Source organism: Streptomyces roseochromogenus subsp. oscitans DS 12.976 (genome assembly GCF_000497445.1).
In the GTDB taxonomy this organism is placed as follows: Bacteria; Actinomycetota; Actinomycetes; order Streptomycetales; family Streptomycetaceae; genus Streptomyces; species Streptomyces oscitans.
This window is the reverse complement of sequence record NZ_CM002285.1, coordinates 7,460,394-7,503,789: the sequence shown is the minus strand read 5'-3', so window position 1 is coordinate 7,503,789 and position 43,396 is coordinate 7,460,394. Positions and strand designations below refer to the sequence as shown.

Below are 43,396 nucleotides of genomic sequence, written 5' to 3'. Positions count from 1 at the left end.
CTGCAGTCGTCGCGGCTGGCGCCGCTGCCGGGGGATGTGACCCGGCTGGCGGCGACCAATCCTGTGTTTCTGCTCTGGGGTGTGCGAACCCCGGGACTCAGTAAGGGAGTTGACGAGTGATCGGCCTCATTTCCGCCACCGCGGCGGGGGCGGTGGCGCGGGACCGGCTGGCCGCGGCCTGGCCGGACCGGACACGGGTGTACGAGGGTCCCGTCGGGGAGGCGGTGCGGGCCGCGTTCGCCGAGTGCGCGCAGCTGGTGTGCTTCCTGGCGACGGGCGCGACGGTACGGCTGCTCGCGCCGCTGCTCGGCGACAAGACGGCCGACCCGGGTGTGGTGTGCGTGGACGAGGGCGGCCGGTTCGCCGTGTCGCTGGTCGGCGGGCATGGCGGCGGCGCCAATGAACTCGCCGAGGCGGTGGGCGAGTTGCTGGGCGCCGAGCCGGTGGTGACGACCGCCACGGACTCCGTCGGGCTGGCCGGCCTGGACACGCTCGGGCTGCCCTGCGAGGGCTCGGTCGCCCTGGTCTCGCGGGCTCTGCTGGACGGCGAACCGGTCGCCTTGGAGACGGAGTTGCCGTGGCCGCTGCCGCCACTGCCGAACTCGCCGCAGGGGACGTACACCGTCCGGCTGACCGACCGGGACGTCGTACCCGGCGAGCGCGAGGTGCTGCTCCGGCCGCCGTCGCTGGTGGTCGGGGTCGGCGCGTCCAAGGGCGCGCCGGAGGCGGAGATCCTCGGGCTGATCGAGGAGACGCTGCGGGAGGCGGGGCTCTCGGTGCGGTCGGTGACCGAACTCGCCACCGTGGACGCGAAGTCCGAGGAGCCCGGCATCGTGGCGGCCGCCGGGCGGCTGGGGGTGCCGCTGGTGACGTACTCCGCCGGGGAGCTGGCGGCGGTCGAGGTCCCGAACCCGTCCGAGGCACCCCTCGCGGCCGTCGGCACGCCGTCCGTGGCGGAGGCCGCCGCCCTGGTGCGCGGGGGCGAACTGCTCGTACCCAAGCGGAAGTCCACGGCACAGCCCGCCATGGCGACCTGTGCCGTCGTACGACGCCCGGGGCGCGGGCGGCTCGCGGTGGTGGGGCTCGGACCCGGCGCCCGTGACCTGCTCACCCCGCGCGCGGCGGCCGAGCTGCGCCGGGCCTCCGTGCTGGTCGGGCTCGACCAGTACGTCGACCAGATCCGCGACCTGCTCAGGCCCGGCACCCGGGTGCTGGAGTCGGGGCTCGGCGCCGAGGAGGAGCGGGCCCGTACGGCGGTCGCGGAGGCCCGCAAGGGGCAGGCGGTGGCGCTGATCGGCAGCGGGGACGCGGGCGTGTACGCCATGGCCTCCCCGGCGCTCGCCGAGGCCTCGGACGACATCGACGTGGTCGGGGTGCCCGGGGTGACGGCCGCGCTGGCCGCCGGGGCGATCCTGGGCGCGCCGCTGGGCCACGACCATGTCTCCATCAGCCTGTCCGACCTGCACACGCCCTGGGAGGTCATCGAGCGGCGGGTGCGGGCGGCGGCCGAGGCGGACCTCGTGGTCACCTTCTACAACCCGCGCTCCCGGGGCCGCGACTGGCAGCTGCCCAAGGCGCTCGCGATCCTCGCCGGGTACCGGGAGACGACGACGCCGGTGGGTGTCGTACGCAACGCGTCCCGGCCCGACGAGTCGAGCCGGGTGACGACCCTGGCCGCGCTCGACCCGGCGGCGGTCGACATGATGACGGTCGTGACCGTGGGCAACACGGCGACCCGTATCATCGCGGGCCGCATGGTGACCCCGCGCGGCTACCGCTGGCAGGCATCGCAGGAGGAGGCGAAGTGAACCGTGTCGTCCACCCGATCGAGCAGGAGTCCTTCCGGCGGCTGCGCGCCCGCCTGGACACCTCGTCCTTCCCGCCGCTGACCCGGGCGGTGGTGGAGCGGGTCATCCACTCCGCCGCCGACCTGGAGTACGCGACCGACCTCGTGACCGACGAGGGCGACCTGGTGACGGCGCATGCCGCGTTGCACGCCGGCGCGCCGGTCGTCGTGGACGTGGAGATGGTCGCCGCCGGGATCACCCGGCGGGAGACCGTGTGCCGGCTGAAGGACGCCGGGTCCGGTCCCGGGCTGACCCGTTCGGCGCATGCCGTCCGCCTCGCGTACGAGCAGGTGGGGCCCGGTGCCCTCTGGGTGATCGGCTGTGCGCCGACCGCACTGGAGGAGCTGCTCACTCTGGACGCCTCCCCCGCGCTCGTCATCGGCCTGCCCGTCGGCTTCGTCGGCGCGGCCGAGTCCAAGGCCGCGTTGCGCGAGAGCGGGCTGCCCGCCGTGAGCAACGTGTCCGAGAAGGGCGGCTCGGCGGTCGCCGCCGCCGCGCTCAACGCCCTCCTGTACCACCCCGTTTCGTCTGAGGAGACCTCGTGACCACCCCGCCCGCCCTGCTCATCGCCGGACACGGCACCCGTGACGACGCCGGAGCCGAGGCGTTCCGCGACTTTGTGCGGGAGCTCGGGCGCCGCCACCCCGAGCTGCCCGTCGCGGGCGGCTTCATCGAACTGTCCCCGCCGCCGCTGGGCGACGCCGTCACCGAGCTGGTCGAGCAGGGTGTGCGCCGGTTCGCGGCGGTACCGCTGATGCTGGTGTCCGCCGGGCACGCCAAGGGCGACATCCCGGCCGCGCTGGCCCGCGAGAAGGAACGGCACCCGGGCATCTCGTACACGTACGGCCGCCCGCTGGGCCCGCACCCGGCGCTGCTGCGCGTGCTGGAGCGGCGGCTGGACGACGCGCTCGGCGGTACGGCCCGCACGCCCGAGGACCGGGCCGATGTGACCGTGCTGCTGGTGGGACGCGGTTCGACGGACCCCGATGCCAACGCCGAGGTGTACAAGGCGGCGCGGCTGCTGTGGGAGGGCCGTGGGTACGCCGGGGTGGAGACGGCGTTCGTGTCGCTGGCGGCACCGGACGTGCCGAGCGGGCTGGACAGGTGCGTGGCGCTGGGGGCGCGCAGGATCGTCGTCCTCCCGTACTTCCTGTTCACCGGGATCCTGCCGGATCGGGTGCGGCAGCAGACCGAGGGCTGGGCGGCCGCGCATCCGGAGACCGAGGTGCGGTCGGCCGACGTCATCGGGCCCGAACCGGAGCTGCTCGACCTGGTGATGGAGCGGTACGAGGAGGCGGTGAAGGGCGATCTGCGGATGAACTGTGACTCGTGCGTGTACCGGATCGCGCTGCCGGGCTTCGAGGACAAGGTGGGGCTGCCGCAGCAACCGCACTTCCACCCGGACGACGACGGCCACCACGACCATGGGCACGGCCACGGGCACCACCATCACGGGGGGCACTCGCACAGCCATGCGCACTGACGACACCGGCGGGTCCGGGCTCGATCTGCGGCATCACGGGGATGCCGAAGTGCGGGACGACGGGGCCGCGTTGACCGACCTCGCCGTCAACGTGCGCGCGGACACCCCTCCCGTGTGGCTCCGGGAGGAGATCGCCGGCTCGCTGTCGTCGCTCGCGGCCTACCCGGACGGGCGGGCCGCGCGGGCGGCGGTGGCGGCGCGGCACGGGCTGCCGGTGGAGCGGGTGCTGCTGACGGCGGGCGCGGCGGAGGCGTTCGTGCTGCTGGCCCGCGCGCTGAAGGTACGGCGACCGGTCGTCGTACATCCGCAGTTCACCGAGCCCGAGGCGGCGCTCAGGGACGCGGGGCACAGCGTGGACCGGGTGCTGCTGCGGGAGGAGGACGGGTTCCGGCTGGATCCGGCGGCGGTGCCAAAGGACGCCGATCTGGTGGTGATCGGGAATCCGACGAACCCCACGTCCGTGCTGCACCCGGCGGGAGTGGTCGCGCAACTCGCCCGTCCTGGACGGGTGTTGGTGGTCGACGAGGCGTTCATGGACGCGGTGCCGGGTGAGCGGGAGGCGCTGGCCGGGCGGACGGATGTGCCGGGGCTGGTCGTGCTGCGCAGTCTGACCAAGACCTGGGGGCTGGCCGGGCTGCGGATCGGGTACGTGCTGGCTCCTTCGGAGATCATCGCCGAGCTGGAGCGGGCGCAGCCTCTGTGGCCGGTGTCGACACCCGCGCTGGCCGCGGCCGAGGCATGCGTGACGCCGCGGGCGCTGGCGGAGGCGGGGCACGCGGCGCATCGCATCACGGCGGACCGGGCCCATCTGGTGGCGGGGCTGGCGGAGTTCGCCTCACGCGGAGTACGGGTGGTGCAGCCCGCGGAGGGGCCGTTCGTACTGGTCGGGATGGCGGGGGCGGCCGCTGTACGGCGACGGTTGCGTGACCTTGGCTATGCGGTGCGGCGTGGGGACACGTTTCCGGGGCTCGGGGAGGAGTGGGTGCGGGTCGCTGTGCGGGACCGGGGGACAGCGAACGGCTTCCTGAAGGCACTGTCGGCCGCGCTGCCGTAACCGGGGCTCCTCCCCAGACCCCGCCTCGCCCACCCTCCCCACGCTCGGCTGCGCTCGCGCCGGGGACCCCCGTCCCGACTCGGTCGCCTGAAAGGCTCCGTCACGAAGTCGCCCCCTGCCCGCCGGAAAGCGCACGACGCGTTGTCGGCGTCCACGCTCCGGTCCGCCCGGGAAGCCGCTCCCGCCCGGTGGGACGGCCGGGCGGGAGCGGCTTGGGGGCGCGGCGTCAGTGCTTGCGGCGGCGGGCCACCGTCACCGCTCCCCCGCCGGCCAGCACCAGCGCCAGCGCGCCGCCCGCGATGTACGGGGTCGCGGAGCTGCTGCCCGTTTCCGCGAGGTCGGACTTCGAGGCGCCTCCCTGGGGCTTCGGGTCGGCGGGCGGGGCCATCGGGGACTCGCAGGTCGCCTTGGCCAGAGTGACCGTTCCTTCGACGTCGGCCACATTGAGCTTCAACGGGTTGACGGAGACCTTGAGTTCGAGGGCCGTGGCGGCCGCCGTGCGGGTCGTGGTGTCGTGCTGGGCGAGGTCGAGGCGGACCTCGCCGACGCCGGGCACCTTCACCTCGGTCGGGCCGCCCGCGGTGAGCGTGACGCGCTTGCCGAGGACCGTGACCGCGCCGAGGACGTCCGCCGAGGCGGCCGGTGCCTTGCCGGCCTCGCAGGTCGCCTTGGCGGTGACCGTGCCGACCTCGATCAGGGACAGCAGGGGCAGGCCGGGGACATGCAGCCGGGCGTGGACGAGCCGGACCGAGCCCTCGGCGCGCTGCGAGGTCACCGTGGCCTTCGCGGCGGCGACGTCCGCGCCGAGGACGCTGAACGGCTTGCCGCCGGCCACGCCGTCGAGCCGGGCGGACAGCGCGGTCCTGTCGGCGCTGCGCGGTGCCTGGACCTCGTTGAGGGAGACCGCGAGCGGGACGTCGACGGTCTTGTTGAGCAGGGACACGTCGAGCCCGGTGCGCAGGACGACGGCGGAGGCGCGACCGTGGTCGGCGGTCGCGTGCGCGGCGCCCGCGCCCAGGACCGCGGGACCGGCGGCCAGGGCGGTGACCGTCAGGGCGGTGGCGAGACGGCGTGCGGGCATGCGGGAGTTGTTGCTGTTCAAGGTGGTGGGACCCCCAGAGGAAACTTGCTTGGGACCCGTCAACCTTGTACGCACTACGGGTGAACGGTCAGCAATCCACGGTTACTTCACTCATTCGAGGAGGATAGGCACACCTCTTCGAATCGTGAAGCACACGCGTTCCCTTACGCCTCGGCTACTCCACGACTCGCCCGTCGAGCACCACCCGGCGCGGCGCGGCCAGCACGCGCACATCGGCCCGCGGGTCGCCCTCGTACACCACCAGGTCGGCCGGCGCGCCCTCCTCCAGGCCCGGGCGGCCGAGCCAGGCGCGGGCGCCCCAGGCCGTCGCGGACAGGGCGGCCACGGGCGGTATACCGGCGGTGACCAGCTCCGCCACCTCGCCCGCGACCAGGCCGTGGGCCAGTGAGCCGCCGGCATCCGTGCCGACGTACACCGGGATCCCGGCGTCGTAGGCGGCGCGCACGGTGTCGTAGCGGCGTTCGTGCAGCAGGCGCATATGCGCGGACCAGCGCGGGAACTTGGTCTCGCCGCCGGCCGCGAGCTGCGGGAAGGTGGCGATGTTGACGAGGGTGGGGACGATCGCCACGCCCCGCTCGGCGAAGAGCGGGATCAGCTCGTCGGTCAGGCCCGTGGCGTGCTCGACGCAGTCGATCCCGGCTTCGACCAGGTCGCGCAGGGAGTCGGTGGCGAAACAGTGGGCCGTGACCCGGGCGCCGAGCCGGTGCGCCTCCGCGATGCCCGCCTCGACCGCCTCGCGCGGCCAGCAGGCGGACAGATCGCCGAGGTCGCGGTCGATCCAGTCGCCGACCAGCTTGACCCAGCCGTCGCCGCGCCGGGCCTCCTGGGCGACGTAGGCGACCAGGTCGTCCGGTTCGATCTCCCAGGCGTAGTTGCGGATGTAGCGGCGGGTGCGGGCGATGTGCCGGCCGGCCCGGATGATCTTCGGGAGGTCGGGGCGGTCGTCGATCCAGCGGGTGTCGGAGGGCGAGCCCGCGTCCCGGAGCAGCAGGGCGCCCGCCTCCCGGTCGGTGAGCGCCTGCTTCTCGGCGGTGTCGGCGTCGACCGGGCCGTGCGCGTCGAGGCCCACATGGCAGTGGGCGTCGACCAGGCCGGGGAGCACCCAGCCCTCGACGGTACGGATGTCCCGGGCTCCGGCGGGGCGGTCGTAGGACACCCGGCCCCCGATCACCCACAGCTCGTCGCGGACGTCCTCGGGCCCGACGAGGACCCGCCCCTTCACGTGCAGCACGGCACCATCGCTCATGCAACGCACCTTAACGACCTGGGCTAGTCCTTCCCCACCCGGTCGGAGGTCCCCTTCTCCGTCTCCTCCACCTCCTCCTCCACCTCGGCCATCGCCGGGTCGAGGAGACGGGAGAGGAAGTGGCGGGTGCGCTCGTGCTGGGGGTTGCCGATGACCTGCTCGGGGGTGCCGTCCTCGACGATCACGCCGCCGTCCATGAAGACGACCCGGTCGGCGACCTCGCGGGCGAAGCTCATCTCGTGGGTGACGACCATCATGGTCATGCCCTCCCGGGCGAGCCTGCGCATGACCGCGAGGACGTCCCCGACCAGCTCGGGGTCGAGGGCGGAGGTCGGCTCGTCGAAGAGCATGACCTGGGGGCCCATGGCGAGGGCGCGGGCGATGGCCACGCGCTGCTGCTGGCCGCCGGAGAGGGAGGAGGGGTAGGCCTGCGCCTTCTCGGAGAGGCCGACACGGGCCAGGTTCTCGGCGGCGGTCCTCGCGGCCTCGGCCTTGTCCCGCCTGAGGACCCGGCGCTGCGGGAGCGTGAGGTTCTCGGTGACGTTCAGGTGCGGGAAGAGGTTGAACTGCTGGAAGACCATGCCGATCCGGCGGCGTACGGCGTCGATGTCGACGTCGGGGTCCGTCACCTCGGTGCCGCCGACGAAGACCTGGCCCTTGGTCGGCTCCTCCAGCAGGTTGACGCAGCGCAGCAGTGTCGACTTGCCGGAGCCGGAGGGACCGATGACGCAGACGACCTCGCCCTGGCCGATCTCCAGGTCGATGCCGCGCAGGACGTGGTTGTCGCCGAAGGACTTGTGCAGGTCCTGGACGCGGATCTCGGGGTGGTTCACCGGATCTCCCTCTGGGCCTTGGATTCCATACGGCGCACGACGAGGCTGAGCGGGATCGTGATCAGCAGATAGCACAGGCCCGCGACCAGGATCGGCGTGGAGTTCGCGGTCGAGCTGGCCAGGTCGTTGCCGAACTTGGACAGTTCGCGCTCCTCCAGGGTGACGCCGAGGAACAGCACCAGCGAGGAGTCCTTGAAGAGCAGGACGAGTTCGTTGGTCAGCGGCGGCAGGATGATACGGAAGGCCTGCGGCAGGATGATGGAGATCATGGCCCGGGCCGGCGAGAACCCGAGCGAACGGGCCGCCTCCATCTGCCCCTTGGGCACGGCCTGGATGCCCGCGCGGATCGTCTCGGCCATGTAGGCGGCGGAGACCAGTCCGAGGGCGACGGCGACCTTGCCGTAGGTGCCGCCCGGGTACTGGATGCTCGGGAAGGCCAGCGGCACGCCGACGCCGACGAAGATGAAGATCAGCAGCGCGGGCAGGCCGCGGAAGATCTCGATGTAGACGCCGGAGAGCCAGCGGTACGGCCCCACGGACGACAGGCGCATCAGGGCGATGACCATGCCGAGGGCCAGGCCGACGACAAAGCCGGACAGCGTGTACAGCACGGTGTTCTTGAGGGCCACCGTGATGAGGTCCGGGAACAGCTGCCTCGCGATGTGGGCCTGCGCGAACTGGTTCTGCAGCCGGCCCCAGTCCGCGGTGACCGCGAAGGCGATCACCGCGGCGACGAAGACGGCGTACTGCGCCGCACGCGAGAGCCGGCGCTTCTGCCGACGGGTCAGCCCGGTCTTCTTCGGCTGGATATGTGTGTCCGTGTCGGTCATGGGGTCAGGAGGCGGCCGGGGCGGCGACGGAGGCGTTGTAGGGGCCGATCCACTGCTCGTAGATCTTCTTGTACGTGCCGTCGGCCTTGGCGCCCTTGAGGGCCTTGTTGACGGCGTCGAGCAGGGCCTTGTTGCCCTTCTTGACCGTGAAGCCGTACTGCTCGCCGGTCTTGAGGTTGTCGACGACCTTGAACTTGTCGGCGTTGGCCTTGTCCTTCAGCCAGCCCTGGACGACCGGGTAGTCGATGATGACGGCCTGGACCTGTCCGGTGCGCAGGCCGTTGAGGACCGCGTCGGAGGAGGCGAAGGAGACCGGGTCGAAGCCCTTGCTCCTGGCGTAGTCCTCGCCGGTGGTCTGCGCCTGGGCGCCGAGCTTCTTGCCCTTGGCCTTGACGTCCGCGAGCGAGTTGACGCCGCTGCTCCTGTCGACCAGGACGGCCTGGGTGGCCTCGAAGTACGGGTCGGAGAAGTCGACGTTCTTCTTGCGCTCGGCGGTGATCGTCATGCCGGCGGCGGCCAGGTCGCACTGGCCGGAGTTCAGGAAGGCACCGGTCTTGAAGTTCTCGAACGGCGTGTCGAGGATCTGCTGCTTGACGCCGAGGTCCTTGGCGACGAGGTCGATGAGGGAAACGTCGAAGCCCTGCACCTTGCCGTTGATCTCCGACTGGAACGGCGGGTACGGCAGGTGGGTGCAGGTGGTCAGCTGACCGGCCTTGGCGAGGTGGACCCCCTTGACGGTCGTCGGGCCGCTCCCCGAGCCGCTGGAGGAGCAACCGGCCACGAGCACGAGCCCGGCCGTCGCGGTGGTGGCTGCCAGAAGGCGGGTCCGGCGTCCGAGCGTTTTCATGGGGGATCTCCGTCTGGGGGACCTTGTGCGGGAACTATGGGTTCCGATTATAAGGAAGAGTTTGAGTCTCTCAAACCAAACCGATGGTTTCGGGGCCATTGGACCTAAGATCAAGGGAGTCCCGACCGCCGTGAACGAAGAGAGAGCACCGCCGTGAGCCACCCGTTCCTCGATCTGCCCCCGCTGAGTGCCGAGCGCTTCGCCGCCATCGAGGACGGGATCGCCCGACTGCTGGACACCCGCCAGGACGTGCTGATCACCCAGGGTGAGGCGCTGCTGCCGCTGGAGGGCGCAATCCGCGCGGCGGCCGGCCCGGGCACGGTGGCCCTGAACGTGATCACGGGACCGTACGGCCAGACCTTCGGCAACTGGCTGCGCGATTCCGGTGCGACCGTGTACGACATCTCCGTCCCCTTCCATACGGCGGTGACCGCCGCGCAGGTCCGGGAGGCCTTCGCCGAGCACCCGGAGATCGACTTCGTGTCGCTGGTGCACGCGGAGGCGGCGACCGGCAACACCAACCCGGTCGCGGAGATCGGCGAGGCGGTACGGGAGCACGGTGCGCTCTTCTACCTGGACGCGGTCGCCTCGGTGGGCGCGGAGCCGGTACTGCCGGACGCGTGGGGCGTGGACCTGTGCGTGATCGGGGCGCAGAAGGCGATGGGCGGACCGGCGGGTGTGTCGGCGATCTCGGTGAGCGAGCGGGCCTGGACCCGGATGGCGGCGAACCCGCACGCGCCGCGCCGCTCCTATCTGTCCCTGCTGGACTGGAAGGAGCGCTGGATCGACGCCGGCCGCGTGGTGCTGCCGCACGCTCCGGCCCAGTTGGAGATGCTGGCGCTGGAGGCGTGTCTGGAGCGGATCGAGTCGGTGGGGCTGGACGCGGTGATGGACCGGCATCGGCGCGCCGCACAGGCCACGCGGGCCGGTGCGGTGTCCGTGGGCCGGGGGCTTGAGCCGTATGTGTACGAAGCTTGCGATGCCGCGCCGGTGGCTACGACACTGCGGGTGCCGTCGGGGGTGGTGGCGTCGGAGCTGGTGGCTCGGGCACTGGCGAGTGATCCCGCGCTGCCGCTGGCCGCGGGTGGGGGTGCGTTGGCCAAGGAGATGATCCGGGTCAACCACTACGGGGCGGACGCTTCGACGGAGACGGTGCGGAGGTGTCTGGCGGCGATCGGGGAGGCACTCGGCGTTTGACACCTGGTCGCGATGGTCGGCGGCGTTGTTGTCAGTGGCCCGTGCCATCCTCCCTGCATGACCGACGACACCACACCCCAGCCCCCGCGCACCCTCCCCGACGGCCGCCCCGTCCCCCCGATGACCGGGCCCGAGCGCGCCATGCTGGAAGGCTGGCTGGACTTCCACCGGGCCACCCTGGAACTGAAGTGCCGGGGACTGGACGACGCGCAGGTCCGGCTCACCTCGGCGGAGCCGTCTTCGCTGACCCTGCTGGGGCTCGTCCAGCATCTCGCCGAGGTCGAGCGGAACTGGTTCCAGCGGGTGCTCGCCGGGCTGGACGTGCCGCGGGCGTTCGAGGAGAGGACGGGGTGCGGGCTCGATCCGGAGCGTGGGCTGGAGGACGCGCTGGCCGTATGGCGGGCGGAGATCACGCGCGGCCGGGAGCTGCTGGCCGAGCGGGATCTGGCGGACACCGGACGGATCGTCGACGAGCCGATGACCGGTGTCGAGGTCAGTGTGCGCTGGGTGCTGATGCACCTCATCGAGGAGTACGCCCGGCACAACGGCCACGCCGACATTCTGCGTGAACGAATCGACGGAACCACCGGTACCTGAATTCAATTTAGCTTCACAATTCCCGCTAATTCCCTGGACGATAGCTTCCCGTTTTCTTCTGCCCGCTTTTCGCGAGGCTAAACGGGGGAGTTTTCCAGCGGGTTTCTGGCGAGGCCTTGACGATCCACTTACTGTGACGCACTCCACATCAGAGTTGATTTGTCCAGGTTTGCCATGGGGTAATTCGGACATTTCACGGTGTCCTCTGTGCGGCACAGCGAGGGCGCCCGTGCATTTCTCAATTCACCTCGCTAAATTCGTGCCGCATGACTGCCGCACCCGCAGACCTTCTGATCGACCAGCCGGCGGTGACCGACGGAGCCGCGCTCTGGCGTCTCGCCAAGGACTCGAAAACCCTCGACTTGAACTCCTCGTACAGCTATCTGCTGTGGTGCCGGGACTTCGCCGGCACCTCGGCCGTGGCGCGCGGTGCGGACGGGGAGCCGGTCGGATTCGTCACCGGCTATGTGCGGCCGGAGCGCCCCCGCACCCTGCTCGTCTGGCAGGTGGCCGTCGACTCCGGCCACCGGGGCCTCGGCATCGCCGCCGCGCTGCTGGACGCGCTGACCGCACGGCTCACCGCCGAGCGCGGCATCACCGACGTGGAGACGACCATCACCCCCGGCAACACCGCCTCCGAGCGGCTGTTCACCTCGTTCGCCGACCGGCACGGGGCACGCCTGGAGCGTGCGGTGCTGTTCGCCGCCGAGCTGTTCCCCGACGGTCCGCACGACCCCGAAGTCCTTTACCGCATCGGCCCGTTGACCCCCTTCACCTCGCATTGAGGAGCGATTCACCGTGACCATCACCCAGCCCGACCTCAGCGTCTTCGAGACCCTCGAGTCCGAGGTGCGCAGCTACTGCCGCGGCTGGCCCACGGTCTTCGACCGCGCGCAGGGCAGCCGGATGTACGACGAGGACGGTCATGTGTACCTCGACTTCTTCGCCGGTGCCGGCTCACTCAACTACGGCCACAACAACCCCGTACTCAAACGGGCGTTGATCGACTATCTGGCGCGGGACGGGGTGACCCACGGCCTGGACATGTCGACCACGGCCAAGCGGTCCTTCCTGCAGGCCTTCCAGGATCTGGTGCTGCGCCCGCGCGATCTGCCGTACAAGGTCATGTTCCCGGGGCCGACCGGCACCAACGCCGTGGAGTCGGCGCTGAAGCTGGCCCGGAAGGTGAAGGGCCGCGAGGCCATCGTGTCGTTCACCAATGCCTTCCACGGGATGTCGCTGGGCTCGCTCGCCGTGACCGGCAACGCCTTCAAGCGGGCCGGCGCCGGGATCCCGCTGGTGCACGGCACGCCGATGCCGTTCGACAACTACTTCGACGGCACGGTCCCTGACTTCCTGTGGTTCGAGCGCCTCCTGGAGGACCAGGGCTCCGGTCTGAACAAGCCCGCCGCGGTGATCGTGGAGACCGTGCAGGGCGAGGGCGGCATCAACGTCGCCCGGCCCGACTGGCTGCGCGCGCTGAAGGATCTGTGCGAGCGGCAGGACATGCTGCTGATCGTCGACGACATCCAGATGGGCTGCGGCCGTACCGGCGCCTTCTTCTCCTTCGAGGAGGCGGGGATCGCGCCGGACATCGTCACGGTGTCCAAGTCGATCAGCGGGTACGGGCTGCCGATGTCGCTGTGCCTGTTCAAGCCCGAGCTGGACGTGTGGGAGCCGGGCGAGCACAACGGCACCTTCCGGGGCAACAACCCCGCGTTCGTCACCGCCACCGCGGCGCTGGAGACGTACTGGGCCGACGGCTCGGCCATGGAGAAGCAGACCCGCGCCCGCGGTGAGCAGGTCGAGCAGGCGCTGATCTCCATCACCGAGGAGAACCTCGCCGATGTGAAGGAGTACCGCGGCCGCGGTCTGGTGTGGGGCATGGAGTTCCACGACAAGGACCGGGCCTCGCGGATCGCCCGGCGGGCCTTCGAACTCGGGCTGCTCATCGAGACGTCCGGACCGGAGGGCGAGGTCGTCAAGCTGCTGCCCGCCCTCACCATCACCCCCGACGAGCTGGACGAGGGCCTGCGCGTCCTCGCCCGTGCCGTCCGGGAAACCGCCTGAACCGTACTGACGGCACGACCGACCAGGAGGAAGAGCACCACCGTGATCGTCCGATCGTTCAAGGACATCGAAGGCACCGACCGGCACGTCAAGGCGAAGTCCGGCACCTGGGAGAGCAAGCGGATCGTCCTGGCCAAGGAGCGGGTCGGCTTCTCCCTGCACGAGACCATCCTCTATGCCGGGACCGAGACGTCGATGTGGTACGCCAATCACATCGAGGCCGTCGTCTGCACCCAGGGTGAGGCCGAACTCACCGACCGCGAGACCGGGGAGACGTACATCATCACGCCCGGCACCATGTACCTCCTCAACGGGCACGAGCGGCACACGCTGCGCGTCAAGGAGGACTTCCACTGCATCTGCGTGTTCAACCCGCCCGTGACCGGCCGGGAGGACCACGACGAGAACGGCGTCTACCCCCTGCTCACCGAGCCCGAGGAGGTGTGAGAACCCATGACCACTGCCGACGTCACCGATCTCTACCCGACCCGCGGCACCACCGAGGTGACCGTCCCGCGTCAGGACCCGGTCGTCTGGGGTTCCCCGGACACGCCGGGCCCGATCCCCACGGCCGATCTGCAGGGGTACGACCGTGACGGCTTCCTCGCCATCGAGCAGCTGATCACCCCGGACGAGGTCGAGGTCTACCGGCGCGAGCTGGAGCGGCTGGTCACCGACCCGGCGATCCGCGCCGACGAGCGCTCCATCGTCGAGCCGAAGTCGAAGGAGATCCGCTCGGTCTTCGAGGTGCACCGGATCAGCGAGGTGTTCGCGAACCTGGTGCGCGATGAGCGGGTGGTCGGCCGGGCCCGGCAGATCCTCGGCTCGGACGTGTACGTCCACCAGTCCCGGATCAACGTCAAGCCGGGCTTCGGCGCGAGCGGCTTCTACTGGCACTCCGACTTCGAGACCTGGCACGCCGAGGACGGTCTGCCGAACATGCGCACGGTGTCCGTCTCCATCGCCCTGACGGAGAACCACGACACCAACGGCGGCCTGATGATCATGCCGGGCTCGCACAAGACGTTCCTGGGCTGTGCCGGTGAGACGCCCAAGGACAACTACAAGAAGTCGCTGCAGATGCAGGACGCGGGCACGCCGTCCGACGAGGCGCTGACCTCGCTGGCGAGCGCGCACGGCATCCGGCTGTTCACCGGCAAGGCCGGCTCGGCGACCTGGTTCGACTGCAACTGCATGCACGGCTCCGGCGACAACATCACGCCGTTCCCGCGCAGCAACGTCTTCATCGTGTTCAACAGCGTGGAGAACAAGGCGGTCGATCCGTTCGCGGCGCCGGTGCGCCGGCCGGACTTCATCGGGGCGAGGGACTTCACTCCCGTCCGCTGAACCCATGGGTCACTGAACCCACACGCCAGGGGCCTCCACCACCGTGGTGGAGGCCCCTGGCGTGTGTCACACATGAGCGGGCTCAGCCGGCCAGGGCGTTCAGCAGACGGTCCACGTCCGTCTCGGTGTTGTAGAGGTGGAAGGCGGCACGGAGGTTGCCGGCGCGGTTGGAGACCTCGATGCCGGCGCGGCTCAACTCCTGCTGGCGGGCGCCGAGTCCGGGGACGGAGACGATCGCCGAGCCCGGGGCGGGCACCGGCTCATGGCCGAGGGCGGTGAGTCCGCCGCGGAAGCGGTCGGCGAGGCGCACGGCGTGCTCGTGAACCGCGGACGCCCCGATCTCCTCCAGCAGTTCGAGGGAGCCGCGCAGTCCGGCGTAGGTGAACAGGGCGTGGGTGAGGTCGAACCGCCGTGCGGAGTGGGCGAGTTCGGTCACCGGGCCGTAGCAGCTGTCCCACGGTGCCTCGGCCGCGACCCAGCCCGCGAGCAGCGGAGTGAGCCCGCCGAAGTCCTCGGGGACGGTGAGGAAGGCCGCGCCGTGCGGGCCGAGCAGCCACTTGAAGGAGACGGTGGCGGTGAAGTCGTACTGGGACGCGTCCACCGGGAGCCAGCCGACGCACTGGGAGAGGTCGACGTAGGTGCGGGCGCCGTGCGCGCGGGCGGCCTCGCGCACCGCGGGCAGGTCGGCGAGCCGCCCGTCGGCGGACTGGACGGCGCTGACCGCGACGAGCGCGGTGCCCGGGCGGACGGACTCGGCGATCCGCTCCAGCGGGACCGAGCGCACCTTGAGGTCGCCGCGGACGTGGAACGGGTTCAGTACGGAGGTGAAGTCCTCCTCCGCGGTGAGGACTTCGGCACCCGGGGGCAGCGAGAGGGCGAGCACGCCGGTGTGCGCGGCGACCGAGGCGCCCGCCGCGACCCGAGTGGCCGGGACACCGGCCAGCCGGGCGTACTGCTCCCGGCAGATCTCCACGTCCTCGTAGAGCGGGAGCAGCGGGCGGCCCTCCGCCCGCATCAGCGCCGCCTCGTGCAGGGCTGCGACGGCGCGGGCGGGCAGCAGGCCGTTGCTCGCGGTGTTCAGGTAGCTGGTCTGCGGGTGGAACTCGGCGCGGACGAGGCTGTCGAACGTCTCCGTGGTCTCCATGGGACCACTCTGCGTCCCAGGGAACTACCCGTCCATTGCTGATTTTTACGTGGTTCCCCTTAGGACCGCTTATAGGACCGCTCCGGCCTGCGGTTTCAGCCCTGCTGCGGTACCGCGCACCCGTCGGGACCGCAGGTCCCGGCGTCCTCCCCCTGCGCAACCAGTCGCAGCTGGGAATGCTCGCCCCAGGCCTGGGCCAGCGCCCGGGTGAAGACCTCGGCGGGCTGGGCGCCGGAGACGCCGTACTTCCGGTCGAGGACGAAGAACGGCACGCCGGTCGCGCCGAGCTGGGCGGCCTCGCGCTCGTCGGCGCGGACCTCGTCGGCGTAGCGGGACGGGTCGGCGAGCACCGCGCGGGCGGCCTCCGCGTCCAGTCCGGCCTCGGCGGCCAGCTCCACCAGGCGCTCGTCGCCCTCGGTGAAGACGGACCGCTCCTCGGCGAAGTTCGCCCGGTACAGGAGCTGGATCAGCTCGTCCTGCCGGCCCCGCTCCTTGGCGAAGTGCAGCAGGCGGTGCATGTCGAAGGTATTGCCGTGGTCGCGGCCCCGGGTGCGGTAGTCCAGGCCCTCGGCGGCGGCCTGGGCGCCCAGGTTGTCCTCGCCGGCCTCGGCCTGCGCCTCGCTCATGCCGTACTTCCTGGTCAGCATGGTGATCACCGGCTGGACGTCACCCTTGGCCCGGCCCGGGTCCAGCTCGAAGGAGCGGTGCACCACCTCGACGTCGTCGCGGTGCGGGAAGGCAGCCAGCGCCTTCTCGAAGCGGGCCTTGCCCACGTAGCACCACGGGCAGGCGATGTCGCTCCAGATCTCGACGCGCATGTCTTCGGCTCTCTCCAGGTCGTACGGGCGCGGAGGCTCTCTCCTGCCGGTACGTGAACGTTCAAACAGCCGCGTTCATTCCCGGGCACGGCTCACTGGCCGGGCACGGAGAAGCACAGGAAGAGGTGGTGGTCGCCCTCGGCGGGCGGGTTCTCCGGATCCGGGATCCAGCCCTGGCGGGCGTAGAAGCCCTGGGCACGCCGGTTGTCCGTATGCACGTCGAGCACGGCCGTGCGCTTGCCGTCGGCCCGCCACTCCTCCACGCAGGCCGCGTGCAGGGCCGTTCCGACACCGGCGCGCCAGTGGCCGGGGTCGACGTGGAACTGGAACAGCTTGACCGTGTCGGCGGGTGCGCCCTGCGGAGTGCGGAAGGAGGCGATGCCGGCGATCCGGCCCTGGGCGACGGCGCACAGCACATGGCCGTCCGGGCGCTCGATGGCGCCGCGCCAGGCCTCGGCCCAGTCGAAGTCGGCCTGCGGGAGCCCGTCCGGGTAGTACGTCGAGCGGGCCCGGACATGCAGATCGGCGATGGTCTCGGCTTCGGCGGGCAGGGCGGTGCGGATCACCAGGGCGCCGGTCACACGTTCACTGATCATGCAACGGAGGACGTGACGGCACCGCCTGTGGTTCCGTGTCGATCTTTACGCCTCCGGGGCGCCACAGTCGTGTCAGACAGCCACTGGCCGTCGCCGGTCTGCTCGTGCCGGCGTACGTCAGCGCCGGTACGCCCCCGGCCCTGGCGGCCGGAGTGTTCGTTCGCGCTCAGCTTCCGTCTCGGAGGTCGGCCGGCCAAGCGGTCCTGAACCGGAGGCGATCGTAGGTGACCACGCACCCCTCCCCCAGCGGCGACTGGGTCATGAAGCCGACCAGCGCGGCGCCGGTCTCCTTCTCGTCGCCGAGGGTGAACAGCCGGACGAAGGTCCACCGCTCGCCGTCCCGCGAGGCGTGGAAGGCGAAGGCCCGCCCGGTCCGGCTGATCCGCAGCCACACCGAACTCCCTTCCACCGTGAAGGAGTTGCAGTCGTCGGAGTGCCCCCGGGTGACCACCGTGCAGACGGTGGGCACGTCCGGGGAGTACTCCAGACACAACTTGGCCCAGGCCCGGTCACCGACATGGACGTACAGCACGCCCGCGTCGAAGGCGGCGCCGAACCCCACGGTGACCCGCGCGATCAGCTGGAAGTCCCCCTCCGGCGCCCCCAGCAACCGCGGCGCGTCCGAGGCGGGATCCAGGGCTTCCCCGGTAGGCGTGACGAAACGGTCCTGCCGGGGCCCGGCCCACCCGGTGAGCACACCGTCCTCGTACGACCAGTGGCCATCGGGCCCGTAGGTACGGAGAGGGAAGGGAATGTCGGGGAGTTCCACGTCCATGGTCCGATTGTCGCAAGAGAAGATGTGAGCCCGGGCTACCGCTCCAAGACCCCGTTGAACCTCCGGGGAAGCCCCAGCGGATTCTCGTCGCGAAGTTCCTTCGGCAACAGCGCGGCGGGCGCGTTCTGGTACGCCACCGGCCGCAGCCACCGCTCAATGGCCGTACCGCCCACGGAAGTCGACGTGGAGGTCGTCGCCGGGTACGGCCCCCCGTGATGCTGCGCGGGCGCCACCGCGACCCCCGTGGGCCACGCGTTCACGACCACGCGCCCCGCCAGCGGAGTCAGCTCGGCGAGAAGCCCGGGTCCCCGCCCCTCCCCGGCGGCCTCCTCGGCCGACAGCTGAACGGTTGCCGTCAGGTTGCCCGGCAGACGCGACAGCACCGCCGCCGCCTCCCCCTCGGAGGAATAGCGGGCCACTACGGTGACCGGCCCGAAGCACTCCTCCAGCAGCAGGTCGTACGCCCCCTCCTCGGCCAGTTTCTCCGCCGGCACCGAGAGGACCCCCGCACTGACCGTGTGCTCGCCGCCCGCGCCGGGTGTGACGGGCGAGTCGACCTCCTCCAGACGGGCCCGCTCCCGGACGCCGGCGACGAAGTTGTCCCGCATCCGGTGGTCGAGCAGAACACCCGCCTCGGTGTCACTGACCGCGTCGGTGAGGGACTTCACCAGCCGGTCGCCGCCCGCGCCGGACGGCACCAGCACCAGCCCGGGCTTGACGCAGAACTGTCCGACGCCGAGCGTCATGGACGCGGCGAGCCCGACACCGATCGTCTCACCGCGCTCGGCGGCGGCGGCCTCCGTCACCAGCACCGGGTTCAGCGACCCCAGCTCGCCGTGGAACGGAATCGGCACCGGACGCGCCGCCGCCGCGTCGAACAGCGCCCGCCCGCCCCGTACCGAACCGGTGAAACCCGCGGCGGCGACCAGCGGGTGCCTGATCAGCTCGATGCCCGCCTCGAAGCCGTGCACGAGGCCGACGACGCCCTCGGGGATGCCGTGCTCGGCGGCGGCCCGGCGCAGCACCTCGGCGACCAGCTCGGACAGGGCCGGGTGGTCGGGATGGGCCTTGACCACGACCGGACAGCCCGCGGCCAGCGCGCTCGCGGTGTCGCCGCCGGCGACGGAGAAGGCGAAGGGGAAGTTGGAGGCGGAGTAGACGGCGACGACGCCCAGCGGGACCTTGTAGCGGCGCAGGTCAGGGATGGGCGGGGTCGCGGTGTCGTCGGGGTGGTTGACGATGACGTCGAGGAAGGCGCCCTCGTCGACGATGTCGGCGAAGGCACGCAACTGGTATCCGGTCCGGGCCAGTTCGCCGGTCAGCCGGACCGGGCCGAGGGCCGTCTCGGCGTCGGCGGTCTCGATCAGGCCGTCCCTGGCCGCGTCCAGGCCCGCGGCGGCCGTGCGCAGGAAGGCGGAGCGCACCGCACGGTCGGCGAGGGCGCCGCGCGCGGCGTGCGCCGCCCGGACCGCGGCGTCCACCTCCTGGGCTGTGGCCTCCACCGCAACCTGCTCCCGCTGCTTCCCGGTACGCGGGTCGACACTCCAGACTGGTGCTGCTGTCACCGCGGGTCCCCTCCAGACAAGGCCGCACTACTGGGTCACCCATCAGCCGCGTTCGATATACTGAACACTGTCTCTGATGATGAATGCTGCTCGGAGACTACATATCTGGGTCCTCAAATATCCAGGGTCCTCGTCGAACGAGGCGAACGAAGGGGTCAAGGGCGATGACGGCAGCCGACGCAGGGGGCGGAGCGCAGGTCAAGTCCGCGGTGCGGACCGTTGAGCTGCTGGAGTACTTCGCCGGCCGGCCCGGTATGCACTCCCTTGCGGCCGTACAGGAGGCCGTCGGGTACCCCAAGTCCAGCCTGTACATGCTGCTGCGCACCCTCGTGGAGCTGGGCTGGGTGGAGACGGACGCGACCGGCACGCGGTACGGCATCGGGGTGCGGGCGCTGCTGGTCGGCACGTCGTACATCGACGGCGACGAGGTGGTGGCCGCCGCGCGGCCCACCCTGGACCGGCTCTCGGACGACACCACGGAGACCATCCACCTGGCCCGGCTCGACGGCACCAACGTCGTCTATCTGGCCACCCGCCAGTCCCAGCACTATCTGCGCCCCTTCACCCGGGTGGGGCGCCGGCTGCCGGCCCACTCCACCTCGCTCGGCAAGTCGATCCTCGCCACGTACAGCGACGAGCAGGTGCGCAAGCTGCTGCCGGAGACACTGCCCGCGCTGACCGAGAACACCATCACCGACCGGGAGAGGCTCATCGAGGAGCTGCACCAGGTGCGGGAGCAGGGCTTCGCCGTCGACCGTGAGGAGAACACGCTGGGGCTGCGCTGCTTCGGCGTGGCGATCCCGTACCGCACCCCGGCCCGGGACGCGATCAGCTGCTCGGTGCCGGTGGCCCGGCTGACGCCCGCCCATGAACAGACGATCAAGGACGCCCTGTTCGACGCCCGCGACCGGCTGACGCTGGCGACGCGCCGGCTGTAGGCACGGCACCACGCATCACGCCGGGTGCCGCGTCCGCCCCGGCGCCCGGCGTCTCCCCCGTCCGGCGGAGGCGGATCGTCGGTGGGCAGGAAGTGAACTCCCGGCTCCGCGCGGGAGCGTTGAGGCATGACGCACTCGACCGCTCTCGCCCCGGCCGCCGCCGGCGTCTCCGCACGGCGCCGGCTGCTGCGCCTCGTGGCCGTCGCCGCCTGCCTGCCGTATCTCTCCCTCAAGGTCGCCTGGATCGCCGGGAGTCACGCCGGGATCCCGGACGGGAGCCCGTTGCTGGCGCACCGGGTGACCATGATCGTCGCCAATGGGCTCACCGTGCTGATGGACGCGGCCGTCGTCGTGCTGGCGCTGCTGCTGACCCGTCCGTGGGGGCGGCGGGTGCCCGCCTGGCTGCTGGCCGTGCCGATGTGGATCGCCACCGGTCTGCTCGCGCCGATCATGGCCGGATTCCCGGTGCAGTTGGTGCTCCACGCCGTCCACGGGGACGGCGGGGACGGCGGCGGGGACAAGCCGTTCCTGGCCGGTTGGGTGTTCGACGTGGTGTACGGCGGGTTCATCGTGCAGGGTCTGGCCCTCGGGGCGCTGTTCGCCGCGTACGCCCGTGACCGGTGGGGGCACCTGTGGCGGGGACGGGTGCGGGAGATGGCGCGGAGCGGCACCTCGGCCGGCGGGTGGGGACCGGCGGTGACGGTGACGGCGCTCGCGCTGTTCCCGGCCGGCACCAGACTGCTGTGGGCCTGCGGCGGCACGGCGGGGCTGAGCCCGGGCCACCCCGGAGGCCGGCTGATGGACACGCTGATGGCCGTCTCCCTGGCCGCCGCCGTACTCGGCGTCTGGCAGCTCGCGCTGCCCCGCGCCGGTGCGCTGCCGGTCGCCGTGCCGCTCGCCCTGGCCTTGACCGGCTCCGGCGCGGCCGCCTGCTGGGGCGCCTGGATGGCTCTCGGCGCCCTCGTCACCGCGCCGGACGCCGCCGATCGTCCGACACCGGTGCTGACTCTCACCTACGCTGGGCAGGTGATCACCGGCTTGCTCGTGGCTGCCCTCGCCACCCGCTTCTTCGCGGACCGATCCGTCAAGGACCCACGGTGCGCGAGGCGTTGAGGCTGCTCTTCGGCGGGCGGGCGCGACGCCGGTGGGTGCATCTGATCCTCGGCGGCGCGCTCGCCATGCCGTACGTCCTGGTCGGCTCGCTGATCGTCGGGCCGCTCACCGGAGTGAACGACGTCTTCCAGTCCCTGCCCCTCCAACTCGGGTCGTTCGCCGTCGGGTTGCCGATCGCCACCGCCACCTCGCTGTTCCCGCTGACCCGGCCGCTGGAGTCCGCCGCCGTGCGCGCCCTGTGCGGGATCGACGGGGACGCCCTCGCCCACGGCCCGGCCGGCACCCGGGCCGAACGGGCCCGTACGGCCGCCTGGTTCACGCTGCATCTCGGATTCGGCGGGATCATCGCGGGGATGTCGCTGGCGGTGCCCCCGTTCGCGGTCGCCCTGATGGTGCTGCCCCTGTTCGCCGGGCTGCGCCACTCCCCGCTCGCCCTGCCCGGAGTCCTGGGCCACGGCTGGGCGTTGGCGCTCAGCCCGGTCGCGGGACTGGCCATACTGCTCGCGCTCGCCACGTGTGCCGCGGGCTGCGGAGCCCTGCTGGCCCGCTGGGCACCGGCGCTGCTCGGACCCACCCCCGAGGACCGGCTGGCCGCCGCCGAGGCCCGCGCCGCCGACCTCGCCGTACGCAACCGGCTCGCCCGCGAGCTGCACGACTCCGTCGGCCATGCCCTGAGCGCCGTCACCCTCCAGGCGAGCGCGGCCCGCCGGGTCCTCGGCAGCGACCCGGAGTTCGTCCGCGAGGCGCTCGCCGCCATCGAGGAGACCACCCGGCGCACCGTCGGCGAACTGGATGCCGTGCTGGGCGTGTTGCGCGACGGGGACGCGCCGGGCACCGCACCCGCGCCGACCCTCGCGACCGACCTGGACGGGCTGCTGCGCCGTACCCGGGCCGCCGGGCAGCCCGTGACGGCCACCGTCGCCACCGACCCCGCGGCGCTGCCCCCGCTGGTCTCCCGGGAGGCCTACCGGATCGTGCAGGAGGGCCTGAGCAACGCCCTGAAGCACGCCGGCACACCGGTCGCGGTCCGTATCGCCACCGCGGACGGGCATCTGGAGATCACCGTCGAGAACGTCCTGGGCACCGCCCGGGTGCCGCGCCCCGGCGGCGGGCACGGCCTGCGGGGCGTCGCCGACCGAGTGCGGCTGCTGGGCGGCACGGCTCAGGCGGGCCCGTCGGGGGACGCCTGGCGTCTGTCCGTACGGCTGCCCCTGACCACGCCCAGGACGACCGCCCCGCCCGCGACCGCGGCCGACGCACGTCCCCGACCGCTCCCGAAAGGCTCCGCATGACCCAGCTCGCCCTCCGGATCGTCCTCGCCGACGACGAGCGCATGGTCCGCACGGCCCTGCGCGCCATCCTCTCCGCCGAACCGGACCTGGAGGTGGCCGGCGAGGCGACGACCGGCGCCGAGGCCGTGTCGGTGGTCCGGGAGCTGCGGCCCGACGTCGTGCTCATGGACGTCCGCATGCCGGAGATCGACGGCATCCGGGCCACCGAACAGATCGTCGGCACCCTGGAGCACCCGCCGCGGATCGTGGTCGTGACCACCTTCGAGAACGACTCCTACGTGTACGACGCGCTGCGTGCCGGCGCCGCCGGCTTCCTGCTGAAGCGGGCCGACGCCGACACCCTGGTGCAGGCGGTAAGGCTGGTGGCGCGCACCGACAGCCTGCTCTTCCCGTCGGCCGTACGCGCTCTCGCGGCCGAACACGCGCGCCGGACCGCCCCGTCCGCGCCCTGGGTCAGCAAGCTCACCGGACGCGAGCGCGATGTGCTGCGGCACATGGCCGACGGACTGACCAACGCCGAGATCGCCCGCCGCCTGGACGTGGGCCCCGCGACCGTGAAGTCGCACGTGGCGGCCGTCCTCGCGAAGACCGGCGCCCGGGACCGCACCCAGGCGGTGATCGCCGCGTACGAGGCCGGTTTCCTGAACGCACGATGAGAAAACGGGGCGTACGGGAACGATCAGGCCCCTCTCGAACGTCTTTCCAGCGGGATGAACAAGACGATCAGGCGGGCGTCCGTCTTCGCGCTGCTGCTCGTGCTCGCTCTGCTGGTCAGGGCGACCTGGGTGCAGTTCTACGACGGCAAGGCCCTGGCGGACGACAACGACAACCGGCGGAACGCGATCCAGACGTACTCGCAGCCGCTCGGGAACATCATCGTGGCCGGAAACGCGGTCACCGGCTCCACGCGGACGACAGGGAGCGACCTCGCGTACAAGCGGACGTACACGGACGGCAGGCTCTACGCCGCGGTGACGGGCTACGCCTCGCAGGCCTATGCCCCCACCCAGCTGGAGGGCGTCTACAAGGAACTGCTGAACGGCACGGACAACCGGCTGAAGAACGTGATGGACACGCTCACCGGCAAGCGCTCCGGCCCGGGCAACGTCCTCACCACGATCGACCCGGACGTACAGAAGGCTGCCTATCGCGCGCTCGGCGACAAGAAGGGCGCGGCCGTCGCGATCGACCCGAAGACCGGCAAGCTCCTCGCGGTGGTGTCCACGCCGTCGTACGACCCGTCCTCGCTCACCGACGCCAACACCGCCGGGAGCGCCTGGAAGCAGCTCAACGCGGACAAGGACAAGCCGCTCACCAACCGCGCGCTGCGCCAGCCGCTGCCGCCGGGTTCGACGTTCAAGCTGGTCGTGGCGGCGGCCGCACTGGAGAACGGGCTGTACAAGAACGTGGACGACCCCACCGACAGCCCCGACCCGTACATCATGCCGGGTACGACGCGCCCGCTGGAGAACGAGAACAGGTCGGCGCCGTGCAAGAACGCCTCGATCCGCACGGCCCTGCGGTACTCCTGCAACAACGTCTTCGGCCATATGGCCGTCCAGCTCGGCCAGGACAAGGTGAAGGCCATGGCCGAGAAGTTCGGCTTCAACAACGACCAGCAGGACGTGCCGGTGCGGGCCTACGCCAGCGTGTACCCCTCCGGCATGGACAAGGCGCAGACCGCGCTGTCGGGCATCGGCCAGTTCGACGTCACGGCGACCCCGCTGCAGATGGCCATGGTGTCCGCGGCCATAGCCAACGGCGGCAAGCTGGTCTCGCCGCATATGGTGTCGCAGATCACCGACAGTGGCGGTGATGTGCTGCAGAACTACGACGACAGCACGGACAGCAAGGAGATCGTCAGCTCCTCCACCGCCGAGCAGCTCCAGTCGGCGATGGAGACGGTGGTCAAGGACGGCACGGGCACGAACGCGCTGATCGACGGGGCCACCGTCGGCGGCAAGACCGGCACCGCCCAGCACGGCGAGAACAACAGCAAGACGCCGTACGCCTGGTTCACGTCCTTCGCCAAGTCCGGCAGCAACGGCAAGGAGGTCGCCGTGGCGGTGATGGTGGAACAGTCGGACGCGGCGCGGTCGGAGGTCAGCGGCAACGGCTTGGCGGCGCCGGTGGCCAAGGCGATGATGCAAGCGGCACTGAAGTAGGCGGCCCCTCACTTCACCCCGAGAGCCTGCTCCACCGGGTCGATCGCGAAGTACACGAGGAACAGCACCGAGACCCCCCACAACAGCCAGTCGACGTCCCGCGCCTTCCCCAGCACCGTCTTGATGAGCGCGTAGGACACGAACCCGGCGCCGATGCCATCGGTGATGGAGTACGTGAACGGCATCACCGCGATGGTCACGAACGCCGGGATGGCGATCTCGTACCGGTCCCAGTCGATGTGCTTGACGTGGGCCATCATCAGGAAGCCGACGGCGATCAGCGCGGGCGCCGCCGCCTGGAGCGGGACGATGGTGAGCAGCGGGGTGAGGAAGAGGGCGAGGCCGAACAGGCCGCCGGTGACGAGGTTGGCGAGGCCGGTGCGGGCGCCCTCGCCGACGCCGGCCGCGGACTCGATATAGGCGGTGTTGGAGGAGGCGGAGCCGAGCCCGCCGGCGACGGCCGCGGCGCCGTCGATGAACAGCACGCGGCCGATGCCGGGCACCTGCCCCTTCTCGTCCAGCAGCCCGGCCTCCGCGCTGATGCCGACGATCGTGCCCATGGCGTCGAAGAAGTCGGACAGGATCAGAGTGAAGACCAGCAGGACGGCGGTGAGGACGCCGGCCTTGGCGAAGCCGCCGAACAGGCTGAAGTGACCGATGAGCCCGAAGTCCGGTGCGGCCACGATCTTGTCGGGCACCTTGGGCGTGGTCAGGCCCCAGCTCTTGATGCCGGCGACGGCGTTGATGACGATCGCGACGACGGTCATCGTCACGATGCTGATGAGGATCGCGCCCTTCACCTTCCGCGCGAGCAGCGCGATGGTGAGGAGCACGCCGAGACAGAACACGAGCACGGGCCAGCCGGTGAGCCGTCCGACGGCGCCCAGCTGCACGGGCACGGTGGTGTTCGCGGCGTCGGGGACACGGCTGACGAATCCGGCGTCGACGAAGCCGATGAACGCGATGAACAGGCCGATGCCGACGCCGATGGCCTGCTTCAGCTGATGCGGGATCGCGTTCATGATCGCTTTTCGGAGCCCGGTGAGCACCAGCAGACAGATGATCAGGCCCTCCAGGACCACCAGACCCATCGCGTCGGGCCAGCTCATCAGTGGTGCCAGCTGGAAGGCGACGACGGCGTTGAGGCCGAGGCCGGCGGCGATCGCGAGCGGGAGATTGCCGCCGACGCCCATGACGATCGTCATCACACAGGCCACCAGCGCGGTGGCGGTGACCAGTTGGCCGGTGTCGAGGGAGTGTCCGTACTTGTCCTTGGCGCTGCCCAGGATGATCGGATTCAGGACAAGGATGTAGGCCATGGTGAAGAACGTGGCGACGCCGCCGCGTATCTCCCGGCCAACCGTGGATCCCCGCTCGGATATCCTGAAATACCGGTCCACTGACATGGTCTCACTCCTCGTCATCTGATGATCGGCGGGCGGATGCTGGCTGGATTGTTCCCTTGTCGAACCCGTTTCAGGTCACCTGCGTGTTACGGATTCGGGTTCGGTCAGCCATACGTTGTCCGACTCCCCGTACAGACACTCGCAGAGCTGCACCGAGAAGAGGTCACTCGTGGGCACAGTCGTCGACGACGCCGCCTCCGTGGAATTCCCCGCCTTCTTCGAACAGCACCACGCCGAACTCGCCTGTCTGGCCCACCTGTTGACCGGTGAGGCGGACACCGCCGACGACTTGGCGGCGGACGCACTGCCGGCACTGTGGCACCGCTGGGACCGGGTGCACGCGGCGATGGCCGCCCGGGGCGGCGAGAGCGGAGGAAGGAACCGATGAGGCGGCAGGGCGTGCACGACGAGCTGCGCGCCCGGCTGCACGAGGCAGCCGAGGCCCACGAACCCGACCGCGCGCGCATCCTGGCCCGCGTGGAACGCGGCATGGCCGCGCCACCGTCCCGGCCCGGCCACGGAGCCACGCGTCGACCGGTGTGGCTGGGTGCGGGTCGTCGGCGCCACCGCGGCGGTGGCCGGGGTACTCGCGGTCGCCGGGTACGCGGTGGCCTCCGCGGTCCGCGGCGACCAGCCGGCCCAGCAGACGGTCGCGGCCTCCCCGACGCCCACCCCGTCGCCGGCCGCGACGACACCACCGCCGGCGCACACGGCCGCACCGGCACCCAGCACCGGCGCAACGCGCCGTCCCGCACCCCGAGTTCCCCACCGCCCGGGACACCGCTGAGCTCCGCACGGCCGCCCGTGGCACATGGCGGCCAGGACGGACCGCTGTGGTCCGACGGCCCGGTGGACCCGCACAGCAACGCCTTCTGGGCAACTCGGACGGCGGCTCAGGGCCCGACCGTCTTCCGGCCCCCGCTCAGGGCCTACGGATGACGGCCGGGCCCCGCCGGGTCGTCAGGAGACGAAGTACGTCGGGTTCGGGATCTTGTACGTGCGGTCGGCGTAGCCGCCATTGAGGTCCGAGTACTGGTCGCCGAAGTTGGCGATGATCTCGTACCCGAGGTCGTCCTCGATGTGCTGGCGGGTGCCGGACTTGTACTGGACGGTCGTGCAGTTCCAGGTGCCCGGGGTGGCGCAGTCGCTCAGGTAGGCCGGCGGGTTGGCCTTGTCCTTGAGGAACATGTGGTCGGCGTCGAGGTTCACATCGGCGCCGACCTTCTTCAGGTTGGCGACGGCGGCGGCGCGCTGCGCCTCCGACAGACCCGAGTTGTAGAAGACCTCGACGCCCTTGGACTCGGCGTACCGCACCAGCTCGGGACTGCCGAAGACGGCAGGCCGGTCGGCGCGGTTCACGTAGTCGTTCCACGTGGTGGGGTTGTACGTGTAGTTGTAGCGCTTCTCGTAGTCGAGGCTGAGCAGCAGCGTGTCGTCGATGTCGAACATGACGGCCGGCTTCTCGCCGTGACGGTGCGCTTTGCGGGCCGCCTTGTCGATATACCGCTTGGCGTCGGCGTCGAGCTGCGTCAGGTCCTTGGCGTACGGGCTGTCCGGGGACGCCTGGTAGACGCCGTTGCCGTCGGCGGTCGTGCCGTAGTAGGTGTCAATGTCCTTCACCAACTGCCCCATGTTGTAGGGCTCGTGGGTGGAGTTCGCCGTCGACTGCCCGGCGGTGGCCGCGCCCGCGCTGTACAGCGCGACGCCGGCAAGAGCGCAGGCGGCACCGGCGGCGACGACTCTGTGGGACTTCCGCATGGATTCTCCGGATCTGGTGGATGAGAGTGATGTACCAGGTCAGAGACTGTCTACGCGCATAACACCGGTGTCTGCGAGTGCTGTTATCCGATTGATACGCTTTTTGACACAGGCGGTCAGTTCATCGTCGCGCCGATCGTTGCGCTTCCCGTCGTCAGGAACGTCGTGGCCGGCAGGGAGCCGTCCGGTTTGCGGCGTTGTACGTCGTGGTCGCGTCCGTGGAGACGAAGGACGGGGCGGAGATGCCGGAGTCCCAGTTGCTGCCGGCCGACATCACGTTCGAGCCCTTGCTGGCCAGGCCGCTGTACGTGGGCGACCGTGACACCGTTGCCAGAAGACGACAGCACGCCTCGCCAGAGATCGGCAACGACCGCCGCAGGAAAGACAGTTGACGTGTCCGCGATTCAGCCCGCGTACGGGTCCGGCACCTTGCCGGGCCGGGCGAGGAACTCGAAGTCGCAGCCGGTGTCGGCCTGGGTGATCTGCCCGTTGTAGAGGACGCCGTAGCCACGTTCGTGCCGGGCGGACGGGGGCGTCCACCGGGACCTGCGCAGGGCCAACTCAGCGTCGTCCACGTGGAGATGGAGGCTGCGGGCGTCGATGTCCAGGGTGATGAGATCCCCGGTCCGGACGAGCGCCAGCGGGCCGCCGACGTACGACTCCGGGGCCACGTGCAGCACACAGGCACCGTAACTCGTGCCGCTCATCCGGGCGTCGGAGATCCGGACCATGTCCCGCACGCCCTGCTGCAGCAGGTGGTCCGGGATGGGGAGCATGCCGTACTCGGGCATGCCGGGGCCGCCCTTGGGCCCGGCGCCCCGCAGCACCAGCACGCTGTCGGCCGTGATGCCGAGCGCGGGGTCGTTGATGGTGCGCTGCATGGTCTTGTAGTCGTCGAAGACGACGGCCGGGCCGGTGTGCTTGAGCAGGCGGGGCTCGGCGGCGATGTGCTTGATGACTGCGCCGTCCGGGCAGAGGTTTCCGCGCAGCACCGCGACCCCGCCCTCGCTCGCGACCGGGTTGTCGCGGGGGCGGATGACGTCGTCGTCGTGCACCCGCGCGCCGTCCAGCTGCTCGCGCAGGGTATCGTACGACACCGTCGGCCGGTCCAGATGGAGCAGGTCGGTGATCCGGGACAGGAAGCCGGGCAGGCCGCCCGCGAAGTGGAAGTCCTCCATCAGGTACCGCTGTCCGCCGGGGCGGACATTGGCGAGGACGGGCACGGTCCGGGCGATGCGGTCGAAGTCGTCCAGGGTGAGCCGCACGCCGGCGCGGCCCGCCATGGCGATCAGATGGATCACGGCGTTGGTGGAGCCGCCGAGGCCGAGGACGGTGGTGACGGCGTCCGTGAAGGCCTCGCGGGTGAGGATATCGCTCAACTTCCGGTCCCTGCAGACCAGTTCGACGATCGCCAGGCCCGCCTTGGCGGCCATCCGGTCGTGTCCCGAGTCGACCGCCGGGATGCTGGACGCGCCCGGCACGGTCACGCCGAGCGCCTCGGCGGCGGCCGTCAGCGTGGACGCCGTACCCATGGTCATGCAGTGGCCGGGCGAGCGGGCCAGGCCGCTCTCCAGCCCGGCCATCTCGCAGTCGCCGACGAGGCCCGCGCGCTTGTCGTCCCAGTACTTCCACATGTCGGTGCCGGAGCCGAGCACCTCGCCGCGCCAGTGGCCCGGCAGCATGGGCCCGGCCGGCACGAAGACGGTGGGCAGGTCCACGGAGGCGGCGCCCATGAGCAGCGCCGGGGTCGACTTATCGCAGCCGCCCATCAGCACCGCGCCGTCGACGGGGTAGGACCGCAGCAGTTCCTCGGTCTCCATCGCGAGGAGGTTGCGGTAGAGCATCGGGGTCGGCTTCTGGAAGGTCTCGCTGAGGGTGGAGACCGGGAACTCCAGCGGGAAGCCGCCCGCCTGCCACACCCCGCGCTTCACGGCCTGGGCGCGGTCGCGCAGGTGGACATGGCAGGGGTTGATGTCCGACCAGGTGTTGAGGATCGCGACGACCGGCTTGCCTGCGTGCTCCTCGGGGAGATAGCCGAGCTGGCGGGTGCGGGCGCGGTGGCTGAAGGAGCGCAGGCCGTCGGTGCCGTACCACTGATGGCTTCTGAGTTCCTCCGGGCGCTTCATATCGACCATCCGGTGGCGATGGCGGCGACCTCGGCGCGCTCGTCCTCGGGCAGCGGCCGGCTAGGCGGGCGGACGTCGCGGCGGCACAGGCCGAGCGCGGCGAGGGCTTCCTTGACGACGGTGACGTTGTTGGCGGAGCCGTGGGCGGCGCGGAGTTCCTCGAAGCGGCGGATCTGCTCCCACACCTTCATGGCGGCCGGGTAGTCGCCGGATCGAAGCGCTTCCGCCATGTTCAGCGAGACGGCGGGGGCGACGTTCGCGAGCCCGGAGGTGAAGCCGGTGGCGCCCGCCGAGAAGTAGGACGGGGCGTACGGCTCGGCGAGACCGGCGACCCAGACGAAGCGGTCGAGGCCGGCGTCGCGGGCGAAGGCGGCGAAGCGGGCGGCGTCGGGCACGGCGTATTTGACCCCGATGACGTTGGGGCAGTGGCCGGCGAGTTCGGCGAGCCGGGCGCCGGGCAGCCGGGCGTCGCGGATGTAGGGCACCACTCCCAGCTCGGGCACGGACTCGGCGATGGCGCGGTGGTAGTCGACCCAGCCGGCCGCCGAGACATACGGGTGCACGGGCTGGTGGACCATGACCATCGGGGCACCGAGGTCGCGGGCGTGCCGGGCGGAGGCGATGGCGGTGGGCAGGTCGTGGCCGACGCCGACGAGGATCACCGAGCGGTCACCGGCCTCGTCCATCGTCAACTCGGTGACCAGGCCGCGCTCTTCGGGGGTGAGCGCGTAGAACTCGCCGGTGTTGCCGTTCGGAGCGAGGGTCCGGATCCCGCCGCCGAGCAGGCGACGCAGCAGGGCCCGGTGGGCGCCGGTGTCGACGGAGCCGTCCGCGGCGAAGGGTGTCACCGGGATGGCCACCACATCGGCCAGGGCCGTCCGTTGGGTCTCGAACGTCACGCTGCTCATCGATGACCCTTCTCCGCGTGGGGGACTGCGCCCTCGGGGTCCTTGGCGTTCCCGGCGGCCTCGGTTGCCTCGGCGACCTCGGTGGCCGAGGGGAAAGCCCGCTGCACGAAGGACGCGATGTGGGCGTGCAGGGCGAGGGCGGCGCCGTCGGCGTCGCCGTCGAGTGCGAGCCGCAGGATCTCCCGGTGCTCGGCGGCCTCCCGCTCCCAGGAGGGGTCGGCGGCCCAGGCGACGGCGGAGACCAGGGCGGCCTGGTCACGGACCTCGTCGAGCATCCGGCCGAGCAGCGGGTTGCCGCAGGGCAGGTACAGGGAGCGGTGAAACTCCCGGTTGGCGAGGGAGCGTTCGGCGGTGTCGGTGGCGGCGTCGGCCCGGGTCAGCGCGTCGCGCGCGTCAGCCAGGGACGCGCCTCGCCTGACGGCCCTTCTCAGCGCCTCGGGCTCCAGCAGCAGCCGTACGTCGTAGACCTCGCGCGCCATGTCCGCGTCCACCATGCGCACCGTGACGCCCTTGTACTGGCTCATCACGACGAGCCCGGTCCCTGCGAGGGTCTTCAGCGCCTCCCGCACCGGAGTCTTGGACACCCCGAACTGCGCGGCCAGCTCCGTCTCGACCAGGGCCTGACCTGGCGTCAACTGCCCAGTCAGGATGCGGTGTTTGATGGCGTCCAGCACGAACTGTGTGCGGGACGGGATCGGGGTGGGCACAGGGGTCATGCGGCCCTCTCGGATCTCACATATCGCGTCTCATATATGACGTACGAAGTACGACGCGTTGAAGGTAGGAGGGGGCCCGCCTTTGGTCAATGCTTCTGACAAAGGAAGTGAGTTTCGGGCGGACCCGCGTACAGAGCGGAGATCCACATCGCGGTGATACGCGGGCCCGTGTGCCGTCGCAACGCGGCGAAGGTGGAAGCTGTCCTAAGGGCGCCACCCCGGATCCCGGCCGCTCAGGCCGACCGCCCGGTCCAGCAGGGGCGCGTTCTCCGGGACCGGGACGACCGGGCCGAAGAGGCCGTTGCCTCGGTTCGGGTCGTCTGCCGCGGCCTGGAGGAAGACGAGAGCCGAGTCGAGGGCGACGGGGTCGGGGGCGTAGGGCAGGCCGGTGGCGCGGGCCAAGTCCCAGCCGTGGATGACCAGTTCGTCGGCGACGACGGCGCCGGCGACCTCGCCCGGCAGATCCACGCCGCCCGCGCGGGTCATCCCGGTCCAGGCCTCCGGGGCGCGCCAGGCGTCGGCGAGTTCGTCGAGGGCCTTGGGCAGTTCCTCGCGCCAGCCGGGGCCGATGTCCGGGACGGCGGCGGTCGGGTTGGTGTCGGTCGTCGTACCGAGGTCCTTGCGGGCGGCGTCACGGAACGCCACGGACAGCATCTGGATATGGCCCAGCAGGTTCCGCACCGCGCACTCCGGACACGGGGTGGGGCCGGTCAGCCGGTCGTCGGTCACGGACTCGGCGAGCCGCGCCACGATCCGGGTCTGCGGGCCGAGGTCGACCATGGTCATGTCTCACTCCTTGACGGTTGCGCTCCTCGTACGAAGGACTGACCGGCCGGCCCGCCGAAACTCATCGGTGCCGCGCAGCCGAACGAGGAGTCGGGGCGAACGGGATGACCGGATGACCCTTGAGGTGGTGCACGACGTCCCCCGCGGTGTGCGGCAGCCGGCCGACGCCGATCCGGGCCCAGGAGTCCGGGCCGGCGCCGGTGCGGTTCCGGGATGAGGGACATGAGGAGGACGTGGACGGGACCGGTCAGGATCGGCGCGAGGTAGCGGGTGGCGCCGACAGCAGGTCGGGGCCGGAGCACGCCCCAGGGGCATTACTGACAGGTTCCGACGGATCGCCGCCGTCAGGGGCAGGACCCGCGTAAGGCACCTTGCCGATCCGACCGGGCCCGCCTTAGACCCACGATGAGCAGGCATGACGACTTCCTGGACGCTGCTGCGCGTGCTGCGGGACCGCAACGCGGGGCTGTATCTCACGAGCCTGGTGGTGTCGGCCTTCGGTACCTCCTCGCTGTCACTGGCGGCGGGCGTGTGGGTCAAGGACCTCACCGGGTCCGACGGCCTGCCCGCCCTGTGCTTCGTCGCCGCGTGGGCGCCCACCCTGGCGGGTCCGGCGCTGGGCACGCTCGCCGACCGCGTGCGCCGCAAACCCCTCCTCATCGTCCTGAACCTGGCTCTGGCCGCCGTACTCCCGACACTCTTCACCGTCCACTCGCCCGGCGGACTGTGGCTGCTGTTCACCGTCCTGCTCCTGTACGGCACGGTCGGCGTGGTCGGGGACGCCGCCGAGTCGGCCCTGGTCACCTCCGCCGTCCCGGGCGACCTCCGCGGCGACTTCAACGGGCTGCGGATGACCGTCACCGAGGGCATGAAGCTCGTCGCTCCGCTGACCGGGGCAGGCCTGTACGCGGCCTTCGGCGGACCGGCGGTCGCCGGTCTGGACGCGGTCACCTTCGTGCTCGCCGCCGGACTGTGCGCCCTGCTGCGGGTGCACGAGGAGCGGCCCGACCGGTCCGGCGGCGGCTGGCGGAAGCAGACCGCCGAGGGCGTCCGGCATCTGTGGGGTCACCCCGGGCTGCGCCCACTGGTCCAAGCCGGGGGTACGACGATGCTCCTCGCCTCGCTGAGCAGCACGACGGTGTACGCCGTGGTGGACCGCCTCGGTCACTCCCCCGCCTATACCGGCGTGCTGTACGCCTTTCAGGGCACCGGTTCGGTGACGGCCGGGCTCGTCTCCGGGGTCGCGCTACGGCGGCTGGGCGGGCGCCGGTTCGGGGCGGTGGGGATCGCGCTGACGGCGGTCGCGGTGGCCGCGCGGGCGGTGCCGTCGGACGCGGTGGCCCTCGCGTCCGCCGTGGCGATCGGTCTGGGCCTGCCCTGTGTGCTCGTCGCGACGTTCACCGCCGTCCAGCAGCAGACGCCCGGCCCGCTGCTGGGCCGGGCGACGGCCACCGCGAACACTCTGGTCTTCATGCCCAACGTCATCGGACTGACCGTCGGGGCGGGCCTGATCGAACTGGCCTCACCGGCGCTGCTGTTGCCGCTCTACGGCCTCGCGCTGCTCCTGGCGGCCACCGCGCTCGCTCAGCGCGCCGACAGCGCCTCACGTACCGCTGCCAGATCCGGGTCCGACGCCAACCCGGCGTGATAGAGCCGCAGTTCCGTCGCGCCCTGCGCACGCGCGCGTGCCGCGTCCGCCGCGAGCGTGCCGGGGCTGCCGCCCATCCCGGAGACCACGGTGAAGTTGGCGGCCAGCACCGTGTCCTCCCGGGCGTGTTCGGCGAAGGGCGCCAGCAGGGCCGTACCGCCCGCGCAGGGCACCACCACGCCGTCGGCGGCGGAGAGGACGCGGGCGGGGTCGACGCCGACGTTGGCTCCGCAGTGGTAGGAGACCGGGTCGGCGTGCAGCAGTACCTGGAAGCCGGCCGGTGCGGTGGCGCGTACGGCGGCGACGGCCTCCTCCTGGAGGGTGCCGGCGGTTTCCTCGCGCCACGCGCGCGTGCGGGCCGCCGTCTCCTCGCCGAGCAGCTTCGCGGCCGTCGGCCAGCCCTCGTCGCCCGCCGCGCCCCGCCACAGCGGCTCCAGCGCGGCCCGGACGGCCGCGGCCAACTCATCGGCGTCCAGGTCCTGTTCGCCGTACCCGACGCGGCAGGACGGGCAGAAGCACAGGGACATCAGGTACTGCCCGGCCTCGCCGAGACCGACGCCGGAGATCTTGTCGTGGGCGTGCAGATGCGCGAGTCCGTACCAGCCGAGGGACTCCAGCTCGGTGCCGTGCGCACCGGGCCGTACGGCGGCCTCGGCGGCCAGGTCGACCAGGTACGCGCGCGTGGCGGGCTGCACGATGCAGGGCGCCCAGGGGTAGTGGTCGCCGTAGGCGTTGACGACCGAGGTGTGCGGATGTTCGGCGCCGAGGCGGGAGTTGTGGGCGAGGACGGCCCAGGTGTGCACCTCCAGACCGGCCGCCGCGAGGGCCCGCGCGGCCTCGCCGTAGGCGTCGCCCGGGGCCCAGCGCCCGGCGGGGCAGGGTCTCAGGCCCCGGCCCGCCCAGCGCTCGCCCGGAGGGTAGAGGACGGCCGCGTACTCGGCGGTGACGATGCGGTGGCGGGGGTGGCGCGGGGTCAGGGCGCGGGTGGAGTGGTAGGCGGCGGCGAGCGTCACCTGCTCCACACCGAGCCCGGCGATCCGCGCCGGGGCCTCCGGGTCCCCGTTGACGTCCCAGGGATAGACGAACGCCGACGCCTTCACGTGTGCTCCCTCCCGCCGTACGGACACTCGCTCACACGCCGTCCTCAGCGACGTACAGACGCTGGCTCACGCGTCCTCCTCCAGCAGTGCGTATCCCCGCTCGATCAGCTGGGCGAGCTGTTTGACGTGGTCCTCCGCCGGCTCGTCCAGCGGGGGCCTGACCTCGCCGACGTCCAGGCCGCGCAGCCGTACGCCCGCCTTGACGAGCGAGACGGCGTAGCCGCGGCCCTGGGCGCGCAGCTCCACGAACGGGCGGTAGAAGCCGTCCAGGAGGCGCCGCACGGTCGCCGTGTCGCCGGAGGTCAGGGCCCGGTGGTAGGCGAGGGCGAGCTCGGGGGCGAAGCAGAAGACGGCCGAGGAGTACAGCGTGACGCCGAGGGCGTGGTAGGCGAGCTGGGTCTGCTCGGCGGTGGGCAGGCCGTTGAAGTACAGGAAGTCGCCGGGGACTTCGGTGCGTACGGCACTGATGATCCGCTGCATCAGGTCGAGGTCGCCGAGGCCGTCCTTGAGGCCGGCGATCCCGTCGGTGCGGGCGAGTGCGACCACCGTCTGCGGGGTGAATACGGCGTTGTCGCGCTGGTAGACGATGACCGGCAGCGCGGTGGCCGCGGCGATCTCCCGGTAGTGCCGCAGCAGGCCCTCCTGGCCGGCGAGGACGAGGTAGGGCGGCATGACGAGGAGGCCGTCGGCGCCGGCCGCCTCGGCCAGACGCGCGTAGCGGACGGCGAGCGCGGTGCCGTATCCGGCGCCCGCGACGACCGGTACGCGTCCGTCGGATGCTTCGACGGCCACCCGGACGCAGGCCTCGAACTCCTCCGGCAGCAGCGCGTGGAACTCCCCGGTGCCGCAGCAGGCGAACACGGCGGCCGCACCGGCGGCGACGCCCTGGCGGACATGGGTGCGGTAGACGTCGAGATCGAGCGAGCCGTCGGGGCCGTAGGCCGTGACGGGGAAGAAGAGCGGCCCGCGCGGATCGCGGAGCCGTTCGGTGAGAGGGGCTGGCGTCACGGGCTCTCCCTTGAGACACACCGGTGCATGCTTCTGATCCACGTCCATATCCCTGAACGCATCCACGCTACGGGGCCCCCTTACGACGGGTCAAGCAGCCGAATCCGCATCTCGGGAGCGAATTCACGCACGCCACGCCACACTTGACGGTGCACGACAACCATCCTTAGCTTGTCCATAAATGTGAATGCCGTGCACAATGTCGTACCCAAGGAGAACCGAGGATGCCCGCTCCCCGCACCGTTCTGCTCACCGGCGCCGCCGGCGGGCTCGGCACCCTGATGCGGTCCCTGCTGCCGGGGTACGGCTACACACTGCGCCTGTTCGATGTGCGCCCCGTCGACGGCGAGCCGGACGCGATCACCGCCGACCTCGGTGACGAGGCGGCGCTGCGCGAGGCCGTGCGGGGCGTGGACGCGGTCCTGCACCTCGCGGGCATCTCTCTGGAAGCCCCCTTCGGGAAGATCCTGAAGTCCAACATCGAAGGCACCTACAACCTCTACGAGGCCGCCCGCCAGGAGGGCGTCCCGCGGATCGTCTTCGCCTCCTCCAACCACGCCGTCGGCTACACCCCGGCCCCGCGCGCGGGCCAGCCGCTGATCCCGGTCGACACCCCGCACCGCCCGGACACCTTCTACGGCCTGTCCAAGTCCTTCGGCGAGGACCTCGCCCAGCTGTACTGGGACAGGCACGGCCTGGAGACCGTGTCCGTGCGCATCGGCTCCTGCTTCCCGGAGCCGACGAGCGTGCGCATGCTTTCGGTGTGGATGAGCCCGGCCGACGGCGCCCGTCTCTTCCACGCGGCCCTGACCGCCGAGCGGGTCGGCCACACCGTCGTCTACGGCTCCTCCGCCAACACCCGGCTGTGGTGGGACCTGACCAGCGCGCGGGCGCTCGGCTACGCGCCGCAGGACGACTCGGAGCCGTACGCCGAGAAGCTGATCGCCGAGCAGGGCGAGCTGGACCCGGAGAACCCGGCGCACAGCCACCTCGGCGGGCACTTCGTGAACGATCCGCCGATCTGGCCGTACTGAACCGCTGAGAGCCCGTACGGAACCGCTGAGAGCCCGTACGGACACGCGGAACCCGCTGAGGGCTCGGGCGGCTCACTGACCCTCGACCAGCACCCCTCGACACCCCGGGGCGAAACCCCGGGCGGCCAGAAGTAGACCCCGGGGCGGCGGAAAACGCATCCCCACACGCGCGGGCGGGCACCGAACGGGCCCGCCCGCGGCCGCATCCGGGCATCCGGAGCGCCCGCTCTCACCCCGCCCCGCACGACCCCGCAGGTCCGCGGCGGGCACCCCGCCCCGCAAACGGACACAGGCGGGCAGGATCGGGCTCACAATAGGCCTGGTAAGCGCCGCGCGCCCCCGGTAGAACTTCCCCCAAGAGCCCGAACGGGCAGCTCCACGGGAAGGTGGGTGACGACATGAGCGAGCGGACGGCGGAAGAACGCCAGCGTGCGATCGTGCTGGCCGCGCGTGCGACCGGCTCGGTCGACGTCACCGCGCTGGCCGCCCAGCTCGGCGTGGCCAAGGAGACCATCCGGCGCGATCTGCGGGCCCTGGAGGACCACGGCCTGGTCCGTCGTACGCACGGCGGCGCCTATCCGGTGGAGAGCGCCGGCTTCGAGACGACGCTCGCCTTCCGGGCCACCAGCCATGTCCCCGAGAAGCGCAGGATCGCGGCCGCCGCGGCCGAGCTGCTCGGGGACGCCGAGACGGTCTTCGTGGACGAGGGCTTCACCCCGCAGCTCATCGCCGAGGCCCTGCCGACCGACCGGCCGCTGACCGTGGTCACCGCGTCCTTGCCGGTAGCGGGCTCCCTCGCCGAGGCCGAGAACATGTCGGTCCTGCTCCTCGGCGGGCGGGTGCGGGCCGGCACGCTGGCCACCGTCGACCACTGGACGACGAAGATGCTCTCGGGTTTCGTCGTCGACCTCGCCTTCATCGGTGCCAACGGCATCTCCCGTGAGCACGGCCTGACCACGCCCGACCCCGCGGTCAGCGAGGTCAAGGCGCAGGCGATGCGGGCCGCCCGGCGTACCGTCTTCGCGGGCGTGCACACCAAGTTCGGCGCGGTCAGTTTCTGCCGGTTCGCCGACATCAGCGCCTTGGAGGCGATCGTGACGAGCACCCAGCTCCCGGCCGCCGAGGCCCACCGCTACTCCCTGCTGGGCCCGCAGGTCATCCGGGTCTGACTGGCCGGCCCGTCCGCTTCGACGGGCACCCCCAGCGACAAAATGTCCATTATGTTCATATAAGTCCAGGAGCGATCCATGCGAACCCAGAGCCGACGGAGGCCGCGAGTCACGCTCGCCATGGCCGCCGCAGGGACGCTGCTCGCCCCGCTGCTCTCCGGCTGCTGGGTCGGTGCAGGCGGGACCGGTTCCGGCGGCAAATCCATCAACGTGCTGATGGTCAACAACCCCCAGATGACCGAGCTGCAGAAACTCGCCCCCCGCTTCACCCAAGAGACCGGCATCAAGGTCAACTTCACGGTGCTGCCCGAGAACGACGTCCGCGACAAGATCAGCCAGGACTTCGCCAACCAGGCCGGCCAGTACGACGTGGCGACGTTGAGCAACTACGAGATACCCATCTACGCCCGCAACGGCTGGCTGCACGAGATGAACTCGTACGTCGCCAAGGACCCCGCATACGACGAGCAGGACGTCCTGGCACCCATGCGCCAGTCCCTGACCGCCGCCGACGGCAAGCTCTACGGCCAGCCGTTCTACGGCGAGTCGTCGTTCCTGATGTACCGCAAGGACGTGTTCGCGGCGAAGGGCCTCACCATGCCGGCCCACCCCACCTGGCAGCAGGTCGCCGACCTCGCCGCACGCGCGGACGGCGCCCAGCCCGGTATGAAGGGCATCTGCCTGCGCGGCCTGCCCGGCTGGGGCGAGTTGATGGCGCCGCTGACCACGGTGGTGAACACCTTCGGCGGCACCTGGTTCGACAAGAACTGGAAGGCCCACCTCGACTCCCCCGAGTTCGAGAAGGCGACCAAGTTCTATGTCGACCTGGTCCGGGGGCACGGCGAGTCCGGCGCCGCCCAGTCCGGCTTCGCCGAGTGCCTCAACGACATGACCCAGGGCAAGGTCGCCATGTGGTACGACGCCACCTCCGCGGCCGGACTGCTGGAGGCGCAGGGCTCTCCCGTCAAGGGCAAGCTCGGTTACGCCCCAGCGCCCGTCGAGAAGACCCCGGCCTCCGGCTGGCTCTACACCTGGGCCTGGGGCATCCAGAAGGCCTCCCGAAATCCTGACCAGGCCTGGAAATTCGTGTCCTGGGCGTCCAGCAAGGAGTACGAGCAGCTGGTCGGCCGGACCAGCGGCTGGTCGAACGTCCCGGCGGGCAAGCGGGCCTCGACGTACACGAACGCCGACTACCGCAAGACGGCGGCCGCCTTCCAGGACATGACGAAGCAGGCCATCGAGAGCGCCCGGCCGGGCGACCCCGGTGTGCAGCCGCGCCCCGCGCCCGGCATCCAGTTCGTCGACATCCCCGAGTTCACCGACCTCGGCACCAAGGTCTCCCAGGAGATCAGTGCGGCCATCGCCGGACGCCAGTCCGTCGACTCGGCCCTGAAGAACTCCCAGCAACTCGCCGAGAAGATCTCCAAGGAGTACGAGGGACGATGACCGCGACGACAGCCCCCTATGCGGCAACACCGCTACGCGCCACGCGGCAGCCCTCCGCCCGTCTGCGCGCCTGGGCCACCCGGGCCCCCCTCCTGCCCGCCCTCGTCTTCATGATCATCGTGACCCAGCTGCCGTTCGTGGCCACGCTGGTGATTTCCTTCTTCCACTGGAATTCCCTCTACCCGAAGGCCCGCCACTTCGCCGGCTTCGACAACTACCGCGAGGTGCTGACCGACCCGGACCTGCGCCACTCGGTGTGGACGACCGTGCTGCTCACGGTGACGGTGGTGCTGGTCAGCCTGGTCCTGGGCCTGGCGCTGGCACTGCTCCTGGATCACAGGTTCGCCGGCCGGGGCGTCGTACGCACCCTGCTCATCGCTCCGTTCCTGGTGGTGCCGGTGGCCGCGGCCCTGCTCTGGAAGCACGTGCTCTTCAATCCCGAATACGGCCTGCTGAACGGCCTGTTGCACTACGTCGGCGGGCCACAGCCCGACTGGATCTCCAACACACCGCTCATGGCGGTCGAGGCCGCCCTGGTGTGGCAGTGGACGCCGTTCATGATGCTGATCCTGCTCGCCGGTCTGCAGAGCCGTGACCCCGAGCAGATGGAGGCCGCGCGGGTGGACGGCGCCAGCGAATGGCAGGTCTTCCGCTATCTGACCCTCCCGCACCTGCGCCGCTATCTCGAACTCGGCGCCCTGCTGGGCTCGATCTACATCGTCCAGAACTTCGACGCCGTCTTCACGATCACGTCCGGCGGCCTGGGCACCGCGAACCTGCCGTACACCGTCTACCAGACCTTCTACCAGGCCCATGAGAACGGCCTCGCCTCGGCCGCCGGCGTCCTGGTGGTCATCGGCTCCATCATCATCGCGACCTTCGCCCTGCGCGTGGTGTCGTCCCTCTTCCGCGAGGAGGTGTCCCGCGCATGAGCGGCATCGCCGTAACTCTCAAGAAGCACCGGGGCCTGAGCATCGGCCTGCTGGCCTGGCTGGTCGGCATCGTCTTCTTCCTGCCCATCGCCTGGATGGCGCTGACGTCCTTCCACTCCGAGGCGGACGCGGCGACCAACCCGCCCTCCTTCGCCGCGTCGCTGACCCTCGACGGCTACCGCCAGTTCTTCGGCGCGGGCGGCGGCGCGAGCCCCTGGCCGGCGCTGATCAACTCGGCGGTCGCGTCGGTGTTCTCGACGGTCTGCGTGCTGCTCCTCGCCCTGCCGGCGGCGTACGCGCTGTCGATCCGGCGCGTGAAGAAGTGGACGGACGTCCTGTTCTTCTTCCTGTCCACGAAGATGCTGCCCGTCGTCGCCGGTCTGCTGCCGATCTACCTGTTCGCGAAGAACACCGGGATGCTGGACAACATCTGGTACCTGGTCATCCTCTACACCTCCATGAACCTGCCGATCGCGGTGTGGATGATGCAGTCCTTCCTCGCCGAGGTCCCGGTGGCGGTGATCGAGGCGGCGCAGATCGACGGTGCCCGGCTGCCGACGATCCTCGCGCGCGTGGTCGCCCCCATCGCCCTGCCCGGGATCGCCGCGACCGGCCTGATCTGCTTCATCTTCAGCTGGAACGAGCTGTTGTTCGCCCGAGTCCTCACGGGCGTGGTCGCCGAGACCGCCCCCGTCTTCCTGACCGGCTTCATCACCAGCCAGGGCCTGTTCCTGGCCAAGGTGTGCGCCGCGTCGCTCGTCGTCTCCCTGCCGGTGCTCGCCGCGGGGTTCGCCGCCCAGGACAAGCTGGTCCAGGGCCTGTCGTTGGGAGCTGTGAAATGAAGGCCGCCGTCATCGAGTCCGTGGGCCGCGCCGTCGTCAGCGAGGTGCCGGACCCGACGCCGGGCCCCCGCGAGGTCGTCGTGGAAGTGGCCGCCTGCGGCCTGTGCGGCACCGATCTGCACATCCTCCAGGGCGAGTTCGCGCCCAAGCTGCCGATCGTCCCGGGACACGAGTTCGCGGGCGAGGTGGTCGGGGTCGGCACCCAGGTCACCGAGGTCGCGGTCGGCGACCGAGTGGCCGTCGATCCCTCCCTGTACTGCTACGAGTGCCGATACTGCCGCGACGGCCACAACAACATGTGCGAGCGATGGGGCGCGATCGGCGTGACGACGGCGGGCGGTGCGGCACAGTACGCCGTCGCCCCCGTGGCGAACTGCGTGAAGCTGCCCGAGCACGTGCGCACCGAGGACGCGGCCCTCGTGGAACCCCTGTCCTGCGCGGTACGCGGCTACGACGTCCTGCAGTCCCGCCTCGGCGCCCACGTGCTGATCTACGGCTCCGGGACCATGGGCCTGATGATGCTGGAGCTGGCCAAGCGGACCGGCGCGGCGAGCGTGGACATGGTCGACATCAACCCGGCCCGGCTGGAGACCGCCCGGGGGCTCGGCGTCTCGGGCGCGGCGGGCAGCGCGGACGAGCTGGACCGGCCGCGGGGCTGGGACGTGGTCGTGGACGCGACCGGCAACGCGAAAGCGATCCAGGACGGCCTGGAGCGGGTGGCGAAGGCGGGTACGTTCCTGCAGTTCGGGGTGGCCGACTACGCGACGCGGGTGACGATCGACCCCTACCGGATCTACAACCAGGAGATCACGATCACGGGATCGATGGCGGTCCTGCACAGCTTCGAACGGGCGGCGGAACTGTTCGCGAACGGGGTCCTGGACCCGGAGGTCTTCATCAGCGACCGGATCCCGCTGGAGCGGTACCCGCAGGCGCTGGAGCAGTTCGCGGCCGGGGTGGGCCGCAAGATCGTGGTCGTGCCCTGAGCAGGGCTCGGCCGGGACCCTGAGGCGGCTTGGGGTAAGCACCCTGAGCTGAATGGGGGTTGGGTAAGGGAACGGTAAAGCGGTGTCGTTCGTTCACCCGGCATGACAGCTATGACCCCTGGCTCGAACATCCCTCTCCCGGCCGTGCGCGTGACGGTGGACGTCGCCGCTCCGGTTCGGCTCGACGTGTCGGGCCTGCTGCTCACCGCCGGCGGCAAGGTGCGCTCGGACGACGACTTCATCTTCTACAACCAGCCGACGGGACCGGGCGTGGCCTACACGTCCGGCGGCGGTGCCGTGCCGGACGCGATCACGGTCGACACCGCCGCCGTCCCGCCGGACATCGAGAAGATCGTGGTCACCGCGAGCCCGGACGCGGCCGGCCAGACCTTCCAGGGCATCGAGCCGACGGCCACGATCCGCGACGCGGACGCCGGCGCCGTGCTGGCCACGTTCACCCCGCCCCAGCTCGGCGCGGAGACGGCACTGGTCGTCGTGGAGATCTACCGCCGGGGCGGCGCCTGGAAGGCCCGCGCGGTGGGCCAGGGGTATGCCGACGGCCTGGGCGGCATCGCGACGGACTTCGGAGTGACGGTGGAGGAGCCGGCCGCAGCGCCCGCCGCCCCGCCGCAGCCGGCGGCTCCGCCGACGCCCACCGTGCAGACCCCGGTC

The 43,396-nt window shown here is 71.1% G+C and carries 43 protein-coding genes and 3 pseudogenes; 26 read left to right on the top strand and 20 right to left on the bottom strand.

The genetic code is table 11. From position 1 onward, the window contains the following. Positions 1 to 116: 116 nt before the first annotated feature. The 4 genes from cobJ to cobC are packed head-to-tail and all read left to right on the top strand — an operon-like array spanning position 117 to position 4,384. Positions 117 to 1,808, top strand: coding sequence for a precorrin-3B C(17)-methyltransferase (gene cobJ / locus M878_RS82075; RefSeq protein ID WP_023551688.1), 1,692 nt, complete (start codon positions 117 to 119; stop codon positions 1,806 to 1,808). After that, positions 1,805 to 2,392: a precorrin-8X methylmutase gene (locus tag M878_RS82070; protein WP_023551687.1), complete on the top strand. Its 588-nt coding sequence runs from the start codon at positions 1,805 to 1,807 to the stop codon at positions 2,390 to 2,392. Before cobJ ends, M878_RS82070 begins: the two co-directional genes overlap by 4 nt. Continuing rightward, positions 2,389 to 3,330 carry a sirohydrochlorin chelatase gene (locus M878_RS82065; protein WP_023551686.1) on the top strand — a complete coding sequence of 314 codons (942 nt, stop codon included), beginning with the start codon at positions 2,389 to 2,391 and terminating at the stop codon, positions 3,328 to 3,330. The genes M878_RS82070 and M878_RS82065 overlap by 4 nt, the downstream gene beginning before the upstream one ends. Further along, positions 3,320 to 4,384, top strand: a complete 1,065-nt coding sequence (cobC, locus tag M878_RS82060; protein ID WP_031226511.1) for an Rv2231c family histidinol phosphate aminotransferase CobC — start codon at positions 3,320 to 3,322, stop codon at positions 4,382 to 4,384. The genes M878_RS82065 and cobC overlap by 11 nt, the downstream gene beginning before the upstream one ends. A gap of 226 nt (positions 4,385 to 4,610) precedes the next feature. On the opposite strand, the gene M878_RS82055 is transcribed toward cobC, so the two are convergent. The 5 genes from M878_RS82055 to M878_RS82035 form a co-directional block, all read right to left on the bottom strand. Next, the gene (locus tag M878_RS82055) at positions 4,611 to 5,486 is read right to left on the bottom strand and encodes an SCO1860 family LAETG-anchored protein (RefSeq protein WP_031226509.1); all 876 of its coding nucleotides are present in this window, start codon (positions 5,484 to 5,486) and stop codon (positions 4,611 to 4,613) included. Between the two features lie 154 nt (positions 5,487 to 5,640). Continuing rightward, a complete protein-coding gene (locus M878_RS82050) occupies positions 5,641 to 6,732 on the bottom strand; it encodes an amidohydrolase family protein (RefSeq protein ID WP_031226508.1) in 1,092 nt (363 codons plus the stop codon). A 23-nt stretch (positions 6,733 to 6,755) separates the two neighbouring features. Continuing rightward, entirely contained in the window at positions 6,756 to 7,565 is an 810-nt protein-coding gene (locus M878_RS82045) for an amino acid ABC transporter ATP-binding protein (RefSeq protein ID WP_023551682.1), read from the bottom strand. Next, the gene (locus M878_RS82040) at positions 7,562 to 8,395 is read right to left on the bottom strand and encodes an amino acid ABC transporter permease (RefSeq protein WP_023551681.1); all 834 of its coding nucleotides are present in this window, start codon (positions 8,393 to 8,395) and stop codon (positions 7,562 to 7,564) included. Before M878_RS82040 ends, M878_RS82045 begins: the two co-directional genes overlap by 4 nt. A 4-nt stretch (positions 8,396 to 8,399) precedes the next feature. Then, the gene (locus M878_RS82035; protein WP_023551680.1) at positions 8,400 to 9,242 is read right to left on the bottom strand and encodes a transporter substrate-binding domain-containing protein; all 843 of its coding nucleotides are present in this window, start codon (positions 9,240 to 9,242) and stop codon (positions 8,400 to 8,402) included. 153 nt (positions 9,243 to 9,395) lie between these two features. On the opposite strand from M878_RS82035, the gene M878_RS82030 reads away from it, so the two are divergent. The 6 genes from M878_RS82030 (at position 9,396) to thpD (ending at position 14,453) form a co-directional block, all read left to right on the top strand. Further along, on the top strand, positions 9,396 to 10,439 hold the full coding sequence (locus tag M878_RS82030) for a pyridoxal-phosphate-dependent aminotransferase family protein (RefSeq protein ID WP_023551679.1): 1,044 nt from the start codon (positions 9,396 to 9,398) through the stop codon (positions 10,437 to 10,439). Between the two features lie 57 nt (positions 10,440 to 10,496). After that, positions 10,497 to 11,036 carry a DinB family protein gene (locus tag M878_RS82025; protein WP_023551678.1) on the top strand — a complete coding sequence of 180 codons (540 nt, stop codon included), beginning with the start codon at positions 10,497 to 10,499 and terminating at the stop codon, positions 11,034 to 11,036. 266 nt (positions 11,037 to 11,302) lie between these two features. Beyond that, positions 11,303 to 11,821, top strand: a complete 519-nt coding sequence (ectA, locus tag M878_RS82020; RefSeq protein WP_023551677.1) for a diaminobutyrate acetyltransferase — start codon at positions 11,303 to 11,305, stop codon at positions 11,819 to 11,821. 13 nt (positions 11,822 to 11,834) lie between these two features. Further along, positions 11,835 to 13,106: a diaminobutyrate--2-oxoglutarate transaminase gene (gene ectB / locus M878_RS82015; protein WP_023551676.1), complete on the top strand. Its 1,272-nt coding sequence runs from the start codon at positions 11,835 to 11,837 to the stop codon at positions 13,104 to 13,106. Between the two features lie 42 nt (positions 13,107 to 13,148). Beyond that, entirely contained in the window at positions 13,149 to 13,553 is a 405-nt protein-coding gene (locus M878_RS82010) for an ectoine synthase (protein WP_023551675.1), read from the top strand. 6 nt (positions 13,554 to 13,559) lie between these two features. Next, positions 13,560 to 14,453: an ectoine hydroxylase gene (thpD, locus tag M878_RS82005; protein WP_023551674.1), complete on the top strand. Its 894-nt coding sequence runs from the start codon at positions 13,560 to 13,562 to the stop codon at positions 14,451 to 14,453. 82 nt (positions 14,454 to 14,535) lie between these two features. Here the strand turns inward: thpD and M878_RS82000 are convergent, their stop codons facing one another. The 5 genes from M878_RS82000 to M878_RS81980 all read right to left on the bottom strand — a co-directional run bounded on the left by M878_RS82000 (position 14,536) and on the right by M878_RS81980 (position 19,351). Next, complete coding sequence (locus tag M878_RS82000) at positions 14,536 to 15,597, bottom strand: aminotransferase class V-fold PLP-dependent enzyme (protein WP_023551673.1); 1,062 nt, start codon at positions 15,595 to 15,597, stop codon at positions 14,536 to 14,538. Between the two features lie 95 nt (positions 15,598 to 15,692). Then, positions 15,693 to 16,415: a DsbA family oxidoreductase gene (locus M878_RS81995; RefSeq protein WP_023551672.1), complete on the bottom strand. Its 723-nt coding sequence runs from the start codon at positions 16,413 to 16,415 to the stop codon at positions 15,693 to 15,695. Positions 16,416 to 16,507: 92 nt separating this feature from the next. Next, positions 16,508 to 17,011, bottom strand: coding sequence for a GNAT family N-acetyltransferase (locus M878_RS81990; RefSeq protein ID WP_023551671.1), 504 nt, complete (start codon positions 17,009 to 17,011; stop codon positions 16,508 to 16,510). 166 nt (positions 17,012 to 17,177) lie between these two features. Then, positions 17,178 to 17,786, bottom strand: a complete 609-nt coding sequence (locus tag M878_RS81985; protein WP_023551670.1) for a DUF1349 domain-containing protein — start codon at positions 17,784 to 17,786, stop codon at positions 17,178 to 17,180. A 35-nt stretch (positions 17,787 to 17,821) separates the two neighbouring features. Then, positions 17,822 to 19,351 carry an aldehyde dehydrogenase (NADP(+)) gene (locus M878_RS81980; protein ID WP_078630459.1) on the bottom strand — a complete coding sequence of 510 codons (1,530 nt, stop codon included), beginning with the start codon at positions 19,349 to 19,351 and terminating at the stop codon, positions 17,822 to 17,824. A 164-nt stretch (positions 19,352 to 19,515) separates the two neighbouring features. Here M878_RS81980 and M878_RS81975 point away from each other — a divergent pair, with 164 nt between their 5' ends. The 5 genes from M878_RS81975 to M878_RS81955 all read left to right on the top strand — a co-directional run bounded on the left by M878_RS81975 (position 19,516) and on the right by M878_RS81955 (position 24,859). Then, positions 19,516 to 20,289, top strand: a complete 774-nt coding sequence (locus M878_RS81975; RefSeq protein WP_023551668.1) for an IclR family transcriptional regulator — start codon at positions 19,516 to 19,518, stop codon at positions 20,287 to 20,289. A 126-nt stretch (positions 20,290 to 20,415) separates the two neighbouring features. Next, positions 20,416 to 21,402 carry a hypothetical protein gene (locus M878_RS81970; protein ID WP_023551667.1) on the top strand — a complete coding sequence of 329 codons (987 nt, stop codon included), beginning with the start codon at positions 20,416 to 20,418 and terminating at the stop codon, positions 21,400 to 21,402. Next, positions 21,387 to 22,694, top strand: coding sequence for a sensor histidine kinase (locus M878_RS81965; protein WP_023551666.1), 1,308 nt, complete (start codon positions 21,387 to 21,389; stop codon positions 22,692 to 22,694). Before M878_RS81970 ends, M878_RS81965 begins: the two co-directional genes overlap by 16 nt. Beyond that, positions 22,691 to 23,350, top strand: a complete 660-nt coding sequence (locus M878_RS81960) for a response regulator transcription factor (protein ID WP_023551665.1) — start codon at positions 22,691 to 22,693, stop codon at positions 23,348 to 23,350. Before M878_RS81965 ends, M878_RS81960 begins: the two co-directional genes overlap by 4 nt. Positions 23,351 to 23,404: 54 nt before the next feature. Next, positions 23,405 to 24,859 (top strand): peptidoglycan D,D-transpeptidase FtsI family protein, encoded by a 1,455-nt coding sequence (locus M878_RS81955; RefSeq protein WP_023551664.1) that lies wholly within the window; start codon positions 23,405 to 23,407, stop codon positions 24,857 to 24,859. A gap of 8 nt (positions 24,860 to 24,867) precedes the next feature. Here the strand turns inward: M878_RS81955 and M878_RS81950 are convergent, their stop codons facing one another. After that, positions 24,868 to 26,265 (bottom strand): NCS2 family permease, encoded by a 1,398-nt coding sequence (locus M878_RS81950; protein WP_023551663.1) that lies wholly within the window; start codon positions 26,263 to 26,265, stop codon positions 24,868 to 24,870. Between the two features lie 169 nt (positions 26,266 to 26,434). On the opposite strand from M878_RS81950, the pseudogene M878_RS81945 reads away from it, so the two are divergent. After that, a pseudogene (locus tag M878_RS81945) lies at positions 26,435 to 26,611 on the top strand (SigE family RNA polymerase sigma factor); the annotation flags it as partial. Between the two features lie 38 nt (positions 26,612 to 26,649). After that, positions 26,650 to 27,144 (top strand): annotated as a pseudogene (locus M878_RS000000100405) (hypothetical protein); the annotation flags it as partial. Between the two features lie 81 nt (positions 27,145 to 27,225). Here M878_RS000000100405 and M878_RS81935 read toward each other — a convergent pair. Both M878_RS81935 and M878_RS000000100400 read right to left on the bottom strand, forming a co-directional pair. Beyond that, on the bottom strand, positions 27,226 to 28,023 hold the full coding sequence (locus tag M878_RS81935; protein WP_023551660.1) for an HAD family acid phosphatase: 798 nt from the start codon (positions 28,021 to 28,023) through the stop codon (positions 27,226 to 27,228). Positions 28,024 to 28,139: 116 nt separating this feature from the next. Next, a pseudogene (locus tag M878_RS000000100400) lies at positions 28,140 to 28,327 on the bottom strand (right-handed parallel beta-helix repeat-containing protein); the annotation flags it as partial. Between M878_RS000000100400 and M878_RS98560 the strand changes: the two are divergent. Then, entirely contained in the window at positions 28,266 to 28,415 is a 150-nt protein-coding gene (locus M878_RS98560; RefSeq protein ID WP_209445577.1) for a hypothetical protein, read from the top strand. The pseudogene M878_RS000000100400 and the gene M878_RS98560 sit on opposite strands and share 62 nt — an antisense overlap. 12 nt (positions 28,416 to 28,427) lie before the next feature. Here M878_RS98560 and araD read toward each other — a convergent pair whose 3' ends face one another. The 5 genes from araD to M878_RS000000100395 all read right to left on the bottom strand — a co-directional run bounded on the left by araD (position 28,428) and on the right by M878_RS000000100395 (position 32,716). After that, positions 28,428 to 30,158, bottom strand: a complete 1,731-nt coding sequence (araD, locus tag M878_RS81925; protein WP_031226504.1) for an L-arabinonate dehydratase — start codon at positions 30,156 to 30,158, stop codon at positions 28,428 to 28,430. After that, positions 30,146 to 31,057: a dihydrodipicolinate synthase family protein gene (locus M878_RS81920; RefSeq protein WP_023551657.1), complete on the bottom strand. Its 912-nt coding sequence runs from the start codon at positions 31,055 to 31,057 to the stop codon at positions 30,146 to 30,148. The genes araD and M878_RS81920 overlap by 13 nt, the downstream gene beginning before the upstream one ends. Then, positions 31,054 to 31,773 (bottom strand): GntR family transcriptional regulator, encoded by a 720-nt coding sequence (locus M878_RS81915; RefSeq protein ID WP_051430138.1) that lies wholly within the window; start codon positions 31,771 to 31,773, stop codon positions 31,054 to 31,056. The genes M878_RS81920 and M878_RS81915 overlap by 4 nt, the downstream gene beginning before the upstream one ends. Positions 31,774 to 31,977: 204 nt before the next feature. After that, complete coding sequence (locus M878_RS81910) at positions 31,978 to 32,559, bottom strand: TIGR03086 family metal-binding protein (RefSeq protein ID WP_023551655.1); 582 nt, start codon at positions 32,557 to 32,559, stop codon at positions 31,978 to 31,980. 61 nt (positions 32,560 to 32,620) lie between these two features. After that, positions 32,621 to 32,716, bottom strand: a complete 96-nt coding sequence (locus M878_RS000000100395) for a hypothetical protein (RefSeq protein WP_245238437.1) — start codon at positions 32,714 to 32,716, stop codon at positions 32,621 to 32,623. A gap of 258 nt (positions 32,717 to 32,974) precedes the next feature. On the opposite strand from M878_RS000000100395, the gene M878_RS81905 reads away from it, so the two are divergent. Further along, on the top strand, positions 32,975 to 34,207 hold the full coding sequence (locus M878_RS81905; protein WP_023551654.1) for an MFS transporter: 1,233 nt from the start codon (positions 32,975 to 32,977) through the stop codon (positions 34,205 to 34,207). Here M878_RS81905 and M878_RS81900 read toward each other — a convergent pair. Together M878_RS81900 and M878_RS81895 are read right to left on the bottom strand one after the other, a co-directional pair. After that, complete coding sequence (locus M878_RS81900; RefSeq protein ID WP_023551653.1) at positions 34,144 to 35,307, bottom strand: hypothetical protein; 1,164 nt, start codon at positions 35,305 to 35,307, stop codon at positions 34,144 to 34,146. The two genes, M878_RS81905 and M878_RS81900, sit on opposite strands and share 64 nt — an antisense overlap. Positions 35,308 to 35,373: 66 nt before the next feature. Continuing rightward, complete coding sequence (locus tag M878_RS81895) at positions 35,374 to 36,315, bottom strand: 5-dehydro-4-deoxyglucarate dehydratase (RefSeq protein WP_031226501.1); 942 nt, start codon at positions 36,313 to 36,315, stop codon at positions 35,374 to 35,376. 224 nt (positions 36,316 to 36,539) lie between these two features. Between M878_RS81895 and M878_RS81890 the strand changes: the two genes are divergently transcribed. The 7 genes from M878_RS81890 to M878_RS81860 form a co-directional block, all read left to right on the top strand. After that, positions 36,540 to 37,349 (top strand): NAD-dependent epimerase/dehydratase family protein, encoded by an 810-nt coding sequence (locus tag M878_RS81890; RefSeq protein WP_023551651.1) that lies wholly within the window; start codon positions 36,540 to 36,542, stop codon positions 37,347 to 37,349. 398 nt (positions 37,350 to 37,747) lie between these two features. Further along, the gene (locus M878_RS81885; RefSeq protein ID WP_031226498.1) at positions 37,748 to 38,518 is read left to right on the top strand and encodes a DeoR/GlpR family DNA-binding transcription regulator; all 771 of its coding nucleotides are present in this window, start codon (positions 37,748 to 37,750) and stop codon (positions 38,516 to 38,518) included. 78 nt (positions 38,519 to 38,596) lie between these two features. Then, entirely contained in the window at positions 38,597 to 39,964 is a 1,368-nt protein-coding gene (locus M878_RS81880; RefSeq protein WP_031226492.1) for an ABC transporter substrate-binding protein, read from the top strand. Beyond that, positions 39,961 to 40,896 carry a carbohydrate ABC transporter permease gene (locus M878_RS81875; protein WP_023551648.1) on the top strand — a complete coding sequence of 312 codons (936 nt, stop codon included), beginning with the start codon at positions 39,961 to 39,963 and terminating at the stop codon, positions 40,894 to 40,896. Before M878_RS81880 ends, M878_RS81875 begins: the two co-directional genes overlap by 4 nt. Next, positions 40,893 to 41,738, top strand: a complete 846-nt coding sequence (locus tag M878_RS81870; protein ID WP_023551647.1) for a carbohydrate ABC transporter permease — start codon at positions 40,893 to 40,895, stop codon at positions 41,736 to 41,738. The genes M878_RS81875 and M878_RS81870 overlap by 4 nt, the downstream gene beginning before the upstream one ends. Then, positions 41,735 to 42,724, top strand: a complete 990-nt coding sequence (locus tag M878_RS81865; protein ID WP_023551646.1) for a zinc-dependent alcohol dehydrogenase family protein — start codon at positions 41,735 to 41,737, stop codon at positions 42,722 to 42,724. Before M878_RS81870 ends, M878_RS81865 begins: the two co-directional genes overlap by 4 nt. Before the next feature lie 111 nt (positions 42,725 to 42,835). Continuing rightward, positions 42,836 to 43,396 (top strand): TerD family protein (locus tag M878_RS81860; protein ID WP_023551645.1); only part of this gene is annotated, 561 nt, incomplete at its 3' end.

Excerpts from the sequence above, each read along its gene's own strand:
- araD (WP_031226504.1), bottom strand. The coding sequence starts at position 30,158 with ATGGTCGATATGAAGCGCCCGGAGGAACTCAGAAGCCATCAGTGGTAC.
- M878_RS81985 (WP_023551670.1), bottom strand. The coding sequence starts at position 17,786 with ATGGACGTGGAACTCCCCGACATTCCCTTCCCTCTCCGTACCTACGGG.
- M878_RS81955 (WP_023551664.1), top strand. The coding sequence starts at position 23,405 with ATGAACAAGACGATCAGGCGGGCGTCCGTCTTCGCGCTGCTGCTCGTG.
- M878_RS81890 (WP_023551651.1), top strand. The coding sequence starts at position 36,540 with ATGCCCGCTCCCCGCACCGTTCTGCTCACCGGCGCCGCCGGCGGGCTC.
- M878_RS81995 (WP_023551672.1), bottom strand. The coding sequence starts at position 16,415 with ATGCGCGTCGAGATCTGGAGCGACATCGCCTGCCCGTGGTGCTACGTG.
- M878_RS82025 (WP_023551678.1), top strand. The coding sequence starts at position 10,497 with ATGACCGACGACACCACACCCCAGCCCCCGCGCACCCTCCCCGACGGC.
- M878_RS81960 (WP_023551665.1), top strand. The coding sequence starts at position 22,691 with ATGACCCAGCTCGCCCTCCGGATCGTCCTCGCCGACGACGAGCGCATG.
- M878_RS81870 (WP_023551647.1), top strand. The coding sequence starts at position 40,893 with ATGAGCGGCATCGCCGTAACTCTCAAGAAGCACCGGGGCCTGAGCATC.
- M878_RS81975 (WP_023551668.1), top strand. The coding sequence starts at position 19,516 with ATGACGGCAGCCGACGCAGGGGGCGGAGCGCAGGTCAAGTCCGCGGTG.
- M878_RS81990 (WP_023551671.1), bottom strand. The coding sequence starts at position 17,011 with ATGATCAGTGAACGTGTGACCGGCGCCCTGGTGATCCGCACCGCCCTG.
- M878_RS82040 (WP_023551681.1), bottom strand. The coding sequence starts at position 8,395 with ATGACCGACACGGACACACATATCCAGCCGAAGAAGACCGGGCTGACC.
- M878_RS81910 (WP_023551655.1), bottom strand. The coding sequence starts at position 32,559 with ATGACCATGGTCGACCTCGGCCCGCAGACCCGGATCGTGGCGCGGCTC.
- M878_RS82050 (WP_031226508.1), bottom strand. The coding sequence starts at position 6,732 with ATGAGCGATGGTGCCGTGCTGCACGTGAAGGGGCGGGTCCTCGTCGGG.
- M878_RS98560 (WP_209445577.1), top strand. The coding sequence starts at position 28,266 with ATGCCGGAGTCCCAGTTGCTGCCGGCCGACATCACGTTCGAGCCCTTG.
- ectA (WP_023551677.1), top strand. The coding sequence starts at position 11,303 with ATGACTGCCGCACCCGCAGACCTTCTGATCGACCAGCCGGCGGTGACC.
- M878_RS81935 (WP_023551660.1), bottom strand. The coding sequence starts at position 28,023 with ATGCGGAAGTCCCACAGAGTCGTCGCCGCCGGTGCCGCCTGCGCTCTT.
- M878_RS81905 (WP_023551654.1), top strand. The coding sequence starts at position 32,975 with ATGACGACTTCCTGGACGCTGCTGCGCGTGCTGCGGGACCGCAACGCG.
- M878_RS81915 (WP_051430138.1), bottom strand. The coding sequence starts at position 31,773 with ATGACCCCTGTGCCCACCCCGATCCCGTCCCGCACACAGTTCGTGCTG.
- cobC (WP_031226511.1), top strand. The coding sequence starts at position 3,320 with ATGCGCACTGACGACACCGGCGGGTCCGGGCTCGATCTGCGGCATCAC.
- thpD (WP_023551674.1), top strand. The coding sequence starts at position 13,560 with ATGACCACTGCCGACGTCACCGATCTCTACCCGACCCGCGGCACCACC.
- M878_RS82000 (WP_023551673.1), bottom strand. The coding sequence starts at position 15,597 with ATGGAGACCACGGAGACGTTCGACAGCCTCGTCCGCGCCGAGTTCCAC.
- M878_RS81950 (WP_023551663.1), bottom strand. The coding sequence starts at position 26,265 with ATGTCAGTGGACCGGTATTTCAGGATATCCGAGCGGGGATCCACGGTT.
- M878_RS81865 (WP_023551646.1), top strand. The coding sequence starts at position 41,735 with ATGAAGGCCGCCGTCATCGAGTCCGTGGGCCGCGCCGTCGTCAGCGAG.
- M878_RS81920 (WP_023551657.1), bottom strand. The coding sequence starts at position 31,057 with ATGAGCAGCGTGACGTTCGAGACCCAACGGACGGCCCTGGCCGATGTG.
- M878_RS82035 (WP_023551680.1), bottom strand. The coding sequence starts at position 9,242 with ATGAAAACGCTCGGACGCCGGACCCGCCTTCTGGCAGCCACCACCGCG.
- M878_RS81970 (WP_023551667.1), top strand. The coding sequence starts at position 20,416 with ATGACGCACTCGACCGCTCTCGCCCCGGCCGCCGCCGGCGTCTCCGCA.
- M878_RS81885 (WP_031226498.1), top strand. The coding sequence starts at position 37,748 with ATGAGCGAGCGGACGGCGGAAGAACGCCAGCGTGCGATCGTGCTGGCC.
- M878_RS81880 (WP_031226492.1), top strand. The coding sequence starts at position 38,597 with ATGCGAACCCAGAGCCGACGGAGGCCGCGAGTCACGCTCGCCATGGCC.
- M878_RS81875 (WP_023551648.1), top strand. The coding sequence starts at position 39,961 with ATGACCGCGACGACAGCCCCCTATGCGGCAACACCGCTACGCGCCACG.